This is a genomic window from Acinetobacter sp. AOR41_HL (genome assembly GCF_027854645.1).
Classification (GTDB): domain Bacteria; phylum Pseudomonadota; class Gammaproteobacteria; order Pseudomonadales; family Moraxellaceae; genus Acinetobacter; species Acinetobacter nosocomialis.
Map to the genome: position 1 here is coordinate 1 of NZ_JAKTHZ010000039.1, position 57356 is coordinate 57356.

A 57356-nucleotide genomic window follows, 5' to 3' on the forward strand; every position below is an offset into this window, starting at 1 on the left:
AAAAAAGAAATCTTTATCTATTTAAATATGAATATTTGATATTTTTAATTCAATCCCTATTGCTAGTGCTTAAATATTATGCCAATATGAAGTTGGAAATATTTCCGAATAGATATTTCCTATTTCAGGTTTAAGCGTTTTTTTCGCTAAGTCCATTTCTGAATAAAAATAGGAAGTGGGCTTTTTTATTTTTAAATATTTCTGTATTATCAGTGTGTTGCTGTAGGTAACACTAAACCTTGTTGATCAGCGCAAATATCAAAAAGGGGAAGCTTGCCTAATAGCCAAGCTTTTTAAATTGATCAACTAAACACAATAATCCATTTCAAAGCTCATTAGAAAAATCAAACTTTCCTAGCTTTTATTCGTACTAATTTATTGAATCTAATCGTCTTTATAATTTTAAAAAATTCTTTAAACTAAAAATGGAAAATTTCTTGTTGCAACATTGTTATAATTGGACTACCTTAAGAAAAAATACTTTATAAAAATGAGGAGCTGCTGAAATGCCACAGTATCTCATGTTTGCGGAAAATGTTTATAACAAAATTAAAGATGAGGAATTATTTTCACATGACTGTATTGAAAATATGAACTTACTTATGACATGTATACGCAGAGAAATTAAGGGAACAGAATTTAAATTAAAATATAATTTTATTGATTTTGTTGAATTGTTTAGTAGACCATTAGATGAATGTAAAGTAAAAATAGATGTGAGTTTGATTCCTCCTCATAATTCAGAAGGTGAGTATATTTTATGGTTAGCTGGATTTATCGAAAAAATTACAGAAGGTGGACCTAAACCACCTCCGCCTATAAAGAAATTTATTCCAGAGTATATGAGCTTCAAATCTGAATTAGATTTTTTACCCTTAAATGAGGAAAAAATTCAAAACGAAGGTAAAGAAATTACGGATTACTTTAATTCAAAGCTTTATAAGGCAACTTTTAAGAAGTAATACTATATTGCCTGTGAGTTTAGCCACCGCCTTAGGGCGGTTTTTTTATGGGTGAGAATAATGGATTCTACAGAATACTTTTGGCTTACTCGGAAAAAAGAACCTAAAACTAAACCTAAAAGCCGGCCATTGCCTAAGGCGAAGCAAAAATATCTCGAGGCTGAGGCAACACTTAAGGAAGAACTTGAGGATTTGGCGATTGGTTTTGAAAGTAAGTTTCAACCGATCCATACCAAACACTGGCGCTTTGATTTTCATATTGTGAAATTGCGTTTGCTCATTGAAATTGAGGGTGGGCCCTGGTCTGGTGGACGTGGTGGAAAGCTGGCAAATAAAGCATGGAGTCTTGATCGATATGATCAAGCTGAAGAGATGGGTTATAAAATAGAGCGCTTTCATCCAGATTCTATTTTGTCGGGATATGTCATCAACTGGATAAAAAGTGAATTAGCGAGAATTGAAGATGGAGCAAATAAGACCATTTCCACCGACTGATTTTATTGATCAAGCAGATGAAGAAGAAGCAATTAGACTAACACCAGCACCAGATCTAAAAAAATGGGTTGTTGCTAATTACTTAACTATTGGTGGACCTCTTTATAACCCCGATCATGATCACATAGGTGAACTGCTTCACGATAATGAAGAATTTTTAGCATTCGCGTGGGCCTCTTCTGCATATAAAAGCAAGCAAGCTATGGTGTTGGGCCAGTGCGAAAAAGTCATGTTCAATGTCGGTGGCTGGCGTAAAGCTCGACAAGAGCAACAGATGCGAGACTGGTTCGGCTTTGTGCCAACTTACTTAATAACTGTCGACGCTTCTTTTTGTGAGCGTGCAAATGATACAGAGTTCTGTTACTTGCTTGAACATGAGCTTTATCACATTGGAGTGATGAGAGACGAGGACGGAGAAATTGTTTATAGCGATAGTTCTGGTCTTCCTAAGCACTATCTTGCAGGTCATGACGTTGAAGAGTTTATTGGCGTAGTTAAACGTTATGGCCCAAGCAAAAATGTTAAGCGACTTATTGAAGTCGCAAAGAATCCGCCGTTTGTTTCGGATCTAGAAATTTCAAGATGCTGCGGAAACTGCGTAATCAACTGAGCCTTAAGGCTCTTTTTTTTGACCTGTTTGCTGTACGTAGCTGTACGAAGGGGAATTTATGGCAGCACTAAAAGAGCCTGTGAAAATATTTATTGTTCAAGCTCTTGCATGCCGTGATACCCCTCAAGAAGTGGTTGAACAGGTCAAGCAAGAGTTTGGAGTTGATATTAGTCGTAGCCAATGCGAATGCTATGACCCAACGAAATATTCGGGCAGAAACTTAAGCAAGAAATTTGTTGAGCTTTTTGAATCGACCAGAGAGAAATTTGATGAAGGTTTAATTGATATTCCAATTGCTAATAAGTACTACCGTCTAAAGCAATATCAAAGACAGCTTGATAGAACTAGAAACGTTAAAACAGCGCTAAAAATTCTAGAACAGGCAGCAAAAGATATTGGAGGTCAGTTTACTAACCGCCAAGAAATAACAGGCAAGGACGGCGGACCATTACAAACGGTTAATTCAGATGTGCCAGTTCCAATGGAAGAGTATTTAAAAGCGCGGAGAGAGGTCTTAGATGAGTACTGATGCGGCTCGGGATAAAGCCATCAGGATCGAGGCGCAAGAAGATTTATATTTCTTCACAAGGTACATGTTTAAGGAGCGCCGTGGTTATAAATGGATGCAGAACTGGCACCACTTAGAAATCTGTGAAGCTTTGATGAAAGTTTATCGCGGTGAAACTAAGCGGTTAATTATTAACGTTCCACCACGCTATTCTAAAACAGAAATTGCTGTAATTAATTTCATGTCATGGTGTTTCGGTAAAAATCCAGACTCGGAATTTATTCATATCAGTTATTCGGCAATGCTTGCTGCTAATAATGCGTTTCAAGTAAGGACACTGGTACAAGAGGAAGCCTATAAGAAAGTCTTTCCTGACTTTACATTACGAGAAGATAGTAAGGCTAAAGACTTCTGGCGAACTTCTGAAGGTGGTGTCTGCTATGCAACTGGTACAGGCGGTACCATTACTGGATTTGGTGCGGGAAAACTTCGTAAAGGCTTCGGTGGCTGCATTATTATTGATGACCCGCATAAAGCTCATGAAGCATCTTCTAAAACAATTCGTGAAGGTGTGATTGATTGGTTTCAAAACACCCTCGAGTCACGTACAAACTCACCAGATACACCGATTATCGTCATTATGCAGCGCTTGCATGAGGATGATTTAGCGGGCTGGTTATTGGGAGATAGAAAGGAAGGCGTTCCTATAGCTGGTGGTAACGGTGAAGTATGGGAGCATCTATGTCTTTCAGCTATTCAAGAAGATGGATCTGCATTGTGGCCAGCAAAACACAATATTCAAAAATTGAGGCTAATGGAGCAAGCCGCACCGTATGTATTTGCCGGGCAATACCGTCAAATGCCATCACCGCCAGCAGGCGGTTTTTTTAAGCCTGATAATATTCAAATTGTTGATGCTTTACCTGCGGATGTAATGAAGCAAGTCCGAGCATGGGACTTTGGTGCAACTGAGAATGAAGGTGACTTTACAGTGGGCGTAAGAGAAGCTCTCGGTGCAGATGGCTTTACTTATATTGTTGATGTAACTAGAGGACAGCTTGGTCCAGACAATGTAAATAAGCGCTTAGAACAAACGGCAAAGCTTGATGGGAAAAAAGTTTCTGTACGTCTACCACAAGATCCCGGTCAAGCAGGTAAATCACAAGCTAATTCTTTTGTGAAACTGCTTGCCGGTTATAGCGTAATAGCCAAACCAATTTCAGGAGACAAGCTCACACGAGCTCAACCATTTGCTGCTCAAGTTAATGTAGGAAATGTACGAATGCTAAAAGGTGATTGGAATAAAGAATTTCTTGATGAGCTTCGTCATTTTCCAAATGGTACTCATGACGACCAGGTTGATGCAGGATCTGATGCATTTAATGAATTACATGAAGGTTTTGAAGCCTTCTTTGCCAAAATGGGATTTGCTCGATGAGTGATGTAACTTTTAAGCATGCAGAGTATGTAAAAAACGTAGGACTCTGGCAAAAAATTGATGATGTATGTGATGGTGAGGATGCTGTAAAAGAAAAGCGTGAGAAGTACTTACCGAAACCTAACGCACATGACAAAACACCAGAAAATGATGCAGCTTACTCTTCTTACCTGACACGTGCCGTGTTTTATGAGGTAACAGGAACCACGTTAAATAGCTTGGTGGGAGCAGCATTTGCAACGGATCCAAGTTTTAAGTTTATTCCTGAATTGGAACATTTAGAGCGAAATGCTAATGGTGCTGGTTTAAGTGCATATCAATTGGCTCAGACTGGGATCCGGCATTTATTGAAGCACTATCGTTGTGCTCTATACGTGGACTATCCAGACGTAATTCCGGCCAGAAATTTAAAGGAATATAAAGAGCAAAATTTTTATCCCATGATTCACTTATTGAATGCAGTTGATGTTATTAACTGGGATTCAATGATGGTTGGGAACCAGAAAAAACTCTGTTTAGTTGTTATCCGTGAGGTTGTTTCTACCCGTGGAGGTGATGGATTCAGTAAAGAGGATCGTGAACAATTCAGAGTTTTGCGTTTAGAGCTAAATGAAAATGGTGATTTTGCTTATTCTGTTCAGATTTATACCAAAAATGACAAGGGAGAATATGAAGGCGGACCAAAAAAAATTCCAACTGATTACAGTGGTAAAACTTGGTCTTATATTCCATTCACTTTTGTCGGTGCGGTAGATAATTCTGAAGAAATTAAGAAGCCTCCATTACTTGCATTAACAAATCTAAATTTAGCTCATTATCGTGACAGTGCGGACTTCCAAGAGTCCGTTTTTTATATGGGACAACCACAATATTATGTGAGCGGAGTAAGCTGGCAATGGTTTGATGAGGCAAAAGCTCGAGGCATTTATGTTGGCGCTAAGGTTCTTTTACCTTTACCTGAAAATGGCAAAATTGGGATCGAACAAGCTAATCCTAACACTTTGGCGCGTGAGGCAATGAAAGATAAGTGGAGCCAAATGAAAGAATTAGGCGCACGCTTAATTGAAAAGGGTTCTGCTGCCAAAACAGCTACTGAAGCAAACAATGATGATGCTGTGCAGCATTCTGTTCTATCGCTATGTGTAGTGAACATGAATGAAGCGTTATCAATGGCTTTGCGATGGTGTGCCAAATACGTAATCGCAAATGTTGATGTTCTGACTAAAGATGAACTCATGTTCGAAATTAGCCAAGAGTTCAACAAACAAGGATATCTTGCTGAGCTTGCCCGTCAGTTATATGAAGCAGCCCTTCAGGGCCGTTCTTCGTTTAAATCTTGGTGGGAATACAACCAGACAGGAATGTTCCCAAAACAAAAATATGAAGAAGAGCTAGTTAATGTCGAATCCGAAAAAGATGGGACAGTAAATCAATAGGTAATGTGAGATGGCGGCAGATATAAAGAATCTTTTTGAAGCTCTCACACAGCACCAGGCTTATCTTTATCGGGCTTCTTCAAAAACTGTAAATGAATTACTAGGCTTATTTAATGATGATACGAATGCAATGTTATCTAAGCTTCGTGATTTATTGGATGAGCTCAATGATTCAGAGAAAATTGCTTTAGCTGGAGGTAAATATACTACTGCTAGCCTCAGAGAAATTAAGGACTTAATAGATCAATGGTTTGTTAGTGTAAATACTAAATTACCCGAAGCATTTGCACTTTCAGCAACCGCTCTAGCTGTTTATGAAGCCAATTATATGGCTAAGTTATACGGTAGTAATATCAAAAAGCCTGAGGGTGAAAAGCTTTATTCTGCAGCTAAAAAGGTTCCTCTTACTGGCGGTGCGTTAGTAGACGACCTGCTTTCTAGAATAGCTGACAGTGCACGGCAAAAAGTTGAATACGCTATTCGTGATGGAATTAGCACAGGCAAAACCAATCAGGAAATTGTTCAGCGTATTCGTGGTACCAAACGGCTTAATTATGAGGATGGTATTTTAAATGGTACCAAGTCTGATATAGATCGTACGGTTAGAACAGTACGAAGCCATGTTGCCAATCAAGCCTATTTATCCAGCTATAACAAGATAGGTTTTGAATATGTCCGATTTGTTAGCGTTTTAGATGGTCGAACTTCTAAGTTATGCGCATCTCTTGATGGTTCAATTTGGGAAATAAGCGATCCTGCGAAACGCGTGCCGCCGTTGCATCCTCATTGCCGCAGCATTTTGGTGCCGGTCGAAAAAGATGGAGAGTTAAGTGGTCAACGTCCGTTTGTAATGGATGAGCGTCGAGTAAAGGACATTCCAAAAGATGAGAGAAGTCAATTAATTGGGCAGTTAGATGCAAATACCAATTTCAAAGAGTTTTTCAACAAAACAGATGAATTTTTCCAAAAAGAGTGGTTAGGGCCGAAGCGTTACCAGCTCTACAAGGAAGGTAAATTTGATTTTGATAAGTTCTTTGATCCTGAAGGGCGACTTTACACACTTGATCAACTTCGTAAGTTGGATGAACAGACATTTAAAGAGTTGGGATTATGAGTATTAGTCCAGAATTTATCTTTGTTTCAATTTTCGTTGTCTGTGGGTTTATCTACTGGCAAAGAAAAAAGCACATTAAAAATTACTTAAAGCGGAAACGCTAATTAAAATTTCAACCATAGCACCTTCAGGTGCTTTTTTTGTGAGTATGAAAATGACCATAGATGTAACAGAGCAAGAATTAGCTAAAAAATCCGTAGCGCCTCGAGTAACTAAAGCTCAAATTGATGCATTAATGAAGCGGGTGACATATACGGTCGAACAGCGCCCAGGTGGAACGACATCTACATTTGTTCATGCATTTCTAGATGGAAATTTTTTTCTAGCTACGGGATTTAGTGCGTGCGTGAATGCTGAAAACTTTGATGCTGAAATTGGTGAGCGTATGGCTCGTGGTAATGCAGAAAAACTCGCAGAAAATAAACTTTGGGAGCTAGAAGGATACCGTTTATTTGCAACAAATATCTAAGTTATTAATCGAAATTTAGCGTCCTAAAGGGCGCTTTTTTATTGCTTGCTGAAAGCGGAAGCAAACAGCGAAACGAGTGGAAACTCAATAATTAATGGTGGAAACCTATGAAACTTAAAACAGTAACTATTGAAGGTAAGACTTACGCAGTAATCAATGAACATGGACATCCTGTTTATGTTCATGATGATGGGAAAGAAGTCGGTTTTGATGCACCACGTGCAATTTCGAAAATTGATGAGCTGGGGACTGAATCTAAAAACCATCGTCTTGCTAAAGAACAAGCTGAAGCAAGTTTAAAAGCATTTGAAGGGATTGATGATCCAGCTGCAGCCAAAAAGGCAATCGAAACTTTAAAAAACTTTGATGACAAGAAACTTGTTGATGCAGGTGAAGTCGAAAAGGTTAAAGCAGAAGCCATTAAAGCTGTTGAAGAAAAGTACGCACCGATTGTTAAGGAGCGTGATGACTTTCAAGCCCAACTGCATAACGAACTTATTGGCGGTGGTTTTGCTCGTTCTAAGTACATTCAAGACAACCTGTCTGTGCCTGCTGACATGATCCAAGCTCAATTCGGGAAAAATTTCAAAATCGAAGAAGGCAAAGTCATTGCATACGGTCCAGATGGACAAAAAATCTTTTCACGTGCACGACCAGGTGAAGTTGCTGATTTTGATGAGGCATTAGAAAGCTTGGTTGGTGGATATCAGTTCAAAGATTCAATCCTTAAGCCAAGCCAAGCTAGCGGGGGAGGTTTTCAAGGTAAAGGCGGTCAAGGTGGCGTAACTGCCAAATCATTAGCAGATTGCAAAACAGAAGCCGAAAAAATTGCATATCTCAAACAAGTCGGCGAGCAAAATTAATTTAGGAGAAATTCCCCATGCCTTTTGATTTACAGGTATTTAATAAACAAACTTATGTGTCAATGACAGAAACAGTGGCACAAGACGTTAATAAGTTTAACGAAGCCTCACAAGGGACTATTGTACTTCTCAATGAGCCTTTCAATGGCGACTTTGACTTAAAAGCTTCCTTTAAAGCCATTCAAGGTCTAGTTCGCCGTCGTAATGCTTATGGTAGTGGTACAGTTGCATCTAAGCGACTTGAACAAATGCTTGATGTCGCTGTGAAAGTTGCTGCGGGCACACCACCAATTGAATATGAAGTGCAGCAATATCATTGGATTCTTCAAAATCCAGAATTAGCAGCATTAACCATCGGTGAGCAACTTGGCAAAGCTAAAATTGCGGATATGTTGAATGCAGGTATTCTCGGTACCGTTTCTGCAATCTCAGGTAATACGGCAGCAGTAGAAGGTGACGGAATTGCTGATCCAAGCTTCCGCTTGCTAAATAAAGGTGCTGGACGAATGGGTGATCGTTCTGGAGCTTTACGCTCTTGGATCGTTCACTCAACAACTATTCACAATCTTTATGACAACGCCTTGGCTAACACTGAACGATTATTTAATTATGACGGTGTGAATGTAATTCGAGATCCATTCGGCCGCGTTTTTGTCATTACTGATTCGCCAGCTCTTGTTGGTGATAAAGCAGGTACACCTTACTTCAACTCTTTAGGCTTGGTCGAAGAAGCTATCGTAATTAAAGATAATAAAGACTTTAATGCGGAATTGGTGCCAACAACTGGTGGAGAAAATCTTAAGTATACATATCAAGGTGAGTGGACTTATGGCGTTGGTGTCAAAGGCTATGCATGGGATATGGCAAACGGCGGTAAATCTCCAAATGATGCCTCAATCGGTACGCCAACAAACTGGGATTTAATTGCTAGTTCAATTAAAGACACTGCTGGTGTTTTGGTAAAATCAAAATAAATTCTTAGCCCCTATTTAGGGGCTATTTTTTTGGAAAAATGAAATGAAAGCAAAATCAAAAAAAATCTATTTTACAAATGATTTTTCGGTTGTGAATGTAAACAAACTTCAAGGAGAAGGCTGGGTTTTAAGAAATGCGCGCTTAGCTGCTGCAGACACTTCAATCGAGCCAGCAGATGAATATGGTGGTGATGTTCCTCTTCACTATAAACGTTCATCTGGTACGCTTGCTAAAGTAGATGTCGCTGTGGGAATCACACCAGAGCTGCAAGAGGTCATTGATAATACAAAAGCAGAGTGTGAAAAAGTTGTTGAAGAAAACACTCAACTTAAACAGAAAATCGAAATTTTAGAACAAGCTAATGGTGATAGTTCAGAGTTAATTTCTGAAAATTCACGTTTGAAAGATGCTGTGGTGCAGGCAGGCATTGCCACCAAGGCAGCTGAAGAACAAGTGGTAAGCATCCAAGCTGAATTTGAAGCATTTAAAACTAACGTTCCAGCAATGCAAGCTCGAATCGCTGAAATTGAAGCGGGTGATTCTGTTATGGCCCAAGAAAATGAAACAGCAACCAATGATTATGAAAATTGGTCCAATGATCAATTAAAAGAGTTTTTAGCTAGTAAAAACATTGGCTATAAACCATCGGCAACTAAAGCAGAACTTCTTAAATTAATCCCGAAGGAATAATGATATGAGCTTTATCACTGTAGATGACGCAAATTCAATTTTGGGCAGTGACTTTGCACCGGACAGTGATAAAGCACGTCTGGTTAAGTTAGCAAACGTTTGGATGAAAAACCGAATAGGGTTTGTGCCTGAGCCTGTTGATCCACTTCTAAAAGACGCTGCTTGTGAAATTGTTAAGGGTATTGTTGCCAAGGTTGTTTATAACGGCAAAGAGCAGCAACTAAAACGAAAGAAAGTTAAAGCTGATTCGGTAGAGTCTGAAAAGGAATACCAGGACGGTTCCGTAGCCATTTCTAGTTATGAACAAATTGCAATTGATTATATTGATTCGCTTGATCTGAAAGATCCAAATGTAAGTTTTAATGGCTTTGGCATTCCACTTTACAGGGCATAAATTATGGGATTACGTGAAGAGCTTCAGGCTGATATTGCTGAAGCATTTAATGAAGACCTTGCCCACGCCGTTCATCCCTTTACTTGTGACCGGGTTTTAAGCACACAGTGGAATCCTAAAACGAATGCTTCTGAAAATGTAATTGAGCATTACGAAGGCCGTGGGGTTTTATTTGGGTCATATAACCAATATGAAATTTTGACACTTGGAGTATTGGCTACAGATAAAAAAGCTACTGTGCTGCAGAATGAAGTTACCAAAGAGCCAAAGATTGATGATGAATGGAGCACGGCGCAAGGTACATTTCGAATAATGCATATTAAACAAGACCCAATAAGTGCAAGTTGGAAATGTCAGCTTCGAAAAGTATAGGGGCTTAAATGATTAATCTTGATTATGTTCCTGAGTGGTATATCTCACCATTTCAGCATGTCAAATATGCACTTGCTAGAAATCAAATACATATGGATTTGCTATTTGAAGATATGGGTAATGCTGATCAATTTTTAGATATGGGGCAGATGCTCAGGTTAGTTCTTATTCAGATGGCGCATATGCAATTGTCCAAATTGGTGATACGGCAGATAAGGACCAAATTCAAGTTTATGGATTGCTTTTACACGAGTCTGTTCATATCTGGCAAATAGTAAAACGGCGAATGGGTGAGCGCGAGCCGAGTGTAGAGTTTGAAGCGTATTCAATTCAAGCAATCGCTCAAGACCTTTTTGAAATGTTTGAAGCAAGTGAGGTAAAACATGGGGTGGACGGGAGTAAAGCCGACTAGCTTTAGTTTTGAAGTTGAAAAGCAAGCAGATGAGCATGTAAAGAAAATCACTATGGATACAGTGCAATCACTCGTTGTTTCAAGTCCTGTTGATACAGGAGCTTATCGAGCTTCACATATTGTTTCTATTGGATCTGGCGACTACGGAGTGCGAGAGCCCACTACAAATGCTGTGCAAGATGCAGCGATTCAAGCCGTGAAATTTAAACTTGGTAGTTTGATCTATATTCAAAACAATAAGCCTTATGCAGAGCGTTTAGAAAATGGCTGGTCAGATCAAGCGCCGTTAGGCATCTACAGCACAACGTTTACTTACATTACTCAAAAGTACGGTGGCTAAAATGGAAATGACTTTAGAGGAAGCTAGACTTGCCATAGTAGACCGTATGGAGGCTTTTAAAGGTATTTCTCAAGAAAGAATTAAATATTCCAATCAGCCAGGCTTTACAGTTCCAACTAAAGGTTTGTGGTGTAGTTTGACAATTAAATGGGGGCCAAGTTACACAGTTGGTCTTGGTGATACCCCGTGTACACGTCGTACTGGTAATATCTTAATTCAGTGTTTTGCTCGACCTAATACGGGAGACCAGGAAATAACAATTCTAGGTGATGTTTTGCTTGCTCATTTTGAATACTACAGTGTTCAACATCTGAAATGCTGGAGTGGTCAATCGATTGATGCAGGTAAAGATGGAGATTTTGTGCAGCAGAATGTGACCATTGGATTTACAGTCAATTGATATGAAAGATAGTTACTTAAATTAAATCACACCGCCCAAAAGGCGGTTTTTTACGCCAAAAATTTAACGGCCACCTTCGGGTGGCTTTTTTTATGCCAAGTTAGGAGTAATAAGCCATGTCGAGTGGTGCACGTCAGCTGACACAAATCGCAAGAGAAACAACGGTAGGTGTAACACCGACACCGTTTGCTCGGACAACTTTTGAATTTACAGAAAATACTCTGGATGCAACGGTAACTAAAGAAGAGTCGAAATCTATCTCAAGTGGTAGATTGTCTCGATCGTCAATGATAACCGGTGCTGATTTTGCAGGTGAAATCAAATTCGAAGCAAAATACAGTCAACTTGTACAAGATTTAATGGCCGCTGCAGCTTTTAATAGCTGGTCGTCTAATATTCTGACTTTTGGAGGATCACTCCGTCAAACTTTCACAGTTCTGCGTGGCTTTGAAGACGTGAATGATTTTCATGTTTTTCGAGGATGTCATGTTAGTTCTTTTAACATTGATATTCCTGAAGCTGGTCTAATTTCGATGTCTTTTGGCATTGCAGCATTGGGACGAACTAACTTTTCAGCACCTCCAGCTGGTGTAATTACTCCAGCAGATAATAATCCAAAAATGTCAAATGTGTCGGTAGGAGACATTCTTATTGATGGTGTTTCACAGGCTGGTATTTCATGTCTAACCGCTTTTTCATTGAAATGGGATAACACTATGAAAGTGCAAAAATGTCTGGGAAGTGGAATAAATCCAGGTGCAATTTTAGAAACACTTGCTGGTGGTACAGGTTCATTTTCTGCAGCATGGTCACGAAATACTTCAAACATGTACGAGAAACAATTCACCAATGCAACAATTTCTTTGAAAGTCCCAATTACTGACACGTTAGGGAATACTTACGAAATTTTTATTCCTAAAGCGGAAATTACTGCGCCATTACCGAGTGGAGGGAATAGCGATATTTTAAACTCATCGTTTGAATATAAAGTTGTTGAAGAAGACCCAACAATAACTCGTATTCCAGCACCGGCACCAAACCCAAATCCTTAATTTAATTTTACTGATAGCAGCCTTTATGGCTGCTTTTTTTTGGAGTAGAAAATGGCTTTAAAAGTAACCATTCAAACAAGCAAAACTGTCAGTAAATGGCGAGAATATACGGACACGGAAGGAAATGTACTAGCTGAATTTAAAATACGCGGATCTGGATATAAACCGTATCAAGTAGCACTAGAGCGTGCGAATAATCAGATTACCTCAAAAGGTTTTGATGTCAGTAAGGCTGGTAAAGATGACAAGCTTTATCATGAATTGCTTCTCGAAGCTGCTGCATGTCATCTAATAGAAGACTGGAAAGGCGTAGTTTTTGAAGAAAAGATTGACGGTGGTGAAGTGGTTGAAACCGAACCGGAGTATTCATTTGAAAATGCGACGAAGCTTCTTAACATGGGCGATATTGGCATTTCAATTTGGCTATACGTAAAGCAAGAAGCTGAAGATATCCAGAAAGAAGCTGATTCATATAAGGATGAAGTCGTGGGAAAGTCCTCCAACTCTACAACTGGTGCAAGTTCAACTCAGAAGAAGAAGCGAGCGACTACAACGCGAAGCAGACAGCGATCGCAAAAGCCTTAAATCTTCAAAATGCTAAGGTCATAGAGAAACCCGAGTATTCATATACTTCAAATGCGATTATCTCTGCGTACAATGTTATTTCTCGATCAAGACGATATGAGCAGGGTATTCCGCTATCTTTGGATATTTCGGCCATTTCTGCATACTGCGAGCACTATGAATTGCCAGTAGAAAGAGACATCTTTAATAATTGTATTTTTTCTCTAGACAATATGTTCTTAGATGAAACGCATAAGAAGGCAAATGAAGGTCGGCAACTAAAATAATTTGATTGTTGCTATTTAATTGACCAACAACAAAATTTTAAACATACTACCCTGTATATATAGAATGTAAGCGACAGGTGAAGTCGCACGGATTTTAATTATATGGGGTGGTTGTGGATAATATAGAATTATTGCCTAGTGATGATGAAGCTATGCTAACCGTTAATATTAAGAATAAAGCCCCAGTTGACTTAATCGACTTCGCCCAAAGTATGATTAGTTTAGGTGCTGAGTATTCAGACTATATTGCGGAGACAAATAATCATTTAGTTTCTGATGAAATCAAACTTTATATTAAAGAAATTAGACCCGGTTCCATAATTACTGAACTTGTTGCTCTTGCACCAGCTCTTATGCCATTTGCTGAACATGCAAATACAGTAATTGACTTTACGAGCCATATAAAGGCGTGTATTGAGTTTTTAAAGGGTTCTGGTAACAAACCAGATAATCTCGACAAACAAACATTAAATAGGGTTTCTAAGTTTGTAGAGCCAATTGCAAAAGATAGTGGATCAATTTTACAAGTTGATGCTTCAAATAATAAGGGAACTATTACAATCAACATTAATAGTTTGGAGGCTAATGCTATTCAAAATAAGGCATCTAAAGAAATAGAAAAACTAAAGGAGCCAATAGTTGGATTGCATACTAAAGTTGTTCTCTATTGGACACAAACTCGAGCTGATAATCGAAAAGGTTATAAAGGTGTAATAGAAAGCATCTCAGATAAAGAAGTTAAAGTTCTATTTGATAATGACGATATTCAACATGAAATGATTCATGGAGAAGATCAGATATATGAAAAAGCTTATTTGGTAGACGTCAATGTTGAAACAATAAAGGATCAGCCAGCAGCTTATAAGATTATCAAGTTTCACGAACCAATTGATTTGCCAGAATAGGTTAGTCTGAAAAAACCTGCTAAGAGCCGTTAGTCATTGTGGTTTTTATTGCGTCATCATTAACCACTTGTTAAATTACATAAACTTTATAACAAATAGTGAAGTATATGAGAAATATTATTGCATGTTTTTTAATAGTGTATTGCCCATTAGTTAGCGCAGAAATACCTTTTGGTCTTAAAGCAGGAATGTCTTTAAATGAGATAAAGAAATTTGATTCTAAGCCGATAGAGATGGGTAATGGAAATTTTATTATTAAAAATGTGCCAAAGCCATATGTTGGTTTTAATGATTATATTGTAAAAGTTTCACCAACGATCGGTTTGTGCAAGGTTGTAGGCTGGGGAAAACCAGTAAAAACAAGTGTATATGGTGACAGTCTATCTTCTGAATTTGATTCAGTTAAGGGTGGTTTAACTGCAAAATATGGTGCTCCAAATGGAGATTATAACTTCCTGAGATCAAAAAGCATCTGGAATCAACCAAATGAATGGATGATGGGGTTGTATAAGGAGGAGCGAACTTTAGCTGCTACTTGGGAGCCAGAAGAACCAAATGGTGTTAAAAACATCATTTTAAAAGCAAAAGCAAAAAGTACTAACGAAGGTTATATTACAGTTGCATATGAGTTTTTTAATACGGAATCTTGCTATAAAGAACAAAAAGTAAAAGACATAAGTGGATTATAAATATGCAAATTAAAAAGCACCCTAGGGTGCTTTAATTAAATGGAAATTATATTGAATTACTTACCTTTTTTCTTATTGATATTTAGATAATTCTTATTTGGGTCATGTTGGTCTGCAGAACTTCCATTTGAAGAAGACGAAATGCAAGCATAAAGTTAACAAGAACCGCCGAAAGGCGGTTTTTTCTTTATGTGACATTTAATGATCAGTTTTTTAAATTACTCCTAAACAAGGGGTAATTTATGAAAAAGTTTTATTTATTTACACTCATGCTTACATTGATAGGTACGGTTCAAGCCAAACCATTGGAAATAATGGAAATAAAGAAAAGGTGTAGTTCATATACAGAGCTAGCATTGATTTATTGGGATAATTATTTCAATGGTCAAAGTCGAGAGGATCAATATAATTTAGTCGAAGAAAGAATCCATGATGAAGTGGGGATTGTTTTTAGTAAGAAATTAATAGACTTTGCTTACGACTTTATAACCTTTCCTGTTAATGAATGAGAAAGAAAAACATACAGGGAGGATTATTCAACAATGTTTTTAAATGAATGTATAAAAGACTATGAAGCATCTAATCAAATTTTGAAATCATATTTAAACACCTTTGGATGATTTTTAATAACTATCTTCTCGTAATTTGTTTTTGTGTGTAAGATATAACTTATAAACAATTAATTTTAATAAATTTATATTTTGATGGGGTGTAATATGTTTGGAAAGCTTACAGATAAGATGTGGGTGTTGAATGATGTCTTTGAAGAATATCCAAGAGTTTTCTATCTATCAGTAATTTATATGGTGCTGATAGTTGGGAGCATGATTATTTATTTTCCAGTATTAAAATCGTTAGTAAATTTTGAAATGTTCTTTAATTATCCATTCCGCGAAGTAATTATTAGCAATTTTGACACACTCCGTTGGGGAGTGGTTGTTTTACCACTAGTAATTGGCTTTCACGCTTTTTTTGATGTAATTGGGCTGCATGATCGTCTAAAAAAGAGAAAGTACGGAAGATGAGAAATCCAACTTTTTTATCTTCTTGTTTATTGATCTCTTTGACTTTTATTGGTTGTTCCAAAGGAGTTGAAATTAAACCACTTCCTCCTTCAGTGGAAGAGGAGTATCTAACTTCAAAACATGAAATAGATAAGATGCTTGATGCATTAAATAATCATGATGTACCAAATGATGAGAAGCGAAAGATATTGTGTAAGACATATCCTGAAGTCTACAAAAATCATTATATGCCAGCACTACTGAAGCTTTCTCCACATCAATATTCAGAAGAAGTGCTTTTGAGAGATTTTGAGGCTGTGATTAAATTTTATAAACATGCTTGGTCTATTAAATGTATTTAATGCTTTAAAAAATCATGAAGGTTGATGGGTAGTTTTTAAAACTCTGAACTGTTAAATTTTACCCATTAATTTAGATGGAAATTTTCATGAGAAAGATAACTTTAATGGTTTTGCTTTACTTACCTATACTAGCATTAGCAAAACCGGATCAGCCTGTAAGTGATAATGTACATGAGCAAAACTGTAGGAATATAATGGAAATTGCAAATGTAATTATGCAACAAAAGCAGAATGGCGCGCCTTTAATACAGGCATTGAAAGCAAATGATTATGCCTTAAAAAATAATCCCAATAAAAATATGCAAAAGGTAACTAACTTAATTATTCGCGATGCTTATGAGCAACCAAGTTATTCAACACCTTCAATAAAACAAGAGCAGTTAAATGAATTCTCAGCTAAATATTATTTAGGTTGTATGGAAATGTATGAATAAATTAAGTATTCATTTATTGTTAGTAAATAGTTAAGGTTTATTCTTGGGTGTAAAAATGAAAAAAATTATTTTAATCAGTCTTGCCGCTTTGTTGACTGGTTGTGTTACTCCAGCAACCCAAATGATGAATAATAAATTTAATGAAATTATTCCAAATATGCCACAAACAAATGGAATTTGGACAACTTCAATTGGTCCTGGTTTATCTACAATCAAACTTGATAGAGATGGCTCTGGAGTACTTTGCGAAGATACTAGCGGCCATGTGTTTTTAAACAAGATTAAGTTTTTCAATAATACTATTTATGTCCAAAATGGTATGACTTTAGAAGTGAAGCGATTAGATAAAAATATATTAGAAGTTAGGACAACTCTGAGTGCTTCTAATTTGAATATGCTTTACAAAGCCGATTACGACCTTAAACAAGCGTCATTAAAGTGCGCTAAAGAAATGTAAGTTTATCCCTTCAATGACCCAGCTATGTGCTGGGTTTTTTATTGCTTGGAGAAAAGTGATATGGCACAAGAGTCCCGTTTAGTCATTGTTATAGATTCTAAAAATGCTGAACGTAATGCGCGTAATTTAGGCAATGAACTCGACAGTATAGAGAAGAAAGGAGATTTTGCTTCTAAATCAATGGATAGCCTTTCGATCTCAACCCGTGCACTTGCTGGGCACATGGCTGGCCTAATCACCATTAGTACTGCCATTTCTAAAATGGATACATATACCGGTCTTCAAAACAGACTCAAATTAGTAACCAGTAATCAAGCTGAGTTAAATAAAGCAACAGAGGATACTTTCCGTATAGCTCAAAAAACTTATTCAGCATGGGATTCGGTTTTACAAGTTTATCAACGCTTTAGTGACAATGCTAAAACCTTAAACTTAACCATGGATGATACAGCTCGATTAACAGAAACGGTATCAAAAGCTGTGGCAATTAGTGGTGCAAGTGCTCAAGCTGCGGATGCTGCATTAGTCCAATTTGGTCAGGCTCTGGCGAGTGGAACGCTAAGGGGAGAAGAACTTAACTCGGTAATGGAACAAACTCCAGCTTTGGCTAAAGCAATTGCTCAGGGCATGGGTATTACAGTTGGCGAATTACGTTCTGTCGCTGCACAAGGAAAAATTACATCACAAGAAATCGTTAAAGCACTGAAGAATGTTCAAAATGATGTTGATGCTTTGTTTGCTAAAACAGATATCACAATCGGGCAGTCTCTCACACTTTTAAACAATGAAATTACTAAATTTGTTGGCGAATCTGGAAAGGGATCTGGTGCAGCACAAGTATTAGCTGGTTCTGTTCAGACTCTGGCAGGTAATTTAGATACATTAACATCAGCGTTAATACTGGGGGGAGCATATTGGGCTGGAACCTATATTCCAGCAATTTACGCATCAGGAATTGCGGTAGCTGCAAAAACTAAAGAACTAGCAGCACAAACTGTAGTGCAATATGCTGCCATTCAAGCTGAACGTTCTGCAGCTGCTCAAGAGTTAGAAAGTCTTCAAGCTAAAATGGCTAATATCCAAGCAACGAGAGCATTGGTTGTTGAAGAACTTAAATTAGAACTTAGAAGAATGAAGTCGCAAATTTCTACACAAGGTGCGATTAACTCTGAGTTAAGAATGGGAGTTTTACGTCAACAACAAGCGAAAATAAATGCTGAACTTGCAGCAACTGAGACAGCTTTAGCGTCTGCTCAAGCAAGAACAGCAGCAGCTGGAGCAGCCTCAATAGGTATTGGAACCCGTCTTTTAGGTTTATTAGGCGGACCCGTAGGTATAGGTATTACCGTAGCAAGCTTAGCAGCTGGTTATTTATTAATGAGAGACAATACTGCTGAGGCCAACAAAAAACTTGAAGAACAAGCAAAAGTTGCTGAAAGAACAGATGAGGCTCTAAAAAAATTATCTGGCAATGACAAGGCAAAAGCCGTTAATGATTTAACTACTGCGTTCAAGGCCCAAAATGAAGCACTAGAAAAATCCTCATTCGCAGTCGGAGCAGCTTTAATTGATATCGAAAACTATGCACGAGGAAATAAAGAAGTTGAAAAGATTTCACAAGATGCACGAACTGGAACAATCAGTTATTCAGAAGCCATAGAACGTTTAAATAAAATTAAACTGCCTACCGATCTGTATGAAAATCTTAAAAAGCAAGCTACCCAATATGATGAAAATTCATCTAAAGCAAGTTTGTCTGCAGAAAAGCTCAAAATATTCGGTGTGGAGGTTAGTATTGCTGGCAACAAGGCACAAAATGCAGCAGTACAAGTAAAGAATAATACGGATGAGCTACATGGTAATGCTAACGCAGCCGATCGTGCAGCTAAAGCGCAAAAAGGTTATTTCGAAAGTCTTCGTTCAGAAGTACTTAAATCGAATGAAGAGCTGGCGTTATTAAATCTTGGGTACAGTGAAGAAACTGTTAAAAAGATTATTGAACTTCAAAAGGCAAAACAAGCCGTTGCTCCTCCAGGAACTACTGCAATTGTAACCAAAGAGGAGATGGATTTAGTTGCACAAGCTCAAAAGGCCCTCGATGTACTGAAAGACAAAAAGGATGAGCTAACTGCTGCTGAGCGAAAACATACGAGTGAACTTGAGAAACAACAAAAAGTTCTACAAGTGAATGAGAAAGTTAAAGCTAATGCGGCTAAATATAATTTTGCCGATATTGAAGCTAAGTATAACTTGCCAGCTGGCACCTTATCTGCAATTCATGCAATTGAAACTGGAAACAGTGGGCGAACTGATCTAGTCAATAAAAGTACTGGAGCAACAGGTGGATTCCAGTTTCTTGCGGGCACAGCAAAGCAATATGGTGTAAAAGACCGTTATGACTTAGCTCAGTCTGCTGAAGGTGCTGGTAAGTACATGTCTTACCTTTTAAAACTTTTCAAGGGAGATTTAGAAAAAGCTGTCAGAGCCTACCACGCTGGTGAAGGCAATGTCCAAAAGGGTAAAGGTATTGGCAAATATAACAACCAATACTGGAAAGACTTTAAGGGGTATGTAGCTGGTGCTAATGGATATACAGCGGGAGATATATCGTCGAAAGATTTTGATAAATTACTCCAGGACAACACCAAGTTAGCTGAAGAACAAGCTAAGTTACGTCTTCAGCTTGAAAATGAAGTTGCTAATCAAGTTACTAAGATTAGAAATGATCTAGCTAAAAAACTTGTAGATGTTGATAAAGCTAATTTTAGTCCTGAGCGTAAAGAGGAAATTAAGGCTGAATTACAAGCACGAGCTGATAATGAAATTGCGATAGCACAACAAACACTTAAAACCAAGTTGGAAGACTATAAACAATTTGATTTGACGGAGGAACAACTTCTCTTAGACAGTTTCAATAGAAAAAAATTTTTTGCAGCTCATGATATTGAATTAAGTAAAGAACAGCGTGATGAAGCTATTAGTTATCTTGATCAACAATATCAGCATGAATTAAAACTATTGCAACTTACAAAAGCTGCTCGTCAGGCTTCATATGAGCAATCAAATTTAAAAGCCTTACTTGAACTAAAACAAGAGAGAGAAATGTTAGCAACACCAGTTGGGCAAAGACCAACTCTTTCTTTACAGTTTAGTGAAAGAAATGCTCTTGGTGACAATGACAACTCGTTGATTAATAAGGGACGAGATCTCAAGATGCAGCTTGAACAAAAGGAAATCACCGTTCTTGAGTACAACAAACGAATTGAAGATGCAGTAAGAATCCACGAAGAAAACAAATTAAAGATCCAAGAAGAGCATGCTGAGAAGTATAAAGATTTGGTAAATACCCAATATCAAGCTCAATTAGGTCTTTATAGTAACTTATTGTCCCAAGCTTCAGGAGTTTGGGGGAACATGACTTCGATGGTAAGAGAGTCTGCAGGTGAACAAAGTGCAGCCTATAAGACGATGTTTTTAATGCAACAAGCAATGGCAATTGCTTCAGCAATGGTCTCGACTCATTTAGCAGCAGCACAAGTTATGGCAGATCCATCTGCATTAACATTAGATCAAAAAACCACATATGCCACGATGATAACTGGTCTTGGTTATGCAAACGTAGGCCTCATTGCAGCTCAAACGATTGCAGGATTCTCTGATGGTGGTTATACAGGTAATGGACTTAAACATACTCCAGCAGGGATTGTGCATAAGGGTGAGGTTGTTTGGTCGCAAGATGATATCAAAAGATGGGGAGGTGTAAGTGTTGTTGAGAACATGCGTACTAGCTCTCCAGGAGGGTATGCGAACGGAGGTTATGTTTCTAACAATACTACAGACGTTATAGCAACTCGACGTGAGGTACGTCAGTTTGATGCTATTAACTCAGGCAGAATTGAGAAGTCTCAACCTAATGTAATTATTAATAATTACAGTTCAGAAAAAGTTGAAACTTCGACAAATTCGGATGGAGATCTACTTGTTACTATTGGTAAGATTGTTAAAGAGGTAGCTCGTTCTGAAGTGGATAACCGTTTCAGAATGGCTGCTCGTCAAGGTGGTGAATTTACAAAAATGAGGTAATAAATAAATTATGGATAAAATGCTAGAAAAGTTGGCAGAACAATCAACAGATTTAACAATGGAAGCTTGGACGAGCAACCGACTTTTAATTAGCTCTTTGGTTATGTATCTAGTCGATAAGGGCGTCATTGATCATGCTGACTATATTCAACATACGAATAAAGTTAGAGATCATCTATTACTTAACCGAGAATTTTCAAATGATAGAGAACAAAATTTAGTTACTGGAACTTTTGATGCTCATTTAAGTGATATTACTGAGCCAGAATGATATTTCCTCTTTTGTGTTAATTACAGTATAGTTTTATTAATCTGGTCATACTTAAGATATGACTATTAAAAGCTCGCTTAATGCGGGCTTTTTTTGTGAGAAAAATTTATGAGTGATCTTAAATTCACATTTGAGTGTGACTTAGATGGCAATAGTAATACTCAGCGGTTTAATACTTTGTCCTCTAAATTTGGTGACGGTTATGAACAAAACACCGCCGTAGGTATCAATAACAAATCTGGTGAGTGGTCATATCAAAGAACTGCATACAAAGCAGAAATCATGCAAATAAAAGCATTCTTTGATCAACACAAAGGTGCGGATTCTTTCCTTTGGGATTCACCACTAGACGGCGAAGTCAGAGTTAAAGCCGGTGAATATCAGCCTCGCCAAATTGGCGGTGACACTTGGCAAATCTCAACGACATTCACTCAAGTCTTTTACCCTTAACTTTAAATCTCTTCAAAGCCCCTTTTTAGGGGTTTTTTTATGCGAGTAAGAAAATGACAATTCAAACTGTAAATTTAGGCACAGCCCCAACTGGTGCGGGTGGTGATACATTCCGCTCTACTGGCGCAAAAATGAATGAAAACTTTACTAATAATACTCATGCTGCTAGTCGATATGTGGGAACGCAACCGGGTAACGTGATGGAAGTTGGAGCTTTTGGGCTGGGTAAAAATATGGTCCAATTATCCATGCCAAATGATCCAGATAATGTGCTTGGATGCGGCTTTTACTATTATGATATTAACTCCTCAGCACAAAATTCATGGAAAGATGTCGGCACTAATTTTTTTGTGCTTCGTAGTAATTTTGCCAATAATCCACTTGGTTTTGAGTTAGGAAATCTACCCTATAACAATGCTTACTATCTAAGATGCTCAACTCCAAACGCAACTCAAAAATGGAATACCCCTGTATTAATTAGACATTCAGGTAATACCACAATTGATTCGAATGGTTTTCTAAAAGCCGCATCTCCAGTTGTTAAGTTATTTGCAGATAAAATTGAACCTAACAATGAGGCTGCTGAACAGCAACTCTCATTTGAAAAAACAGGCATTGGTCATTACCTTATTAAAGGATCCTCTGGATTCGCTAAGGAGGGATGGTGGATTGAGATCCCAACAGATACCCATGGTAATAAAATCTGTGCGGTAGAATATCAAATGCTTGAAAATGGCGATCTTGAAATTAAAACATACAAGAAAAAAATGAATGAAGAGGGTGACATTGTTGCTAATCTTGATGCACCAATTGATATTCCAAACAATGCAAATGGTGAACCTCGCTGGATTGATATTCGTTTAAACAGCATTAAGAAGACAATTGTTAGGAAAATCCCACGCACTGAAAAACAACCACGCATGATTCAGCAAGTAAAGTATGCTCCGCAGTTAACTTACATCACTAAATATGAAGATTTATTTGATGATGAAGGAAAAGCTGTAATTGTGGATGGCAAGAACTATAAAAAGCCAGTAACTCATATTCAAACTGATCAAAACGGTACGCCTATTTTGTCGAATCAACCTGTCATTAATGAGAAGGGTAAACCTGTTTTTGAATGGCTTCAAGCTGTTGACGGCGAGGGTAATCCTATTTTTGATGATGTACCGGTCTTTGATAATGATGGAAATCAGATTTATGACGAGGTAACCCATGAGTCTGAATAGTGATTTTCAGAAACTATATGTGGATGGATTAATCCATTTGTATGAACTAGATGCCAGCAACTTAGGTGCTGGCATTTTACGTTTCCACGGGCATATCGCTTTTCAAGATTGGGAGAAAATTTACTCATCCATAGGATCTGAAGGATTAATTGGTGCTGATTCTGGAAGCATAGGCAAGGTTTTTGATGCCGGTGATCAGAAAGTATGGAACCGAAATATTATCTGGCAAGGTCAAGTTTTTGAGCCGATGGCCATGGAAGTGTCTGGGCTTGAAATGCGTTCAGATGGTAAAGCTTCAGCGCCTACTTTGAGCATGGCGAACAACATTAACGGCATCCAGAATGCGGTTTCTGCTTACTGTTTGCAGTTTAAAGACTTTGCTGGGGCTAAGCTTAAAGTCATTACAACCCTTGCCAAATATATTGACGCTGAGAACTTTACAGAAGGTAATCCAACTGCTTCAAATGAAGCTAAAGAACAAATCTGGTATATAGAACAGAAAACCTCTGAAAACTCTCAGGTGGTGACTTTTGAGCTTTCTAATCCTATAGATTTTGAAGGTTTGAAAATCCCAGTTCGACAAATCACCTCACTATGTCACTGGTGCATGGTCGGGAAGTATCGTGGCGAAGAATGTGGATACACAGGTGTAGCAATGTTCACCGATAAAGATGAGTTAACGGATAATCCTGCACTTGATCGATGCGGTGGGCGTTTACGTTCTTGCCGCTTGCGATTTGGTGAAAATAAACCATTGCCATTTGGTGGGTTCCCAGCTTCAAGCTTATTGTGAGGTTTTATGAAACTTACAGCAAAACTTAAAAAAGCAATTATGGCCCATGCTGATGCATGTTACCCGCATGAATGCTGTGGGGTGATTGTCGAAAAGCAATATATTCCTTGTCGCAATATCGCTGAACAATCTGATCAGTTTGAAATTCATCCCGAAGACTTGGCAAGTGCTGAAGATCAAGGCGAAATCTTAGCTTATGTGCACTCTCATCCAGATGGAACAACAAGAGCTTCGGAACTTGATCTGATTCAAATTGAATTACATCAAAAGCAGTGGGTCATTTGTTCATATCCAGATCTTGATTTTCAAGTCTACGAGCCTTGTGGGTATCGCGCCCCCTTAGTGGGGCGTAATTATATTCATTATTATCAAGATTGTTATGCATTGGTTCGTGACTTTTATGACCGTGAGCTAGGTATTCAGTTGCCAGACTTTGAACGGAAAGATGGTTGGTGGGAAGACAAAGATCATCCGTCAATATTAATTGATAACTTTCCGAAAGCTGGTTTCTATGAAGTAGATACACCGCAATATGGCGATATGTTGATTTGCCGAGTGCCACGAACAGAGCATCCAAATCATTGCATAATTTGGCTTGGTGATAATGCAATATTTAAGTCTGAAGAATCTGAACCTTGTATTGGCAATACATTAATTTTGCATCAGCTTCATGGCCGTAAATCTATTCGTGAAATCTACGGCCAACTGTGGGCAACCAGAACAGTTAAAATCTTGAGGCATAGAGATGTTAAAAACAATTAGATTGTACGGCATTTTGGGGCAAAAATTTGGTCGTGAATTTAAGCTTGATGTCGCAAATACACGTGAAGCCATGCGTGCATTATCTGTTCAGATCGTTGGCTTTGAACATTTTATGTTGCATGCACATGAGCAGGGCCTACGCTTTGCGGTGTTTTTAAAAAGTAAGAACTCAAGTAATAAGCGAGGAAAGAAACGACCTGCGATTTATGACCACGAAACTAAGCGGCTCATTACCGGTGATAACATTGGTGAAGAACAGCTTGATATGAATACTGAAGCTGAAGTTATTCATATTGTTCCACGTGTAGTTGGTGCTGGCGGAGATAGTGGAATTCTGCAGACAGTATTAGGCGCTGTTTTAGTCGTCGTAGGCGTTTTGGTGACGGTAGGTACATTAGGCGGTGGAGCACCACTCGGTGCTGCATTGATTGGTTCAGGTATTGGCATGATGCTTGGTGGGGTGGCCATGATGCTTATGCCAAAGGTTGATACGACTCAAGATCAAAACCAAGATGGAAACAGAGCGAATAAAGGCTTTGGTGGAGCCGTAACAACTGTTGCTCAAGGTAATCCTGTGCCGATTTTATATGGGCAACGTGAGATTGGTGGATTTATTGTGAGTGCTGGTCAATATCCAGAAGATCAGATGTAAATTCAAATTATTAAATAGGCGCTTTCTAGCGCCTTTTTTATTGCGTGAGATTTCTTATGAATGCAGTAGTAGGCGCAAAAAAGGGAAGTAAAAAACAACGGCAACCCGTAATTTCTCCAGATTCTGCACAGTCGAAAACTTATATTAAAGTCCTTTATGGATTAGCTGAAGGAGAAATTGAGGGGCTAGCAAATGGCCTTCAGTCAATTTATTTAGAAGAAACCCCACTCCAGAATGCAGTTGGAAGCTTTAACTTTGAAAATGTAAAAGTTGATTTTCGAAGAGGCACTAATGATCAGGAATACATTGAGGGGTTCCCAGCAGTTGAAAGTGAAACCGCCATCGATGTGGAGTTGAAGTCCGAAACGCCATGGGTCCGCGCCTTTAGTAATCTTGATCTTGATGCGGTTCGCTTACGCTTGAAATGGGGGCCATTACGAAGCCAAGATGCCACAAATGGTGATGTATCAGGCGTAACAATTGAATATGCAATTGATTTACAGACTGACGGGGGGATCTGGACTGAAGTACTAAAAACCAAAATTTCAGATAAAACATCTGCTAATTACGAACGAGCACACCGCATTGATTTGCCTCGAGCTGATTCTGGATGGCTTGTTCGTGTGCGCCGTCTTACTCCTAATTCCACTTCTGAATATATCAGCGACAAGATGTATATTTCCGCAGTAACAGAAGTTATTGATGCGAAATTACGTTACCCAAATACGGCTTTGCTTGGTCTTCAATATGATGCCGAGACTTTTGGAAACGTTGCTAAAGTTGCTGCAGATACAAAGGGAAGAATTCTAAAGGTTCCTACTAACTACAATCCAGCAACACGGCAATATGTTGGGATGTGGGACGGTACTTTCAAAGAGGCATATTCTAATAACCCGGCATGGATTTATTACGATATATGCACTGCTGACCGTTATGCTTTGGGCGACCGCTTAAACCCATTCATGGTTGATAAATGGTCTTTATATCGCTTGGCACAATACTGTGACCAAATGGTGCCAGATGGACTTGGCGGACAGGAACCACGCTTTACTTGTAATGTTTATCTTCAAAGTGCTGAAAGCGCTTTTGAGATTTTAACAAAGCTAGCAGGTGTATTTCGTGCGATAACATTCTGGGATGGGATGAGCATTATTTGTGATGCGGATATTCCCCAAGATACTTATTTCACATATACGCGTGCCAATGTTATTGAAGGTAATTTTGAGTACGCGGGAACCCGTGCTCGAGATAGACATAATGTCGTTAAAGTAGCGTGGGATAACCCGGCTAATCACTACAAAACGGAATATGAGTTTGTTCGTGATGAAAAGGCGATTGCCGAAGCAGGCCAAGTTCGTATTTTGGAAATTGATGCTTGGGGATGCACTTCGCGTGGACAAGCGCAGCGAGCAGGCTGGTGGGCATTAAAGTCTGAGCAGTTAGAAACGCGAACCGTAAGTTTTAAAGTTGGTCTTGATGGACATATTCCTTTACCTGGCAAAGTGATTGAAATTGCAGATCCTCTGTTCGCTGGTCGTGCAAATGGTGGACGTGTTTCTAAAATCTCTGCCGATCGTAAAAGCATTACTCTTGACCGTGACGATGTTGTTGCAGTTGCTGGCGACAGACTGATTATTAATGGCGAGGATGGAAAGGCTCAAACTCGTATTGTTCAATCTATCTCAGGTCGAGTAGTAACTGTTACTCATGAATTTGATGCTATTGCCGCTCAAAATGTATGGGTTATAGATGCCCAAGATTTAGCAACAATGAAGTTTCGAGTGATCTCGATTACTCAAGACGAAAGTCATCAATTTTCAGTTACTGCACTTCAATATAATCCAGCCAAGTTTGATGCCATTGACAAGGGTGCTTATTTTGATGAGGTTCCGATTTCGATTGTGAACCCAACAATTCAGGATCCTGTAACTGATGTCGTAATTACTAGTGAAAGCCGTATTGATCAGGGTATCAATGTGGCAACAATGATTGTGTCCTGGTCGCAGGCTAAAGGAGCCGTAAAGTATCAGGTTGAGTGGAGGAAAGATGATGGGAGTTGGATTAAGCTTCCAATAACCGGTAATAATTCAGTCGAAGTACCAGGTATTTATGCGGGTCAATATCAAGCACGTGTAAGAGCGATTTCCGCATTTGAGATCGCTTCTTTACCTGTTTATTCAACTTTGACTGAACTCTCTGGAAAGCAAGGCTTGCCGCCGAAACCCGCTTTTATTCAAGCTACAGGAATTTTATTCGGTATAAAACTTGATTGGGGCTTTCCATCTTCAGGTGCACTTGACACTGCTTATACTGAAATTCGTGTATCGCCAGATGGTGCCAGCAATATTGCTCAATTGGGCTTATTCGCTTATCCGACGACTACACATACAGTTCAAGGTTTGCAGCCAAACCTAACTCAATTTTATCAAGCTCGTTTGATTGACCGGATCGGAAATGTTGGACCTTGGTCGGATTGGACTCATGCGACAACTTCTGCCGATGCTACAGATGTTCTGGAGCTCTTGAATGATCAAATCAGTGAAACTCAACTTAGTCAGGATTTAAAAACTAAGATTGAACAAATTGAGACTATTGATGTTCAGATTCCTGAGATTAAGCAGGACATAAAGAATACAAAAGACCAAATCGCACAAGAGGTGAGAGATAGACAAGCCGAGGTAAAAGCTACACAAGACCAAATTTCGCAAGAAGTTAAAGACCGTGAAAATGCAATTAAACAGGCCAAAGATGGTTTATCCCAACAAATTATCGACGGAGATAAAGGTGTTCTTAAAGTTGTAGAAACGGTAAAGAAATCTAGTGAAGATGGTATTGCGGCAGTTCAGCAAGATATCAAAGTTGTCGCTAATGATCTTTCACTTGTTGCTGAAAAGACCGATGGAGTATATGCCCAGCTTAATCCTCCGTTAATCGGTTCCGAATCAGATTTGATTGGTAATGATCAAGGCTTTGCAGGCACATGGTCTGTTCAATCAGCAATAATTGAAGGTGATCTTGCACTAAGTAAACGCATTGATACGACAGTTGTTGAAGTTGATGATTTACGTGCTTACGCACGGCAAGAGGTGGAGGCGCGAATTGAGGGCGACAAAGTAACAGTTCAAAAGATTGATACTTATATTGCTAGTAATGATACTGCTTTAGCCACTGTGCGTGAATCAGCGAAAATAGCAGTCGAACAGTCAGCAGCGAATGCCGAGTCAATTAAATCAATTAATATTGCTTTAGATGATAAGGTAAATACCGGTGCGCTTGACCAAGTTAAATCTGACGTCAAGGAAGTTGATAAGAAAATCATTGCTCAAACTACGAGAATTGACGGCGTATATGCTCAGCTCAACCCGCCTTTAATCGGCTCGGAATCAGAGTTAATCGGCAATGAGGGAGGTTATGCTGGTATATGGTCAGAGCAATCAGCACGTATTGAAGGTGATCTTGTAGTAAGTAAGCAGGTCGACTCTACTTTAGCTGAATTAAATGGACTTAAAGCTTACGCACAGCAAGAAGTTCAAGCTCGAATTGAGGGCGATAGAGTAACTGTCCAAAAAATAGATACTTATATTGCTAGTAATGATAGCGCTCTTGCAACGGTCCGTGATTCAGCAAAAGTTGCAGTTGATAATTCAAATGTTAATGCTGAAGCAATTAAAAATATCAACATCGAGTTAAAAGACAAAGTTAGTACCGGTGCCCTTGATCAAATTAATTCAGATATTAAGGAGGTTGATAAAAAAGTTGTTGCTCAAACCACCCGGATTGACGGTGTTTATGCACAGTTAAATCCACCTCTAATAGGTTCAGAATCTGAATTAATCGGTAACGATGGTGGCTATGCTGGTGTCTGGTCAGAGCAGTCGGCACGCATTGAAGGGGATTTAGCTCAGGCTAAACTTACTGAACAGCTTTCTGCTCAGATGAATGATAACAGCGCCGTATTCAAGCGTCAGCTCGAGGCAAATTCGAGCGCTATTTCTTCTACTTTAAAGTTAACTGAAACGTTACAAACAAAAGTTGGTGAGAATAGTGCTTCTATTGAAACGGTTGCAAAAAGTGTTGATGGCGTATACGCACAGCAATTTACAAAGTTTGATGTGAATGGCCATGTTTCAGGTCATGGATCAATGAATGATGGTACTACTTCCACCTTCATTTTTAACTATGACTGCATTCAATTTGGTACTCCAGTGGGTATAGATGGTATTGAGCCAAAACCCTTAATGACTTTACAGAATACGCCTGTGACTTTGCCTAATGGTACAGTTATTCCGCGTGGCTTGTATGTTGATAATGCTAGTTTTGGGTATATCAATGCGAATCGAATCTGGGCAGAAAACTTAAGTGCTATTAGTGCATCACTAGGTACTTTGACCACTTATAAGGATCCAGCAAAGCCTAATGGAGCGCGAATGGTACTTACAGGAAGTTTGATTACGGTGTATGACGACAATAATATCGTGAGAGTTAAATTAGGTTTATGGTAATACAAAGGGCTAGCTTACCAGCCCTTTGTATTTGGAGGTATATATGCCACAAGGCTTACAGTGTTTTGATGAAAATGGAAAAATTATTGTTGATTTAACTGATAGTCAATTAACTGAGTTTGCTAGTTTAACAATCGGAGAAGCAATAGCTCCATTAGATGTTTATGGATATTTTGGTAGTGCAGGTATTGGAGGTGAATTAACATTACAAGGGATTAATTCAGAAACTACAGTAGGTTTTGTTACCGGTATTCAGGCAGGTACTGAAAAGAATGTAGTAGGTATGCAAAGATGTATTGTTTCTATTACTGCACCTAATAAATATGTACTTTCCTGTTTTGAACAAAAGCCTAGTGAGACATCTAAATTAATCTTTTATAAATTCAGGTAATAGTGAATGAGTAATTTTCTTGTTAATAATGATAAAGGCTTCACTGTAATTGATGACACTATAAAAAATATTGGCATTGTTGGGTCTAATGTAATTACTACGTTACCCGATAGTTCGGGAAATTTAGCTATTACTGTGTCTTTTGGTGGTGGTGGCCCTTCATGGTTTCCAACATCAATGTATCAGACTCGTACTATTCAATTACCTAAATTAGATGACGGCCCAATGCCTATGACTATTATTATGCCTAATGATGGTGCATTTGGAGCAGGTAAAGGAACATTTAGTGTGAACTGCGGTACGTTGTATCAATTACGTCAAGATTACGCCGTATCTTCAGGTTATTTAGATGTATTCAATGCTAATGGAGAGCTTATATGGTCTGCCGCTTCTGCTGCTAAAGTGCCACGAGTAACTAAAGTGATTCGTGTAACCTATGATCAGCTTGTTGCGAATAACGGTGAAGGTATTGAGGTAGATATCGGAGTTGGTTCTGGTTTTATGGTTGATAATATTTTAGGTTCTTTAGACATTAACCCAGGGCCGACAGGTACAACTGCTCGTTGGTTTGCTATGTATTGGGGTTATAACCAAGGCAAATTAAAATTAGCATATAAGTTTAAATCTATGTACGAAGAGCCAGGTATTATAAAAGCACTTAAGTTATATGGATTCTATTTATTTGTTTATAAATTTGCAGGCTAGAAAGTAATCTCGTTAATTTAAAATTTTCTAATGATTAAAAATTTTTATCACATGCACCCAAACGGGTGCTTTTTTTATGCCCAAGATCTGGAGGAAGGCATGCATGAACGATCGAGCAACTAATGCAATGGAGGCAGCAGTAAGTACTGCTGCTGCAACCACAACAAAATTTTCATATGGCTATGTAGTAGGGGGGAGCTTGATCGGAGTAGTTGGCAAAATTGACTGGGCCGTTGTCTTCTCGATTTTTATCGGTATAGCAACCTTCCTGACGAATCTCTATTTCAAAAAGCGCGATGAAAAGCGTGCAAATGAGATTCATAAATTGCGTGTTGAGCAATATGAGCAAACTAAAAAACGTTTACGAGGAGATATAGATGACAAGCGAAAAGACTAGAGCATATCTGGCATTCTCACTTGTGGCGCTAATGTTTGTATTAGTTATCGCCTTATTTTTTGTGAACATGCCGCGTGAGAATAGCAATTTAATTAATACAGCATTGGGTTTTATTGCGGGGGCAATGACAACTGCCTGTGGATTCTATTTCGGAAGCTCTGACCAGGAAAAGAAAAATAAAACCGAGGAATCAACTGAGCAGTAATTAACTTAACTCTAAATGCCGCCTTCGGGCGGTTTTTTTACGTCAAAAGGAAAGTGAAATGAACATTGAACAATATCTTGATGAACTGATGAAACGTGAAGGCGGATATGTAAATAATCCAGCAGATCGAGGAGGGGCAACAAAGTACGGTATTACTGAAGCTGTGGCCCGTGAAAATGGCTACAAAGGAAACATGAAAGATTTACCGCTGGATGTGGCCAAAGCGATTTATCGGAAACAGTATTGGATAGCTCCGCGATTCGATCAAGTAAATACTATTAGCTCAGCAGTAGCAGAAGAACTTTTAGATACTGGTGTTAACTGTGGTATCAACTTTGCAAAATCACTTTTACAACGCGCATTAAATTTGCTGAATAACCAAGGTAAAGCTGGATATGAAGATTTAAAGGTCGATGGTGTTTATGGCTCTAAAACTTTAGGTGCTCTAAAAACTTATTTGGCCAAACGCGGTAAAGAGGGAGAGAAAGTTTTAGTTCGAGTCCTTAATATTATGCAAGGCCAACGTTACATTGAAATCTGTGAGCGAAATAAAAGCCAAGAACAATTTTTTTACGGTTGGATTGCTAATAGGGTTGTTATTTGAAGGCCCTAATTTTGCTGAGCATCCTATTAACAGGATGCTCAGCTCATACGATCAATAACAATGTCAGTGTAGGAATTTGCGTAAAAGCCCTCTAAAGAGGGCTTTACCTTGTTTCATCTTTGAGTTCATCCAATATTTGAATTAAAAACTGTTCAGTATAAAATTTTTGGCAATTTTCTAACGAATTTATTAGTCTGTGATACTGCTGCATATATATGGAGTTTATACAATTATCATCTTTTTCTTTAATCTCTAAAGGTAAAATTTTCTTCATCTCTAGAAAGAATGAATCTAATATTTCATTCATTTGCTTGAGAGGAATGGCTCTATTACTATTGAAATAAAGATCAAATTCATTAAGGATAGATTTTAGGGTATAAAAACTTCTATTAAATTCAATTGCTGCTCTTTGATTTTTCTCAAGATTCATACTAGTGACTTTTACTCTAGTATCTAGATCAGAATTAATATATTCACTTGCTTTTACCCAAAAATCATTAAATAGTTCTTTTGAAAACTTGTGAAATTCAAACTTATTTTGAAGCTTAATTGGATCACGCCAATCTGTATATAGTTTGAGTGCGATTATTGCAGCACCAATTGTTGCTAATGCAGAAAAAATACTTATTGTGATTGTAAAGGATTCTTTAAGTGTTTCGTTTACATTATTGTGTGAATACAATAATAGGAAAAAAAAGAATACGATAGTACAAATTGCTACTATCGATCCAATAAAAGTTATTATGAATTTTTTGTATTCGGATTTCATAAACTAATATTAAAAGATGTTAATTATTTATAATAACCAATTAAATGTTTAAAGGTTATCCCCATAAATAATATTATTGAGCAAATTTTTGCTCAAAATCAGTAATGATTAATGAAAAATGAGCAAATTTTTTCTCATTTTGTTATCAATGGAAGTTCATCCCACACAAATGGGTTTTTAGTGAGTTTATCTCTCGACATCGACCAAGTTCGACCAGGTATATAACAAGGACCAACGCCTAGTTTTTTCTTTCCAAATTTTGTATGCACATTATCTAGCGCCTTCATTAATTGTTCTTTCTTTTCTATCATTTCAAAGTCGGTTAAGAGGTCATATGTGTGGCCAGTTTTTGGCTCTAGACCTGTCAGCACAACACCACACTTCTTATATTTAATTCCTTCTTTATAGATATCGTTTAACATCCTTGTTGCTGCTTTAACAAAATCAATTGCACAATCTGTGGGCTCAGAAAATGAACCCGTAATTGATTTATTGTAAAAAGGCACATTGGGATCAAAAGGGTTTGACTGTACAAAGGCAATCATACATCCGCATAAAAGCCCTTCATCACGTAGTCTTTTGCATGCATCCTGAGCATACATTGAGATAGCTTCTTTTAGATCTGTTAATTCAGTTACGCGACTACCGAAAGACCGGCTTGCAACTATTTGCTTTTTTGAGGGGGGAGTGTGCTCGATCTCTATGCATGAGATGCCTTGCAATTCGTAGATCGTACGTGCCATAACAATAGAAAAACGTTTTTGCATCTCTCTAGGTTCTGCACAAGCTAGATCAAGCACTGTATTAATTCCCATACCTTGCAATTTTTTTGAGTGCTTACGGCCAACGCCCCAAACTTCAGATACTTCAATTAATGAGAAATAATATTCTTTATTGCACGGATCCATATTAACGAGATCACAAACGCTATTAAAGCCGGCGTTTTTCTTTGCAATATGATTTGCGATCTTTGCTTCTGTTTTACTCCTACCGATTCCGACACAAACAGGCAGGCCTAACCACTTCCATATTTGTTGGCGCATTTGTTGCCCGACTTTTTCTAGGTCAAAATTCCTTTCATAAGCTGTGAAGTCTACAAAGCATTCATCAATAGAATAAGGCTCAACTTCTTCGTCAGTTACGTATGAAGCAAGAATCTTATGAAAGCGCCGTGACATTTCGGCATACATTGCATAATTGCTTGAAAGTACGATTACGTTATGTTGCTGAACTATGTCTTTAATTTGAAAAAGCGGCACACCCATTTTTATATTTAAGGATTTTGCCTCGTTGCTACGCGCCACGGCGCAACCATCGTTATTGCTAAGCACAATAACAGGTTTATCATTCAAAGATGGGTCAAAGACTCTCTCACATGAAACGTACATATTGTTGACGTCTATCAAGAAAAAGACTTTGTTCTCATGTTTCATGATTTTCTTATCATTTTAATGACGCAAGTGACAACGCCCCAGATAAACAACTCTTGGCCTTCTTGTAGATAAATATTTTTATAATCTGGATTTTCAGCTTTTAGCCATTTTCCCTTTTCATCGATCATTAAACGTTTAACGGTAAATTCATTATCGATTAGCGCAACAACAATATCACCGTGTTTTGCATCTAAGCTACGATCGACAATCAATTCATCATCAATATCAATACCAGCATTTAGCATTGATAGGGATGCTACTTTGACAATAAATGTAGCAGTTTCATTTTTTATTAAGTGCTCATTCATATCGAGCGCTTTATCGATGTAATCTTGAGCCGGAGAGGGGAAACCTGCATTGATTTTTTCTAATGCGTAAGGGATGAGTAGATGAGTTGATGGTACAACTTGTTTGATAGATAAGGCCTCAGATAAAACAATACTTTGTGTGATGTACGGTTTTATCTGGATAATGGATGGTACAATTTCGCTCATAGAATATCCTCCAACTTGAATCTGTAACATATTCAAGATGATATTCTAGAGATGAGCTTAAATTCAAATTTAAAAAATTGTGGATAAACAAGTAAAAGTCAAAAATTGTCGCAGTATCTGGCGCATTTGGTCGGAAATTCTGCAATTCTAAAAGGGTAAACCCTAATTAATGGTTAGAGACTTTAATTTATACAACCACTTTGCATATGCTTCTGTTTGCTGAGGTAAATATTCATAATAATCATAAGTACCTTGTTCACCAGACATTACATGACCAATCATGAGTTGTGCTACATCACGCGATGTAAAAGCACTGAAATTAGTACGAGCAGTTCTTCGTAGATCATGAAGCGACCAATGTTTCATGTGATAATCATGATGTCTTCTAAGGCGTTCCATTACATAACCAGGCAATGAATTTGAAGAACCATGGCTCATAGGGGTTGCTTCACTGTCATTAGTTAAGAAGTACTCACAAGTGCTGTATTCAAAAGCCCCGACAATTAATGCCTCCATTTCAGGTAAAATAGGGCGAATAATTTCACGGCCAGTTTTCTTGCCAGTCTTATTGTTTACTACAGGAACAACCCATACTTTTCTTTTTAAATCGAAATCTGTCTTTTTGGCTTTTCTGAGTTCGCCATTTCTACAACCAAACATTAAACATAGTTTTAAGAAAATTTTGTTTTTAGGCAAAATATTTGATTCTTCAATAGCCATCAAAACCATTTTAATTTCTTCATCAGAAAGAAATCTGGTTCCTCTGTTTCTCTCTATGCCTAAATCTTCCTTGGCATAGATGTCAGATAAAACATTTACTTCAAGTAACTGTCTCTTTTTAGCCCACTTAAGAACCTGTTTTGCATTCGTTAAAACCCGATCTGCAATAGAAGGTACTTCATCAGCTAGTTCCTCAAGTAAAGCTAACCATTGTTGCAAGGTGATTCTGTCAACTGGTAAATCGCCAACCTCAGGAATTACATGTTGTTCAAAGGTATTCTTAATTTGTTGGGCAGAAGTTTTCTTTTTCAGGCAATAACTTTCATACCACTCATTAAAAACCTCTTCAAATGTGCTTGCATCAATATATTTTTGCTGCTGTACACGAACCTCAACTTTAGGATTCATTCCTTTATCTAAAAGTGACCGCATTTCGCCAGCTTTCATGCGTGCATCTTTGAGTGACATATGAGGGTAGGTGCCCAGATCTAAGCGTTCGGCTTTTCCAGCAAAACGGTACCGAAGCTGAAAAACAATTTTCCCTTTAGGTGAGATCCTGACACTCATTGAGTCCCGATCTGCTATTTCTTCAACTTTATCACGTGCCTTGCCGTTATTAGCTTTCAGCCACACTTCAGTTAAAGCCATAGTCCACCTGTGTACATATTTTTAGTCAATTAAGAGATAAGTACGAATATGTACACGTATGTGTACATAATTGATGAGGCTTATTCTGTCCTAAAATGTCTTAGTGTGTCTATATTAAAAATGGGGGAAATATTGAGAAATAAGGCTTTTATTGTAGTTTTTGTCTTAGTGTGTCTTGGAGTGGCTAAATGGCATTAATTCTTTTGAACGATTAATGCCATAGTTGTTCCATATAAGCCATGACCCTGAGAGGCTTTTCAGGGTCAGTTACACAAAAAGTGAAGTCTTATTTTTGTTCAAGCCATGCAGGCAATGCTGCGATCACTTGTCCAAACTTCTCGTTAAGTGGCGCGCCACCTTGTGCTAAGTCAGGTTTACCACCACCTTTACCACCTAGTTCAGTTGCTAGATGTTTGATGATGTCACCTGCTTTTAGATTTGCAGTGTATTGTGACGCGACTGATGCAAGCAGGCTGACTTTGTCACCCTCTACACCTGCTAACACAATCACTGCGTTCTCTAATTTTGATTTTACACTGTCATGTAAGTTGCGAAGCGCTTTGGCATCAACCCCTTGAACAGTAGTAATAAGCGTTTGACGACCAGCAATGGTTTGAACTTGGTCAATCAAATCAGCCGCTTGGAAGTTTGCCAATTTCTGGTTGAGCTGTTCAATCTGCTTTTGTAATGCAGAAACCAATTCTACATTGGCTTGTACACGCTCAACTGTTTGGTCTTTCTGTGCTTTTAGTAAGCTATTAATGTGCTGAATATCATGATCAGCTTTTTGTACCACTTCTAATGCTTTAGTGCCAGTCACTGCTTCAATACGACGTACACCAGCAGCTACACCACCTTCAGAAGTGATTTTGAATAAACCAATATCACCTGTACGTTTTACGTGAATACCGCCACAAAGTTCGATTGAGAAGTTTTTCTCATCAATAACTGAACCCATAGAAAGTACACGAACTTCATCGCCGTATTTTTCACCGAACAGCATCATTGCGCCTTTTGCTTTTGCTGCTTCAATGTCGAGAAGCTCAGTCTTCACTGGAGTATTGGCAATGATTTCAGCATTTACGAGACGTTCAACTTGTTGTAATTGTTCAAATGAAACAGGTTGGTCATTTGCAAAGTCAAAACGTAAGATATCACTTGCAACTAAAGAACCTTTTTGTTGTACATGAGAACCTAAAATTTGACGAAGGGCAGCATGTAACAAGTGGGTTGCTGAGTGGTTACGCGCAGTAGCTTCACGAATGTCTGCTTTAACAATCGCTTCTACATTTTGACTGGTTTTAAGGTTACCGACAGTCACAATACCTTGGTGAACAAAGGCACCACCAGACTTTTTCGTGTCTTGAACTTCAAAAATACCTGTTTCGTTTTTGAAGATACCAGTATCACCAATCTGACCACCGCTTTCAGCATAGAAAGGAGTTTGGTTTAAAACGATAAGTGCTTCGTCGCCTTCAGAAACTTCATCAACTTGTACGCCATCTTTATAGATCGCTACAATCTGGCCTTGACCGGTTGTGTTGGTATAACCATCGAACTGAGTTTCGCCTTCGACTTTTACAATGCTGTTATAGTCAACTGCAAACTTACCAGCATCACGTGCACGTTGACGCTGTGCAGCCATTTCAACTTCAAAACCGGCTTCATCAATAATAAAGCCACGTTCACGTGCAATATCCGCAGTTAAGTCTGTCGGGAAGCCATAAGTGTCGTAAAGTTTAAATACAGTCGCACCCGGAATAGTTTTGTCTTTTAACTGAGCAAGTTCACCTTCGAGAAGTTTTAAGCCTTGCTCAAGTGTTTTAGCAAACTGTTCTTCTTCACGAATTAAAGTTGCTTCAATCACATCACGACGAGCTTCTAACTCAGGATAAGCCTGACCCATCACTTCAATTAATGGTTGCAACATTTTGTAGAAGAACGTACCTGTTGCACCAAGCTTGTTACCATGACGAACAGCACGGCGAATAATACGACGTAATACATAACCACGTCCTTCATTGCTTGGATTTACACCATCAGCAATTAAGAAGCAGCAAGAACGCGCATGGTCTGCAACGACACGTAAAGAAGGCTGACCTTCATCTTCAATACCAATAATGTTTGCAGCAGCTTTTAATAAGTGTTGGAACAGGTCAATGTCATAGTTTGAATTAACATGTTGCAATACTGCAGAAATACGCTCTAAGCCCATACCTGTATCTACAGATGGCGCTGGAAGAGGGTGAAGTACGCCATCAGCAGTACGGTTAAACTGCATGAAAACGTTATTCCAGATTTCAATGAAACGGTCGCCATCTTCTTCAGGAGAACCAGGTAAGCCACCCCAAATGTGGTCACCGTGGTCAAAGAAAATTTCAGAACATGGACCACAAGGACCTGTATCACCCATTGCCCAGAAGTTATCTGATGCGTATTTTTCGCCTTTGTTATCACCAATACGGATAATACGTTCTGGTGCTAAACCAATTTCTTTATTCCAGATGTCATAAGCTTCGTCATCGGTATGATAAACCGTTACATATAAGCGATCTTTCGGTAAAGCTAGCCATTGTTCGCTGGTTAAAAACTCCCAAGCAAACTTAAGTGCATCACGTTTGAAATAGTCACCAAATGAGAAGTTACCTAACATTTCAAAGAATGTATGGTGACGAGCTGTATAGCCGACGTTATCTAAATCGTTGTGTTTACCGCCTGCACGTACACATTTTTGTGATGTTGTTGCACGTACATAATCACGTTTTTCAAGACCTAAAAAACAGTCTTTAAACTGGTTCATCCCAGCATTTGTAAATAATAAAGTTGGGTCGTTGGCAGGAACAAGAGAACTCGATGCAACACGTGTATGCCCTTGCGTTTCAAAGTAGCGCAAAAATGCTTCACGAATTTCAGCAGATGTCATTAAACGAGTACTCACAACCAAGTCACTCCATATTTTCGAATTTGGCTAAAAGCATCACCACAAGTTTGTTTGTTCACAAATCTTGCATGTGATACGGGGCTTATTTTTAAAAAACGCTAAATTGTAACGGAAAAACCCCACCGAACCAACGATTTTAGAGGGAATATCTTACAAAACTGTGATTTGGCTAAAAATCTATATTCAATTGGCCTTCACGTGTTTTACTATATGCCTTCTTTCGTTTCTGGTTTTGTAGATAAGGATAGGTCATGCAACGTATCGCCATTAATGGGTTTGGCCGGATTGGACGTAATGTTTTACGTGCATGGTTTGAAAGCCCGAAACAATTTCATTTTGAAATCGTGGCGATTAACGATATAGCAGATGTACAGACACTAGTGCATTTATTTAAATATGATTCAACTCATGGTCGTTTTAATGGCAAAGTTGACATAGCGATTGAAAATGAAAAGATTTATTTAAATATTCAATCTAACCAAAGAAATTTGAAAGTTGAAGTTTTACAGCAAAAACAGCCAGAACTTTTACCGTGGGCAAGCTTGCAAATTGATGTTGTACTCGAATGTACAGGCTTGTTCCGTTCTCATGCTGATGCAACCCGCCACTTAGAAGCAGGGGCAAAAAGAGTCATTATTGGGGCTGCACCTTTTGACCATGTCGATGCTGCAATTGTCTATGGCGTTAACCATGCCGATGTGAAAGCGTCTGATCAAATCATATCAAGTGTGTCATGTACGACACAGGCTTTAGTGCCGTTAGTAAAAATCATTGATGACGCATTTGGGATTGAAACTGCGCTCATGACAGAAATTCATGCCGTAACAGCAGATCAGTCTGTGCTTGACCATGCGCACCGTGATTTACGTCGTGCCAGAGCTTCTGGTCAAAATATTATTCCAACTACGTCTAGTGCACTTGGTGCATTAAAACGTGTAATGCCTAAAATGGAAGACCGTATTGATGGCTATTCAATTCGAGTTCCCACCATTAATGTGGCTGCGATTGATTTAACTTTTATCGCACAATCACCAATTACTGTTCATCATATTAATGAATTGTTGATTAAGGCTTCTCAAACAGATTATGCTGAAATTATGGCAGTGACTGATGAGCCACTCGTTTCAAGCGATTTTAATCATTCGCCTTATTCACTTATTGTTGATTTAACTCAAACTATGGTCGTTGGGCATCAAGCTAAAGTATTTGCTTGGTACGATAATGAATGGGGCTATGCAAATCGATTATTAGACTTGTGTGATTCTTTCTAAATTTGAAATAACTTAGGAAAGCTGTTCAGCAGTTAAGGTTGGTTAACTGGAAACAAGGCGATAGTTCAGATATTGGCCCATTCTTTGGTTGAAGAACTTTTGATTATGATATAAGCAAAGCGCAGTAAGGTATTGAATGTTATTATTAATTGTTTAAATCTTCTTTTTGACTTTTGAGTTTATTCAGAAAGATTTATGCAAATTGTCAGGTGCATGGCACAAAGTATCATGCTACACTAAGAGAAATCGGGTGTGTTCCCGATTTTTTTATGTGGGGTCGTTCCACGTTGATCAGATTTTAGGCTTGAAATATGACCATTTCAGAGACATGGTTGCTGCCTGACGGGGTAGCAGATGTATTGCCGGAACAGGCGCAAGTCATTGAAAAACTTCGCCGTGAAGCTATAGATTTCCTCTCAGTAAGAGGTTATCAACTGGTATATACACCATTTATCGAATACATCGAATCGTTGTCTTCATTATCAGAATCAAATCAAGACCTGGATTTAGTAACTTTTAAGGTGATTGATCAGCTTTCAGGCCGTTTACTCGGTATCCGTGCTGATATGACGCCTCAAGTTGCACGTATTGATGCACATGTAAGACCTGTTGAAGGGGTTGCACGTTACTGTTATGCAGGGACTGTATTACATACAAAACCACAAAATTTCAATGCGACTCGCGCACCTTTACAATTAGGTGCAGAGCTATATGGCCACGATAGTATTGAAGCTGATGTTGAAATGGTCGATGTAATGCTTGGGCTCATTGAAAATGCTTATACATTGCAAGGTGCACATTTAGACCTAGGTCATGTAGGCTTATTTCGTAGCTTAGTAAAATATGCCGGACTTTCTAAAAATGAAGAGCATGAGTTATCTGATCTTTATCAAAGAAAAGCATTACCTGAGTTAGCTGAATTTACTCAAAATTTAAATATGGGTTCAGACTTTTATGCACTTGGTCGCTATGCAAGTGATTTAGAAGCATTACAAACTCATTTAAGTACAGATATTTTAAAAGATGTTGAATTTGATGCTGCATTAAATGCGCTCAAAACTACACTTGAACAAATTAAAAACCGTTGGCCAGCACTTAATGTTGGAATTGACGTTGTCGAACTTCGCAGTTACCACTATCACACTGGTTTGATGTATGCAGTTTATGCACCGAACCGTGCTGCACCTTTAGCGCAAGGTGGCCGTTATGATGGTATTGGTGAACACTTTGGTCGTGCACGTCCTGCTACTGGTTTCAGTTGTGATTTATATGCCTTAGGGGCAAATCAGTTTGCCGAAATTGAAACTGTGGTGGCACCAAAAGGTACTGATGCAGATTTACTTAAGGCAATCGCAAATGCACGTTCACAAGGCTTACGTGTAGTCCAATTGTTAGGTAATGATAATTTAGGTTCTATTCCTTATGCGACACATCAGCTTGTATCGCAAAACGGTCAATGGAATATTGAAAAGATTTAAACGCCAGCGGTAAGTTTTTACTGATGGTTTCCAATTTTAACAGCATGATGTAATGAGGCTATTATGGGCAAAAATGTTGTGGTACTTGGTACCCAATGGGGCGACGAAGGTAAAGGTAAAATCGTCGACCTGCTCACAGATCAAGCGGCTGCGGTAGTACGTTATCAAGGCGGACATAACGCAGGTCATACTCTTGTCGTAGGTGGTAAAAAGACTGTATTACACCTCATTCCATCAGGTATTTTACGTGAAAACGTATTGTGCTTAATTGGTAATGGTGTGGTGCTTTCACCAGCAGCATTAATTGAAGAAATGGGAATTTTGGAAGCTGAGGGTGTTCCAGTTAAGGAACGTCTACGTATTTCTCCAAACTGTCCTCTTATTTTACCTAACCACATTGCTCTTGATCAGGCTCGTGAGAAGAAACGTGGTAACGCTAAAATCGGTACTACAGGTCGTGGTATTGGCCCTGCTTACGAAGATAAAGTAGCTCGCCGTGCAGTGCGTGTTGCTGACCTTGTTCGTGGTGGTGCAGCGTTAGAAGAAAAACTCCAAGAAATGCTTGAGTTACATAACTTCCAATTAACCCAGTTCTACGGTGTAGAAGCAGTTAAATTTGAAGACGTGTTGGCTCTTTGCAACGAATGGCGTGAAGTGCTTGCTCCGTTAGTGATTGACGTGACTAAAGTATTACATGACTACCGCAAAGAAGGTAAGCCTGTAATGTTTGAAGGCGCTCAAGGCTCACTTTTAGACATCGACCACGGTACTTACCCGTATGTGACTAGCTCAAATACAACTGCTGGTGGCGTAAGCTCTGGTTCTGGTATGGGGCCTTTACATCTTGATTATGTATTAGGTATCACTAAAGCTTATACAACACGTGTAGGTGCAGGTCCATTCCCAACAGAATTAGTTTACGATGCAGCAACTGATTCTGGTGACCCAATTGGTAAACACTTGGGTACAGTAGGTCATGAATTTGGTGCTTCTACTGGTCGTCAACGTCGTTGTGGTTGGTTTGATGCTGAAATCTTACGCCGTTCTGTAGATGTTAACTCACTTTCAGGTATTTGCTTGACTAAACTTGACGTTTTAGACGGTTTAGAAGAAGTGAAAATCTGTGTAGGTTATGAAAATACTGATTCAGGTTGTGTAGGTTCTTCTGATGCGGTTTCTTTTGAATGTTTGAAACCAATTTATGAAACTATGCCGGGTTGGAGCGAGTCAACTGTTGGTTTAACGAGCATTGACCAATTACCTGCAAATGCTTTGGCTTATGTAAAACGTATTGAACAATTAATCGAATGTCCGATTGATATCGTTTCAACTGGTCCAGACCGTGCAGAAACAATTGTTTTACGTCACCCATTCTCTGCTTAATTTGCAAAGATGATAAAAGCCTCCTGAAAAAGGGGGCTTTTTTTATATCCGACTAAAGTGCAGTTTCTGTTTTGTCTAATTCAGATTAAAACAGAAATATAAGTGATGTCATGGATGATGAACTAAAATGAAATTGCAACCCACTATTTCAAAAACCATTTTTTATTCTTTTTTGTTTGCGATTGGTGGTTCGCCAACGTTAGCTATGTTAGTCATTTATGGCCAAAATTATAACCCTGACTTCTTCATGACAGCATTTATGAGTCTTTCTGTTTTGATTGCTTGTGTCTTAATTCCGGTCGTTTTTATACAAAACAGTTATCTCTTATGGAAAAGGACAAGTCCCTCTCTTGAAGAGAAAGTTAAGCCTTTAAGCCATGTCTATCTTGTCCTAAATATAATATGTTTACTGTTCTGGATTTATTTGATGACTTTATCTGCTTGATCGTTACATAAATACTATGATCGTGAAGAAATGAGAGATTCAAAGCTTATGTGCTATTTCTTATAATAAGTGCAAAAGAATAAACAGTTTTTTTAAGATTTAGGTGACCCATGTTGATGAATAAGAAACTTTTTTTAAGCTTGTGTGCTGCAGGTGTTGTAACAATCTCTGGTTGCGCAACAATGGCTGACATGGCTGGTGCAGATACAGCAACATTAAATGCGCAGTCTGCACAAGGTTTTACTAAAATGGTGCAGGAAGCACGTGCTAAAGGGACTTTAGATACAAGTTCAAGTACCTATAGCCGTATTAATGCTGTTTTCAACCGTTTAAAACCTTATGCTGACCAAGTAAATCAAACAGGGCAGCCATTTAGCTGGCAGTTGGCTGTACTGAAATCAGATACTGTTAACGCCTACGTTGCACCAGGTGGTAAGGTCGTGTTCTACACAGGTATTGTGAATAAGCTCAACCTAACGGATGCTGAAATTGCAGCTGTTATGGGCCACGAAATGACGCACGCTTTAGAAGAGCATGCTAAAAGTAAAATTGGCGCACAAGCTTTAACTGATTTGGCATTAAATATTGGCTTAAGCTATGCAGGTGGTGGTAACGTTAACCAATTAGGAGCGGCTGCTGCACAACTAGGTTCGCAAGTAGGGGTGGGCTTACCATATTCGCGTAGTTTAGAGAGCCGTGCTGACCAAGGGGGCTTAATGTTAATGGCACGTGCAGGTTATAACCCAAATGCTGCTATTACCCTCTGGGAAAAAATGAACAAACTTGAAGGTGCTGGTGGTTCATCTTTCTTGTCTACTCACCCATCTAATGCTCAGCGTATTAATGATATGCGTAAAAACTTACCTGCAGCATTAGCTATTTATAATGGCCGTAGATAAGTTTTAAAACTTTAATGTAAGTATAAAAACGGATGCTTAAGCATCCGTTTTTTTGTTTTTAAGGGGCAGGATTAGGCTGTTGTACATGAATAGCTTCTATGCCTTGTAAAATTTCTGGTGAAAGCTCAATTTCAAAAGCCTGAATATTCTCTTTGAGCTGATCTAAGCTAGTCGCACCAATAATTGTACTCGTCACAAAGAATTGCTGTTTAATAAAGGCTAGAGCCAATTGAGTCAGGCTTAAACCATGCTTTTCAGCGAGCTGTGCATATTGTTCCGTTGCCCATTCACTTTGTGGATTGCTATAGCGACTAAAGCGTGGAAATAGAGTAACGCGAGCATTCGCAGGACGTGCCCCATTTCTAAACTTACCAGTTAAGTAACCAAAAGCAAGAGGAGAGTATGCAAGTAATCCTACACCTTCATATTTAGCAATCTCAGACATACCGATTTCATAAGTACGATTAAGCAGGCTATAGGGGTTTTGCACACTCACAAATTTACTTACACCTAATTTTTCAGCAAGCTGTAAAAACTTCATAGTGCCCCAAGGCGTTTCATTAGATAAGCCGATATAACGAATACGTCCTCGATTAATCTCTTTTTGAAGAGCAAGTAATGTCTCTTCTAAAGGCGTAGTGTCGTAATTATTGTGGGCCTGTTGATTACCATAAGCGAGCGTGCCAAAAAAGTTGGTATGACGTTCTGGCCAGTGTAATTGGTAGAGATCAATATAGTCTGTTTGGAGGCGTTTAAGAGAGCCATCAATCGCTTGTGAAATATGTTCACTATTAAACTTGGTATGACCTTCTCGAATATGAGTTCCACCAAAGCCAGGACCTGCAATTTTTGAAGCAAGGAATACTTTGTCACGTTGACCATGTTGTGCAAACCAATTGCCTAAAATGGTTTCAGTCGCACCATATGTTTCTGGTTTAGGGGGTACGGAATACATCTCTGCCGTATCCCAAAAATATAAACCGTGCTCTAAAGCGTAATTGAGTTGTTCGAAAGCTTCTTGTTGAGTGTTTTGCTCACCAAATGTCATAGTACCTAAGCAAATTTCTGGAAGGTTAATGCCAGTGTGACCAAGTGGTTTGAATTGCATACTGCGAAATCCTTGAGAAATTTTAAGTTAGCCTAACGGAAAATATGTATTCAACTTAAATCATAAAAACAGAATAGTTTGTAAGCTTTGTGTATTAACTCATTGTTGCATATAAAAAAAGCAAACCGAAGTTTGCTCTTTATTAAATCATTACGAATAATTATTCTTCGTCATCATAGTCTTCGTCAGTGACCGGAGTTTCTTCTAATGATGCATCAAAAATAAGAATAGCCTTACCATCTGTCTGGATCATACCTTGATCTTCTAAGGTCTTTAATACACGGCCAACCATTTCTCGTGAACAACCGACAATACGTCCAATTTCTTGACGGGTAATACGAATTTGACGACCATTCGGCAAAATCATTGCCTCTGGTTGTGAAGATAAGTCGATTAAGCAACGCGCAATACGACCAGACACATCAATGAAGGCAAGGTCAGTCATTTTACGAGTTGTATTTTTTAAACGACGAACAAGTTGCGCGAAAACGGCATAGCTGAGATCTGGATACTGTTTGCTCAGTTCATGGAAGTTGTCATATGAAATTTCTGCAATTTCACAGACATCACGGGTACGAACTTCAGCTGTACGTTGAGGGTTCGGTTCGAAAAGCCCCATTTCCCCAAAGAAGTCACCAGGATTCAAATATGCCACAACAATTTCACGCTCATCATCTTCACGTAAAATAATTGAAACTGAGCCTTTTAAAATTAAATATAAAGATTTTGACTCTGTTCCGGCATCAACAATTGTGGTTCGTTTTGGATATCTGTTGATGTGAGCACGCTTTAACAATGCTTTAACGGATTCAGGTAGTTGCCCCGGAGATAAAGCATCTGTGCTGAGTTGTGAAAAATTTGAAGTCATGCTTGATATGTTCCGAATAGGGTAAACAATTCACACAAGCTCGAGATGAGCTATTACACAGAAGAGATGAAATTCCTTATCAACTCATTTTATGTTAGTGTACAAAACAAGGGCCTGTTGACATTTCACAGATGGTTGCGACATAAGACGATTTTTCTAGACGTTACGAAGCAAGAACTATGGAATTTAGTCATTCTAAATAAATAGAGCTTAACAACGAAACGCACAAAAAATCTGGTCTTGCGCTGCACCTAAGATGCTTAAATCGCACCTCAGATTTTGGCTGAAATTTAACAAACTTTTTTACAAAACGGGACAAAGGATTGCCCTTGTCTGTGTTTTGCGTTTTTATTTGGATTAATTTTTAGCTATTACGCAATCCATAGGTGAAATGTCAACAGACCCTGCTTAAATTTATAATTTTTTTTGGGTAGTTGCAATGCAAACAAGTGTACATTGGCTAGAGAATGTTGCTTTTGAAGCGAAATCAGAGAGTGGTCATAGTGTAGTGATGGATGGCTCACCTGAGTATGGTGGTGAAAACCGTGGACCACGTCCTATGGAATTGATATTAATGGGACTTGGTGGGTGTGCTTCATTTGATATTGTGACTATTTTAAAGAAATCTCGTCAAGATGTGACGAATGTCGTATGTCAGCTTAAAGCTGAGCGAGCAGATGCAATTCCAGCGGTTTTTACTAAAATTCATTTGCACTTTGTAGTGACAGGTAAAGCCGTAAAAGAAAAACAGGTTGCAAAAGCAGTAGAGCTATCAGCTGAAAAATATTGTTCAGCAAGTAAAATGCTTTCTGATGGTGGCGTAGAAATTACTCACGATTTTGAGATTATTGAAGCTGCATAATTTTATATGAATACCTGAAAAGAAAAGCTAACAGTCATGTTGGCTTTTTTTATGATAAGAACAATTCAAAAAATAAAAGGAGAATGTTGGGTGAATATTCGTTTAGCTCAATCAAAGGATACCGAATTCATATGTCACTTACTGAAACAAATGGGATATTCACAGCCATTAAGATTGATTGAGGAGCAATTCCAAAGATTAAGTAAAGATTCTAACGCAATTACATTGGTCGCAGCCGACGATTTAAATGTATATGGAGTTTTATCACTTTATTTTATTCCGCAAATTGCCTTAAAAGGGGACTTTGCCAAAATATGTTATTTGTGTGTTGACGAGAATATGCGTAGTAAAGGAGTGGGGCATTTGCTTGTACAAGAAGCAGAACGGTTGGCAAGGCAACGTGGTTGTGACCGGATGGAACTGCACTCAGGATTGCAAAGGCCTTTAGCGCATCAATTTTACCTAAGAGAAGGTTATGTCGAGGCGCCAAAGTACTTTCGTAAAGCTTTAAATTAATGAGCTGGATTTAAAAAAAGTTGAGGGTCTACCCGAGCATTGTTAAGGCTCATTCCCCAATGTAAATGTGGCCCTGTTACACGGCCTGTTTTACCGACTAAGCCGAGTACTTCACCTTGATGGATACGCTGACCTTTTTCTACTTTTATCTCGCTTAAATGGCAAAACATGCTAATTAAGCCTTGGCCGTGATCAATTAATACAGTTTGTCCATTGAAGAAATAATGTCCTGTTTGAACGACTACACCATCTGCTGGAGCAACTACTTTTTGACCTATTGGTGCTGGAATATCCAGACCTGAATGAGGTGCACGTTCTTCACCATTGAAGAAACGTTTTCTTCCAAAAGAGTTGGTAAATTTTCCCGAAGTTGGACGTATAAATTTAGGCAAGCTTTGCCATGAACTTGTTGTGAAAGAACTATAAACCTCATTTTGTTCTTTCGCTTCTTGAGCATAGCGGTCTAATTGACTTTGGTTGGGGTTCACATAGTCTTGATTGGTAACTTTAATCCTTTGCTCAGCATAAGGATAAGACTTAACTTCTATTTGAATAGGCGCTTTATTGGTATCAAGCTGAATGCTGCCGAGTGGTGTAGATAATGGAATACCTACTACAGCATAACGTTGATGGCCTTCTTGACTGATTAAAACGGGTTTATGTTGAAAAGTGACTTGAGTAATATCGGTCGATAATGGAACGACTGCAATTCCACCGGGTCTTCTTGAGTCTTGGGGTAACTCTGCTATTGCTAGAGTCGAGCTAAAAAGACAAGTTGTTAATATAATATGTTTTAAACGCATTTTAATTTCAAAAACAGGATGGAATTAGCCTAATAAATTAATTCCTATTTTTGCAATTCTCAATGAAGACTTTGTGAAAAGAGTGGAACAGACGAAACCAAATATAAATATTTAAGCGATTTAATAAAATGTAGCTGAAGTGTACTTGAAATATATACAAAACAAACCCATATTATAATCGAGTTTTACTCATAGTATTTTTTATAAGATCATGAAAAATATATAAAAAATTATTTGAAATCCGAAAAAGTGTTCCCATCTATTACACAAGTACGAATTTGTTGTGAGGAATAACAAGAATGCGATTTGAAAAATTTACGAACCGCTTGCAGCAAGCCCTCTCAGATGCTCAATCCTTAGCAATGGGTAAAGACCATACGGCTATAGCAGGTATTCATATTTTGAGTACTTTATTGGAAGAGCCGTCTAATATTAGTTTGTTGCAACAAGCAGGTGCACGGTTACCTGAACTTAAACAAAAGCTAGAGCAGGCTTTAAAAGATGCTCCGACTATTGCTAACCCGACGGGTGATGTCAATTTAAACCCTGAAGCAGTTAAAGCGCTTAACTTGGCAGATCGATATGCGCAAAAAGCTGGCGATGAATTTTTGTCGACTGACTGGGTTTTATTGGGCTTAGCAGAAACTGGCGAAACAAAAAATATTTTAAGTGCCGTAGGTGTAACTCCCGACAGCTTACGCAAAGTAATTGAACATATTCGAGGTAGTGACAAAGTCATGAGTAATAATCACGAAGACCAACGTGACTCACTTAATAAATATACGATTGATTTAACTGAGCGGGCTTTATCAGGGAAACTTGATCCGGTCATTGGACGTGATGATGAAATTCGACGCACTATTCAGGTCTTGTCACGTCGTACAAAAAACAACCCTGTACTCATTGGTGAGCCGGGTGTTGGTAAAACCGCTATTGTTGAAGGCTTAGCACAGCGTATTGTCAATGGTGAAGTGCCAGAAGGCTTAAAGAATAAACGTGTTTTATCACTAGATTTAGGCTCATTACTTGCAGGTGCTAAGTATCGTGGTGAGTTTGAAGAACGTTTAAAAGCTGTTTTAAAAGATTTGGCGAAACACGAAGGCGAAATCATCTTATTCATTGACGAGTTACATACCCTCGTTGGTGCTGGTAAAGGTGACGGCGCGATGGATGCAGGGAATATGTTAAAACCTGCGTTGGCGCGTGGTGAACTGCGCTGTGTGGGTGCAACAACCTTAGATGAATATCGTCAATACATTGAAAAAGATGCCGCTTTAGAACGTCGTTTCCAGAAAGTTCTGGTTGATGAACCAAGCGTTGAAGATACGATTGCAATTTTACGTGGTCTAAAAGAAAAGTATGCTACTCACCATGGTGTACAAATTTTAGACTCAGCGATTATTGCAGCAGCGAAAATGTCTCATCGTTATATTACAGACCGTCAATTACCAGACAAGGCGATTGACCTAATTGATGAGGCAGCTTCTCGTATCAAAATGGAGATTGACTCTAAACCTGAAGCACTTGATAAGCTTGATCGCCGTTTAATCCAGTTGAAAATGCAGTTGGAAGCGGTGAAAAAAGATGAAGATGCAGGTAGTAAGGCCGAAGTTACTCATCTTGAAAAACAGATCGCTGAAGTTCAGAAAGAATATAACGATCTTGAAGAAGTGTGGAAATCTGAAAAAACTTTGGTAGAAGGCACTAAACAAGCTCAGGTTGAACTTGATAAAGCACGTATTGCTTTTGAGAAAGCTCAGCGTGAAGGCGATTTGGCCGAAGCAGCACGTTTACAATATGGCGTTATTCCAGAATTGCAAAAACAGCTTGAGCAAGACGAAGTTGCTGAAGAAAACGAAGAGCCAAAACTCATTCGTACTAAAGTGACTGAAAATGAAATTGCCGAAGTCGTTAGTGCTGCAACGGGTATTCCGGTTGCGAAAATGATGCAAGGCGAGCGTGAAAAACTCCTTCATATGGAAGAGTTCTTGCATGACCGTGTTGTAGGGCAAGATGAAGCAGTTGTTGCAGTATCGAATGCAGTACGTCGTTCTCGTGCCGGTTTGTCTGACCCGAATCGTCCTAGCGGATCATTCTTGTTCTTAGGACCAACGGGTGTTGGTAAAACTGAGTTAACTAAAGCTTTAGCTAACTTCTTGTTTGATAGTGATGATGCCATGATTCGTATCGATATGAGTGAATTCATGGAGAAACATTCTGTCAGCCGTTTAGTTGGTGCGCCTCCGGGCTATGTGGGTTACGAAGAGGGCGGTGTTTTAACCGAAGCTGTTCGCCGTAAACCATATAGTGTGGTGTTGTTTGATGAGGTTGAAAAAGCGCATCCAGATGTTTTCAATATCTTGCTCCAAGTGTTGGATGACGGACGCTTAACCGACTCACAAGGTCGAGTAGTGGACTTTAAAAACACGGTTATTGTGATGACATCGAACTTGGGTTCACAAGATGTACGTGAGCTTGGTGAAGGTGCAACTGATGATGAAGTGCGTACAGTCGTGATGAATGCGGTAAGTCAGCATTTCCGTCCGGAATTTATTAACCGGATTGATGAGCTTGTGATTTTCCATTCACTCAAAAAAGCACAGATTCGTGGTATTGCAGATATTCAGTTAGATCGTTTACGTTCACGTCTTGTTGATCGTGATATGAGCTTAACTGTAGATGACAGTGCATTTGACTTATTGATTGATGTTGGTTTCGATCCTGTATACGGAGCACGTCCATTAAAACGTGCAATTCAACAACAGGTTGAAAACACTTTGGCTCAAAAAATCTTGTCAGGTGAGTTTGTTGCAGGTGATACCATTTTAGTTAAAGGTGAGCATGGTCACTTGGTCTTTGATAAAATGAAACTCAGCTAAGTTTGTTCTGCTAAAACCGAAAAGAGAATATGGAAACATATTCTCTTTTTTTATATTTAACTTTTATGCTGATTGGAAGATATAAGCGCAATAATTGAGTCTGCCACTTTTTGCGTGAGAGTTTTAAGTTTTTGTTCGGCATGCCCTGATAAAAAATAATGGTAATGATAAATACGTTCTAGATAAGAAATACAAATAAAAAAAGTACCTACAGGTTTTTCCGTGGTTTCACTTCCGCCATGTTTGAGTAAACCTGTACAACTTACAATAATATCGGCTTGTTGAAATAGAGTTTGACCAAGCCTGCACATTTCTTCAGTTACTTGTGGTGATTCTGCTGTGTAGGTTTCGATTAACTTTGGTTCAACTTTTAAAACACTGATTTTAATACTGGGGTCATAACTCACTAATCCGCCCAGTAAAATATCAGCGCCACTATTTTTATGAATCGAAAACTGACTGGTTAAGTAACCTGAACTGGCACTTTCAATAAATGCAACTTTAAGTTGAAGATCTTCTAATAATTGACAGCATTGCTGAAGCATTATTCCACCTCGTATGGTGTTTATTTATGAATAAATCTAAATACAAATACATTATAAAATCACAGTAAGTGATCTGGAGTTATGGTGCAAGTCTGAGATAACAATCTATAAAACTACTTGAATATTCACAAAAAGCCTGTGAAGAATTTCAGATTTTAAAATGATCAATGCTAATTATCGGGAAGTTTCTTTATAACATTGCGACAAGGTTAAAAAGTTGCTAGTTTGATTCGATATAACGAACAATAACAATTTTAGGAAGTAGGTAATGAATAATAAGCAAGGGTATATGCTGGGAGTTTTGAGTGGTGTGTTTGTATTATTATCAAATGCCTGGGCAGCACAACCAATGACAGAAAGTGCGCTAGCCACCCAAACAGGTGCGGTAACCACATCTTTACCCGTCATTATTGCTAAGGCTCAAGATGATGCACAAAAACCTGAAATAGAGCAGCACCAAGCTCGCAAAGAATTAGGCGATAACTATTTACAAGAAGTTCGTTGGAACTCACTAAGGTCGAGTGTGCTATCACCTTATCAAGAACAAAAACAAAATCAGGTAATAGATATTAAAGAAAAGAAAAAATTAGAAATGGTTGCACTACCAGACCGAGCGGACCGTTTTACACGTTATGAGTTTGAGCCAAAAAATGTACATGGTGAAGTTATCATTACCGTAAAGTAATGATAACTTTCTACCAAATTTATATTAGTTCAGTCCTAAATGCTGAATTTTCCATGCACGGTGGATTTTTTGATTACGTTTAAAATCTGGTCCAATTGTTTCAAAAGTAATTTCTTCAACGTCGTATAGCGCTTCAATTTCTTCATCCATCTCAAAGCCACGGTAGTTATTTGAGAAGTAAAGCGTACCTTCACTTGTTAAACGGTTCATTGCACGTTTAATAAGAGAAACATGGTCGCGTTGTACGTCAAAAGTACCGTAGAATTTTTTAGAGTTAGAGAAGGTAGGTGGGTCAATAAAGATAAGATCGTATTGTTCGTGACCTTCTTTTAGCCATTCAAAACAGTCACTTGCAAAGAACATGTGTTGTTCGTCTGCATGATCAACAGTTAAACCATTTAAAACGAAGTTTTCTTTAGACCAGCTCAAGTACGTGTTCGATAAGTCGACACTTGTAGTACTTGCAGCACCACCTAAAGCCGCATGTAAGCTGGCTGTAGAGGTATAACTATATAAGTTAAGGAAGTGTTTACCACGAGCTTCTTGAGCAATACGTAAACGCATTTGACGATGGTCAAGGAATAAACCTGTATCAAGATAGTCAGTCAAGTTTACTAAAATTTTAGCTTTACCTTCTTGAACGATAAAACGTTTTGAAGCTGTGCTTTGTTTCGTATATTGGTTAGTACCTGTTTGGCGAGCACGCGTTTTAATAAAAATAGCGTCGCGGTTTAAACCAGTAACAGCACGAATTACAGCAAGTGCTAAATTAAAACGTTTTTTTGCTTTTTCAGGATCGATTGTTTTTGGTGGTGCATATTCCTGGACATGTAAACGGTCACCATATAAATCGACAGCGACATTAAAGTCAGGTAAGTCGGCATCGTATAAACGTAAGCAGTAAATATTTTCTTTGGTGGCCCATTTTTTCAAGGCAGTCATATTTTTTTGCAAACGGTTCGCAAAGTCTTGAGCTTCTTCCATTTCAACAGGTTGAGCTTGCCAAGTTGCTAAAAATGGCTGTGTTACTTTTTCTGGTTTGATTGCACCAAAACGAATGTAAATTGGTAACTTACCATTCATTAAACGTAAAGTTTCAGGCGCTTCAAAAGCTAAAACATCTGCTTGTTCAATTTGAGCTGCAATAATAGCTGCATATTGATTTGGGAAATGTTTTTGTAAAAGTGCCGATAACCCTAAGTAAAGAGAACGGTTTGATGCTTTATCACCTAAACGTTCGCCATATGGAGGGTTAGTCACAATAAAAGCTGTTTTCTTTTCAGCAGCAAAATCTGGCCAGTCAGCTAAAGTACGTTCTTCAATTTGAATTTGGCCTAATAGCTTTTCAAAGCCTGCTGCAATAATATTTTCACGAGTTGCTTTTACAGCTTCCCAGTCAGCATCAAACGCATAGAACTTAGGTAGTGGTTGCTCAAGCGCTTTTTCATGACGTTCTGCTGCTTCAGCTTTGAGTGAAAGCCAAAGTTCACGATCATGACCATGCCAGCCATTAAAGCCAAAACGGCGAACAAGACCAGGTGCGCGGTCAGTTAAAATCATTAATGCTTCAATGATAAATGTACCTGAACCACACATCGGGTCGAATACAAGCTCTGGATTACGTTCTTTAAGTTTGGCTTTTTGTAAAATTGCGGCAGCTAGGTTTTCTTTAATCGGTGCATCCGTCATATAACGACGGTAGCCGCGTTTATGTAATGAGTCACCAGATAAATCTAGACAATAAGTATGTTCAGTCTTGCCAGCAAGTACATATAACGTAATTTCTGGTTGTTTAGTATCAATACTTGGACGACGGCCGACAGCTTCCATAAAGGAATCGACTACACCGTCTTTTGCTCTAAGCGTTGCAAATTGGGTATTAACTTTAATTTCACGCTCTGCATGTAAGCGAATAGCAAAGGTACTTTGTGGTGCAAAAATAAGTGACCAGTCAAAGCTTATTGCACCTTCGTAAAGCTCTTCCGCTACATCACGTGCATCATGTGTATGTTCAAGTTCATACGTATGGATTGGAAGTAAAACACGAGAGGCGAGACGTGACCACATGCAAATGCGATAAGCATGTTCAAGTGTTCCTTCAATGATTAAACGTCCAGCTTTACGTTCTGTCACTTTGGTGCCAAGCTGTTCTATTTCTTCTTGTAAGAGGCTTTCTAAACCATCAGCACAAGTAATCCAATAGTGGTTTAAACGTAAAGAGGTATTCATAAACTCGATTGACCAAAACATATAAATATTAACGATGCAAAGTTTAACTTATTTTGATGTGTAAAGGTTTTTAAATTATTGCAACCTATCACTTGGCAACCAATAAACTGATTTTTAAAGCTTAAATCCTATAAACTGGTATGTATTTTGCTAAACCTCTATGAGTAAAGCTTATTTATTAAATGGTTTTTAACCAATTTTATGATTTGAAAGCATAGGGGAATATAAATGAAAGATATGATGGGGAATGGTTTTGTAGCCAATGCGGAAGCTTTTTCAGTGTCTACACAAATATATGTGCGTATGCGTAGGATCACAGGGCGGGTCATAGATGCATTGTATGTGGTCCAAAATAAAGATTACGCAAAGTATGTAATAGCGCTGGCTTTGGAAACAGATGACGATGAATTAAAACGTTATGTTGAACGATTAAACTCATTGACTGACTCCATACCAGAGCTTCCTCAAAAACAAATCGCGGAAAATGTTCAGTTAAACGAAGAAAAAGAAATCACGGCTGAAGACATTTATCGGGCACAAGTTCCGCACCATTATATTGGTGCTTTAAGGTAATATCGGCATGGCCCTAAATTTTCTGGTCAATTTAGGGTCTTATTCTGTAAAGTTCTTCTGCGAAAAAGCTGGAATTCAGCTACACTATGCACGTTTTCGCGATTCGACCCATAGGAATCCATTATGCATATTGCAGCATTGCATCAACCGAGCCAGGTTCAGCTCAATCAAGACGGAAATTTAAAACATTTTTTAACGATTGAGGGCCTTTCAAAAGAAAACCTCACTAAGATTTTAGATACCGCTCAAAGCTTTTTAGACGATAATAATAATTTAATTAACCGCCCGCTTTTAGAAGGACGGACGGTGATGAATCTCTTCTTTGAAAACTCCACACGTACCCGTACTACTTTTGAAGCAGCAGCAAAACGTTTGTCTGCCAATGTATTAAACATTGATATAGCACGTTCAAGCACGTCAAAAGGTGAGACTTTACGAGATACACTTTGGAACCTCGAAGCAATGGCTGCCGATATTTTTGTAGTTCGCCATTCATCTTCGGGTGCTGCACATTTCATTGCTAAAGATGTATGTCCAAAAGTCGCAATTATTAATGCCGGAGATGGACGTCATGCCCATCCAACGCAAGCGATGCTCGATATGCTCACAATTCGCCGTGAGACGAAAAAACCATTTGAAGATTTGAGTGTTGCGATTATTGGTGACATTAAACATTCCCGTGTGGCACGTTCAGATGTGGCTGCACTTCAAACTCTTGGATGTAAAGACATTCGTGTAATTGCACCAAATACATTATTACCAGTTGGCTTTTCAGAATACGGTGACCATGTTCGTTTGTTCAATAACATGGATGAAGGCGTCACTGGTTGTGATGTGATTATTGCGCTACGTATTCAAAATGAGCGTATTGATTCACCAGCGTTATCTTCGCAATCTGAATTTTATAGAATGTATGGCTTAAACAAAGAGCGCCTAGGTTTAGCTAAACCGGACTGTATTGTTATGCATCCGGGACCAATGAACCGCGGTGTAGAAATTGATTCGAGTATTGCCGATGGTGACCAGTCTGTGATTTTAAAACAGGTTACTAACGGTATTGCAGTTCGTATGGCTGTACTGGCGTTGTCTATGCAAGGGCAACTGCAAGAACAAGGTTTAATTGAAGCGATTGCGTTGTAAGGAATGGATCACATGAGTATTGTAAAAATTGAAAATGTACGTGTGTTAGACCCAATCCAAAAAACAGACAGCGTACAAACTGTATATATTCAAGACGGTAAGCTCGTTGCTCCAGTCGAACAAGTTGAACAAACCATTGATGGGCAAGGCAAATGGTTAATGCCGACCATGGTTGATTTGTGTGCACGTTTACGTGAACCGGGTCAACAGCAGCATGGTACGCTTAAGTCTGAAGGAAAGGCTGCACGTGCTAATGGTATTTTGCACGTGATTACCCCACCAGACTCAAAGCCAATTGTACAAGACAATGGTGCCCTCATTCATGGTTTGATTGAAAAGGCTTGGCATGACGGCGGTATTCACCTGCATATTATTGGTGCTCAGACTCAAG

The 57356-nt window shown here is 38.6% G+C and carries 59 protein-coding genes and 1 pseudogene (1 of these 60 running past the window's edge); 50 read left to right on the forward strand and 10 right to left on the reverse strand.

All coding sequences use genetic code 11. The features are described 5' to 3' along the window. Positions 1–506 precede the first annotated feature (506 nt). The 38 genes and pseudogenes from MKL35_RS15645 (at position 507) to MKL35_RS15830 (ending at position 32276) form a co-directional block, all read left to right on the forward strand. Entirely contained in the window at positions 507–962 is a 456-nt protein-coding gene (locus tag MKL35_RS15645; RefSeq protein ID WP_270914066.1) for a hypothetical protein, read from the forward strand. 60 nt (positions 963–1022) lie between these two features. Continuing rightward, the gene (locus tag MKL35_RS15650) at positions 1023–1457 is read left to right on the forward strand and encodes a hypothetical protein (protein WP_114271427.1); all 435 of its coding nucleotides are present in this window, start codon (positions 1023–1025) and stop codon (positions 1455–1457) included. Next, entirely contained in the window at positions 1426–2067 is a 642-nt protein-coding gene (locus MKL35_RS15655) for a putative metallopeptidase (RefSeq protein WP_270914069.1), read from the forward strand. The genes MKL35_RS15650 and MKL35_RS15655 overlap by 32 nt, the downstream gene beginning before the upstream one ends. Before the next feature lie 58 nt (positions 2068–2125). Continuing rightward, positions 2126–2596, forward strand: coding sequence for a DUF2280 domain-containing protein (locus tag MKL35_RS15660; RefSeq protein ID WP_002132557.1), 471 nt, complete (start codon positions 2126–2128; stop codon positions 2594–2596). Continuing rightward, positions 2586–4013 (forward strand): phage terminase large subunit, encoded by a 1428-nt coding sequence (terL, locus tag MKL35_RS15665; RefSeq protein WP_270914072.1) that lies wholly within the window; start codon positions 2586–2588, stop codon positions 4011–4013. The genes MKL35_RS15660 and terL overlap by 11 nt, the downstream gene beginning before the upstream one ends. After that, positions 4010–5449: a DUF4055 domain-containing protein gene (locus tag MKL35_RS15670; RefSeq protein WP_270914074.1), complete on the forward strand. Its 1440-nt coding sequence runs from the start codon at positions 4010–4012 to the stop codon at positions 5447–5449. The genes terL and MKL35_RS15670 overlap by 4 nt, the downstream gene beginning before the upstream one ends. A 10-nt stretch (positions 5450–5459) precedes the next feature. Next, positions 5460–6563: a minor capsid protein gene (locus MKL35_RS15675; protein WP_151741623.1), complete on the forward strand. Its 1104-nt coding sequence runs from the start codon at positions 5460–5462 to the stop codon at positions 6561–6563. A gap of 154 nt (positions 6564–6717) precedes the next feature. Further along, positions 6718–7032 (forward strand): Gp49 family protein, encoded by a 315-nt coding sequence (locus MKL35_RS15680; protein ID WP_151741636.1) that lies wholly within the window; start codon positions 6718–6720, stop codon positions 7030–7032. Between the two features lie 107 nt (positions 7033–7139). Next, the gene (locus MKL35_RS15685; RefSeq protein ID WP_151741622.1) at positions 7140–7895 is read left to right on the forward strand and encodes a DUF6651 domain-containing protein; all 756 of its coding nucleotides are present in this window, start codon (positions 7140–7142) and stop codon (positions 7893–7895) included. A 17-nt stretch (positions 7896–7912) separates the two neighbouring features. Then, positions 7913–8869, forward strand: a complete 957-nt coding sequence (locus MKL35_RS15690; protein WP_151741621.1) for a major capsid protein — start codon at positions 7913–7915, stop codon at positions 8867–8869. Positions 8870–8912: 43 nt separating this feature from the next. Next, positions 8913–9560: an Ish1 domain-containing protein gene (locus tag MKL35_RS15695; RefSeq protein WP_151741620.1), complete on the forward strand. Its 648-nt coding sequence runs from the start codon at positions 8913–8915 to the stop codon at positions 9558–9560. Positions 9561–9564: 4 nt separating this feature from the next. Continuing rightward, positions 9565–9954 carry a hypothetical protein gene (locus MKL35_RS15700; protein WP_151741619.1) on the forward strand — a complete coding sequence of 130 codons (390 nt, stop codon included), beginning with the start codon at positions 9565–9567 and terminating at the stop codon, positions 9952–9954. A gap of 3 nt (positions 9955–9957) precedes the next feature. After that, positions 9958–10326, forward strand: coding sequence for a glutamate 5-kinase (locus tag MKL35_RS15705; RefSeq protein ID WP_151741618.1), 369 nt, complete (start codon positions 9958–9960; stop codon positions 10324–10326). An 8-nt stretch (positions 10327–10334) separates the two neighbouring features. Further along, positions 10335–10738 (forward strand): annotated as a pseudogene (locus MKL35_RS15710) (hypothetical protein). Continuing rightward, positions 10710–11078: an HK97 gp10 family phage protein gene (locus MKL35_RS15715; protein ID WP_270914080.1), complete on the forward strand. Its 369-nt coding sequence runs from the start codon at positions 10710–10712 to the stop codon at positions 11076–11078. The pseudogene MKL35_RS15710 and the gene MKL35_RS15715 overlap by 29 nt, the downstream one beginning before the upstream one ends. Position 11079: 1 nt before the next feature. Further along, positions 11080–11478, forward strand: a complete 399-nt coding sequence (locus MKL35_RS15720; RefSeq protein ID WP_049065463.1) for a hypothetical protein — start codon at positions 11080–11082, stop codon at positions 11476–11478. A gap of 116 nt (positions 11479–11594) precedes the next feature. Then, entirely contained in the window at positions 11595–12530 is a 936-nt protein-coding gene (locus MKL35_RS15725; RefSeq protein ID WP_270914082.1) for a phage tail tube protein, read from the forward strand. A gap of 51 nt (positions 12531–12581) precedes the next feature. After that, complete coding sequence (locus MKL35_RS15730; RefSeq protein WP_270914084.1) at positions 12582–13115, forward strand: hypothetical protein; 534 nt, start codon at positions 12582–12584, stop codon at positions 13113–13115. A gap of 379 nt (positions 13116–13494) precedes the next feature. After that, entirely contained in the window at positions 13495–14286 is a 792-nt protein-coding gene (locus MKL35_RS15735; protein ID WP_038405624.1) for a hypothetical protein, read from the forward strand. 107 nt (positions 14287–14393) lie between these two features. Continuing rightward, positions 14394–14975 carry a hypothetical protein gene (locus tag MKL35_RS15740; protein ID WP_038405623.1) on the forward strand — a complete coding sequence of 194 codons (582 nt, stop codon included), beginning with the start codon at positions 14394–14396 and terminating at the stop codon, positions 14973–14975. 242 nt (positions 14976–15217) lie between these two features. Continuing rightward, positions 15218–15484 (forward strand): hypothetical protein, encoded by a 267-nt coding sequence (locus MKL35_RS15745; RefSeq protein WP_086223778.1) that lies wholly within the window; start codon positions 15218–15220, stop codon positions 15482–15484. A 207-nt stretch (positions 15485–15691) separates the two neighbouring features. Then, entirely contained in the window at positions 15692–16000 is a 309-nt protein-coding gene (locus MKL35_RS15750; RefSeq protein WP_270914087.1) for a hypothetical protein, read from the forward strand. After that, a complete protein-coding gene (locus MKL35_RS15755; protein ID WP_270914089.1) occupies positions 15997–16341 on the forward strand; it encodes a hypothetical protein in 345 nt (114 codons plus the stop codon). The genes MKL35_RS15750 and MKL35_RS15755 overlap by 4 nt, the downstream gene beginning before the upstream one ends. A gap of 86 nt (positions 16342–16427) precedes the next feature. After that, positions 16428–16775: a hypothetical protein gene (locus MKL35_RS15760; protein ID WP_025465642.1), complete on the forward strand. Its 348-nt coding sequence runs from the start codon at positions 16428–16430 to the stop codon at positions 16773–16775. Between the two features lie 55 nt (positions 16776–16830). Beyond that, complete coding sequence (locus MKL35_RS15765) at positions 16831–17232, forward strand: J517_1871 family lipoprotein (protein ID WP_240286025.1); 402 nt, start codon at positions 16831–16833, stop codon at positions 17230–17232. A gap of 60 nt (positions 17233–17292) precedes the next feature. Next, entirely contained in the window at positions 17293–21315 is a 4023-nt protein-coding gene (locus tag MKL35_RS15770) for a tape measure protein (protein ID WP_270914095.1), read from the forward strand. 10 nt (positions 21316–21325) lie between these two features. After that, entirely contained in the window at positions 21326–21586 is a 261-nt protein-coding gene (locus MKL35_RS15775; protein ID WP_032041505.1) for a hypothetical protein, read from the forward strand. Positions 21587–21694: 108 nt separating this feature from the next. After that, complete coding sequence (locus tag MKL35_RS15780) at positions 21695–22036, forward strand: phage tail protein (RefSeq protein ID WP_114229300.1); 342 nt, start codon at positions 21695–21697, stop codon at positions 22034–22036. 53 nt (positions 22037–22089) lie between these two features. After that, positions 22090–23265 (forward strand): phage tail fiber protein, encoded by a 1176-nt coding sequence (locus MKL35_RS15785; RefSeq protein WP_270914099.1) that lies wholly within the window; start codon positions 22090–22092, stop codon positions 23263–23265. Next, on the forward strand, positions 23252–24058 hold the full coding sequence (locus tag MKL35_RS15790) for a phage minor tail protein L (protein WP_270914102.1): 807 nt from the start codon (positions 23252–23254) through the stop codon (positions 24056–24058). The genes MKL35_RS15785 and MKL35_RS15790 overlap by 14 nt, the downstream gene beginning before the upstream one ends. 6 nt (positions 24059–24064) lie before the next feature. Then, positions 24065–24820 carry a C40 family peptidase gene (locus MKL35_RS15795; protein ID WP_270914104.1) on the forward strand — a complete coding sequence of 252 codons (756 nt, stop codon included), beginning with the start codon at positions 24065–24067 and terminating at the stop codon, positions 24818–24820. Next, the gene (locus tag MKL35_RS15800) at positions 24804–25472 is read left to right on the forward strand and encodes a tail assembly protein (RefSeq protein WP_270914106.1); all 669 of its coding nucleotides are present in this window, start codon (positions 24804–24806) and stop codon (positions 25470–25472) included. The genes MKL35_RS15795 and MKL35_RS15800 overlap by 17 nt, the downstream gene beginning before the upstream one ends. A 56-nt stretch (positions 25473–25528) precedes the next feature. Beyond that, the gene (locus MKL35_RS15805; RefSeq protein ID WP_270914108.1) at positions 25529–29974 is read left to right on the forward strand and encodes a host specificity protein J; all 4446 of its coding nucleotides are present in this window, start codon (positions 25529–25531) and stop codon (positions 29972–29974) included. Between the two features lie 43 nt (positions 29975–30017). Continuing rightward, a complete protein-coding gene (locus MKL35_RS15810) occupies positions 30018–30365 on the forward strand; it encodes a hypothetical protein (RefSeq protein ID WP_270914110.1) in 348 nt (115 codons plus the stop codon). Positions 30366–30371: 6 nt separating this feature from the next. Next, positions 30372–31070 carry a hypothetical protein gene (locus MKL35_RS15815; protein ID WP_270914112.1) on the forward strand — a complete coding sequence of 233 codons (699 nt, stop codon included), beginning with the start codon at positions 30372–30374 and terminating at the stop codon, positions 31068–31070. A 103-nt stretch (positions 31071–31173) separates the two neighbouring features. Beyond that, positions 31174–31467: a phage holin gene (locus MKL35_RS15820; RefSeq protein WP_270914114.1), complete on the forward strand. Its 294-nt coding sequence runs from the start codon at positions 31174–31176 to the stop codon at positions 31465–31467. After that, the gene (locus tag MKL35_RS15825; RefSeq protein ID WP_270914116.1) at positions 31448–31672 is read left to right on the forward strand and encodes a hypothetical protein; all 225 of its coding nucleotides are present in this window, start codon (positions 31448–31450) and stop codon (positions 31670–31672) included. Before MKL35_RS15820 ends, MKL35_RS15825 begins: the two co-directional genes overlap by 20 nt. 58 nt (positions 31673–31730) lie before the next feature. Continuing rightward, positions 31731–32276, forward strand: a complete 546-nt coding sequence (locus tag MKL35_RS15830) for a glycoside hydrolase family 108 protein (RefSeq protein WP_270914118.1) — start codon at positions 31731–31733, stop codon at positions 32274–32276. A gap of 103 nt (positions 32277–32379) precedes the next feature. On the opposite strand, the gene MKL35_RS15835 is transcribed toward MKL35_RS15830, so the two are convergent. From MKL35_RS15835 to alaS, 5 genes are all read right to left on the reverse strand, one after another. Continuing rightward, positions 32380–33045: a hypothetical protein gene (locus tag MKL35_RS15835; protein WP_270914120.1), complete on the reverse strand. Its 666-nt coding sequence runs from the start codon at positions 33043–33045 to the stop codon at positions 32380–32382. 134 nt (positions 33046–33179) lie between these two features. Continuing rightward, entirely contained in the window at positions 33180–34478 is a 1299-nt protein-coding gene (locus MKL35_RS15840) for a Y-family DNA polymerase (RefSeq protein ID WP_270914122.1), read from the reverse strand. Beyond that, positions 34475–34972: a LexA family protein gene (locus tag MKL35_RS15845; protein ID WP_270914124.1), complete on the reverse strand. Its 498-nt coding sequence runs from the start codon at positions 34970–34972 to the stop codon at positions 34475–34477. Before MKL35_RS15845 ends, MKL35_RS15840 begins: the two co-directional genes overlap by 4 nt. Before the next feature lie 162 nt (positions 34973–35134). After that, positions 35135–36340, reverse strand: a complete 1206-nt coding sequence (locus MKL35_RS15850) for a tyrosine-type recombinase/integrase (RefSeq protein WP_270914126.1) — start codon at positions 36338–36340, stop codon at positions 35135–35137. A gap of 286 nt (positions 36341–36626) precedes the next feature. Beyond that, on the reverse strand, positions 36627–39263 hold the full coding sequence (gene alaS / locus MKL35_RS15855; protein WP_032011695.1) for an alanine--tRNA ligase: 2637 nt from the start codon (positions 39261–39263) through the stop codon (positions 36627–36629). Positions 39264–39532: 269 nt separating this feature from the next. Between alaS and MKL35_RS15860 the strand changes: the two genes are divergently transcribed. The 5 genes from MKL35_RS15860 to MKL35_RS15880 all read left to right on the forward strand — a co-directional run bounded on the left by MKL35_RS15860 (position 39533) and on the right by MKL35_RS15880 (position 44757). Further along, entirely contained in the window at positions 39533–40552 is a 1020-nt protein-coding gene (locus MKL35_RS15860) for a type I glyceraldehyde-3-phosphate dehydrogenase (RefSeq protein ID WP_002156872.1), read from the forward strand. A gap of 311 nt (positions 40553–40863) precedes the next feature. After that, a complete protein-coding gene (locus MKL35_RS15865; RefSeq protein ID WP_032011696.1) occupies positions 40864–42030 on the forward strand; it encodes an ATP phosphoribosyltransferase regulatory subunit in 1167 nt (388 codons plus the stop codon). A 63-nt stretch (positions 42031–42093) separates the two neighbouring features. Further along, complete coding sequence (locus tag MKL35_RS15870; protein WP_002156866.1) at positions 42094–43413, forward strand: adenylosuccinate synthase; 1320 nt, start codon at positions 42094–42096, stop codon at positions 43411–43413. 127 nt (positions 43414–43540) lie between these two features. Then, entirely contained in the window at positions 43541–43858 is a 318-nt protein-coding gene (locus MKL35_RS15875) for a hypothetical protein (protein WP_002156849.1), read from the forward strand. A 116-nt stretch (positions 43859–43974) separates the two neighbouring features. After that, entirely contained in the window at positions 43975–44757 is a 783-nt protein-coding gene (locus MKL35_RS15880) for a M48 family metallopeptidase (RefSeq protein WP_017393664.1), read from the forward strand. Between the two features lie 58 nt (positions 44758–44815). Here MKL35_RS15880 and MKL35_RS15885 read toward each other — a convergent pair whose 3' ends face one another. Then, positions 44816–45865 (reverse strand): NADP(H)-dependent aldo-keto reductase, encoded by a 1050-nt coding sequence (locus MKL35_RS15885; protein ID WP_032011697.1) that lies wholly within the window; start codon positions 45863–45865, stop codon positions 44816–44818. Positions 45866–46025: 160 nt separating this feature from the next. Beyond that, complete coding sequence (gene crp, locus MKL35_RS15890; protein WP_002156798.1) at positions 46026–46733, reverse strand: cAMP-activated global transcriptional regulator CRP; 708 nt, start codon at positions 46731–46733, stop codon at positions 46026–46028. Positions 46734–47172: 439 nt separating this feature from the next. Here crp and MKL35_RS15895 point away from each other — a divergent pair, with 439 nt between their 5' ends. Together MKL35_RS15895 and MKL35_RS15900 are read left to right on the forward strand one after the other, a co-directional pair. Beyond that, positions 47173–47595, forward strand: a complete 423-nt coding sequence (locus MKL35_RS15895; protein ID WP_001195082.1) for an OsmC family protein — start codon at positions 47173–47175, stop codon at positions 47593–47595. A 90-nt stretch (positions 47596–47685) separates the two neighbouring features. Continuing rightward, positions 47686–48111, forward strand: a complete 426-nt coding sequence (locus MKL35_RS15900) for a GNAT family N-acetyltransferase (protein ID WP_025466154.1) — start codon at positions 47686–47688, stop codon at positions 48109–48111. Here MKL35_RS15900 and MKL35_RS15905 read toward each other — a convergent pair. Further along, on the reverse strand, positions 48108–48914 hold the full coding sequence (locus MKL35_RS15905; RefSeq protein ID WP_017393667.1) for a peptidoglycan DD-metalloendopeptidase family protein: 807 nt from the start codon (positions 48912–48914) through the stop codon (positions 48108–48110). The genes MKL35_RS15900 and MKL35_RS15905 overlap by 4 nt on opposite strands. A gap of 299 nt (positions 48915–49213) precedes the next feature. Between MKL35_RS15905 and clpB the strand changes: the two genes are divergently transcribed. After that, positions 49214–51793, forward strand: a complete 2580-nt coding sequence (gene clpB / locus MKL35_RS15910; RefSeq protein ID WP_209796467.1) for an ATP-dependent chaperone ClpB — start codon at positions 49214–49216, stop codon at positions 51791–51793. Between the two features lie 56 nt (positions 51794–51849). Here clpB and MKL35_RS15915 read toward each other — a convergent pair whose 3' ends face one another. Further along, complete coding sequence (locus MKL35_RS15915) at positions 51850–52338, reverse strand: CinA family protein (RefSeq protein ID WP_004709838.1); 489 nt, start codon at positions 52336–52338, stop codon at positions 51850–51852. A 268-nt stretch (positions 52339–52606) separates the two neighbouring features. Between MKL35_RS15915 and MKL35_RS15920 the strand changes: the two genes are divergently transcribed. Next, positions 52607–53023: a hypothetical protein gene (locus tag MKL35_RS15920; RefSeq protein ID WP_004888026.1), complete on the forward strand. Its 417-nt coding sequence runs from the start codon at positions 52607–52609 to the stop codon at positions 53021–53023. A gap of 24 nt (positions 53024–53047) precedes the next feature. On the opposite strand, the gene rlmKL is transcribed toward MKL35_RS15920, so the two are convergent. Continuing rightward, entirely contained in the window at positions 53048–55252 is a 2205-nt protein-coding gene (gene rlmKL, locus MKL35_RS15925; protein ID WP_270914138.1) for a bifunctional 23S rRNA (guanine(2069)-N(7))-methyltransferase RlmK/23S rRNA (guanine(2445)-N(2))-methyltransferase RlmL, read from the reverse strand. Between the two features lie 228 nt (positions 55253–55480). Between rlmKL and MKL35_RS15930 the strand changes: the two genes are divergently transcribed. The 3 genes from MKL35_RS15930 to MKL35_RS15940 all read left to right on the forward strand — a co-directional run. Continuing rightward, positions 55481–55825: a hypothetical protein gene (locus tag MKL35_RS15930; protein ID WP_004709834.1), complete on the forward strand. Its 345-nt coding sequence runs from the start codon at positions 55481–55483 to the stop codon at positions 55823–55825. A gap of 123 nt (positions 55826–55948) precedes the next feature. Next, a complete protein-coding gene (locus tag MKL35_RS15935) occupies positions 55949–56965 on the forward strand; it encodes an aspartate carbamoyltransferase catalytic subunit (protein WP_032011699.1) in 1017 nt (338 codons plus the stop codon). A 12-nt stretch (positions 56966–56977) separates the two neighbouring features. Beyond that, positions 56978–57356, forward strand: partial view of a dihydroorotase gene (locus MKL35_RS15940; RefSeq protein WP_199983335.1) — the 5' portion only. 857 nt of this gene lie beyond the right edge of the window; the window shows 379 of its 1236 coding nt (coding positions 1–379); the start codon lies at positions 56978–56980; its stop codon lies off the right edge, out of view.

What these genes read in the sequence shown, in the direction of transcription:
- MKL35_RS15775 (WP_032041505.1), top strand. Translation starts at nt 21,326, where the DNA reads ATGGATAAAATGCTAGAAAAGTTGGCAGAACAATCAACAGATTTAACA.
- MKL35_RS15645 (WP_270914066.1), top strand. Translation starts at nt 507, where the DNA reads ATGCCACAGTATCTCATGTTTGCGGAAAATGTTTATAACAAAATTAAA.
- MKL35_RS15760 (WP_025465642.1), top strand. Translation starts at nt 16,428, where the DNA reads ATGAGAAAGATAACTTTAATGGTTTTGCTTTACTTACCTATACTAGCA.
- MKL35_RS15830 (WP_270914118.1), top strand. Translation starts at nt 31,731, where the DNA reads ATGAACATTGAACAATATCTTGATGAACTGATGAAACGTGAAGGCGGA.
- MKL35_RS15680 (WP_151741636.1), top strand. Translation starts at nt 6,718, where the DNA reads ATGACCATAGATGTAACAGAGCAAGAATTAGCTAAAAAATCCGTAGCG.
- MKL35_RS15765 (WP_240286025.1), top strand. Translation starts at nt 16,831, where the DNA reads ATGAAAAAAATTATTTTAATCAGTCTTGCCGCTTTGTTGACTGGTTGT.
- MKL35_RS15825 (WP_270914116.1), top strand. Translation starts at nt 31,448, where the DNA reads ATGACAAGCGAAAAGACTAGAGCATATCTGGCATTCTCACTTGTGGCG.
- MKL35_RS15800 (WP_270914106.1), top strand. Translation starts at nt 24,804, where the DNA reads ATGTTAAAAACAATTAGATTGTACGGCATTTTGGGGCAAAAATTTGGT.
- MKL35_RS15670 (WP_270914074.1), top strand. Translation starts at nt 4,010, where the DNA reads ATGAGTGATGTAACTTTTAAGCATGCAGAGTATGTAAAAAACGTAGGA.
- MKL35_RS15860 (WP_002156872.1), top strand. Translation starts at nt 39,533, where the DNA reads ATGCAACGTATCGCCATTAATGGGTTTGGCCGGATTGGACGTAATGTT.
- MKL35_RS15865 (WP_032011696.1), top strand. Translation starts at nt 40,864, where the DNA reads ATGACCATTTCAGAGACATGGTTGCTGCCTGACGGGGTAGCAGATGTA.
- MKL35_RS15675 (WP_151741623.1), top strand. Translation starts at nt 5,460, where the DNA reads ATGGCGGCAGATATAAAGAATCTTTTTGAAGCTCTCACACAGCACCAG.
- MKL35_RS15815 (WP_270914112.1), top strand. Translation starts at nt 30,372, where the DNA reads ATGAGTAATTTTCTTGTTAATAATGATAAAGGCTTCACTGTAATTGAT.
- MKL35_RS15845 (WP_270914124.1), bottom strand. Translation starts at nt 34,972, where the DNA reads ATGAGCGAAATTGTACCATCCATTATCCAGATAAAACCGTACATCACA.
- terL (WP_270914072.1), top strand. Translation starts at nt 2,586, where the DNA reads ATGAGTACTGATGCGGCTCGGGATAAAGCCATCAGGATCGAGGCGCAA.
- MKL35_RS15745 (WP_086223778.1), top strand. Translation starts at nt 15,218, where the DNA reads ATGAAAAAGTTTTATTTATTTACACTCATGCTTACATTGATAGGTACG.
- MKL35_RS15790 (WP_270914102.1), top strand. Translation starts at nt 23,252, where the DNA reads ATGAGTCTGAATAGTGATTTTCAGAAACTATATGTGGATGGATTAATC.
- MKL35_RS15780 (WP_114229300.1), top strand. Translation starts at nt 21,695, where the DNA reads ATGAGTGATCTTAAATTCACATTTGAGTGTGACTTAGATGGCAATAGT.
- MKL35_RS15880 (WP_017393664.1), top strand. Translation starts at nt 43,975, where the DNA reads ATGAATAAGAAACTTTTTTTAAGCTTGTGTGCTGCAGGTGTTGTAACA.
- MKL35_RS15920 (WP_004888026.1), top strand. Translation starts at nt 52,607, where the DNA reads ATGAATAATAAGCAAGGGTATATGCTGGGAGTTTTGAGTGGTGTGTTT.
- MKL35_RS15730 (WP_270914084.1), top strand. Translation starts at nt 12,582, where the DNA reads ATGGCTTTAAAAGTAACCATTCAAACAAGCAAAACTGTCAGTAAATGG.
- MKL35_RS15840 (WP_270914122.1), bottom strand. Translation starts at nt 34,478, where the DNA reads ATGAAACATGAGAACAAAGTCTTTTTCTTGATAGACGTCAACAATATG.
- MKL35_RS15770 (WP_270914095.1), top strand. Translation starts at nt 17,293, where the DNA reads ATGGCACAAGAGTCCCGTTTAGTCATTGTTATAGATTCTAAAAATGCT.
- MKL35_RS15655 (WP_270914069.1), top strand. Translation starts at nt 1,426, where the DNA reads ATGGAGCAAATAAGACCATTTCCACCGACTGATTTTATTGATCAAGCA.
- MKL35_RS15820 (WP_270914114.1), top strand. Translation starts at nt 31,174, where the DNA reads ATGAACGATCGAGCAACTAATGCAATGGAGGCAGCAGTAAGTACTGCT.
- MKL35_RS15750 (WP_270914087.1), top strand. Translation starts at nt 15,692, where the DNA reads ATGTTTGGAAAGCTTACAGATAAGATGTGGGTGTTGAATGATGTCTTT.
- MKL35_RS15715 (WP_270914080.1), top strand. Translation starts at nt 10,710, where the DNA reads ATGGGGTGGACGGGAGTAAAGCCGACTAGCTTTAGTTTTGAAGTTGAA.
- MKL35_RS15685 (WP_151741622.1), top strand. Translation starts at nt 7,140, where the DNA reads ATGAAACTTAAAACAGTAACTATTGAAGGTAAGACTTACGCAGTAATC.
- rlmKL (WP_270914138.1), bottom strand. Translation starts at nt 55,252, where the DNA reads ATGAATACCTCTTTACGTTTAAACCACTATTGGATTACTTGTGCTGAT.
- MKL35_RS15850 (WP_270914126.1), bottom strand. Translation starts at nt 36,340, where the DNA reads ATGGCTTTAACTGAAGTGTGGCTGAAAGCTAATAACGGCAAGGCACGT.
- MKL35_RS15905 (WP_017393667.1), bottom strand. Translation starts at nt 48,914, where the DNA reads ATGCGTTTAAAACATATTATATTAACAACTTGTCTTTTTAGCTCGACT.
- MKL35_RS15660 (WP_002132557.1), top strand. Translation starts at nt 2,126, where the DNA reads ATGGCAGCACTAAAAGAGCCTGTGAAAATATTTATTGTTCAAGCTCTT.
- MKL35_RS15835 (WP_270914120.1), bottom strand. Translation starts at nt 33,045, where the DNA reads ATGAAATCCGAATACAAAAAATTCATAATAACTTTTATTGGATCGATA.
- MKL35_RS15895 (WP_001195082.1), top strand. Translation starts at nt 47,173, where the DNA reads ATGCAAACAAGTGTACATTGGCTAGAGAATGTTGCTTTTGAAGCGAAA.
- clpB (WP_209796467.1), top strand. Translation starts at nt 49,214, where the DNA reads ATGCGATTTGAAAAATTTACGAACCGCTTGCAGCAAGCCCTCTCAGAT.
- MKL35_RS15705 (WP_151741618.1), top strand. Translation starts at nt 9,958, where the DNA reads ATGGGATTACGTGAAGAGCTTCAGGCTGATATTGCTGAAGCATTTAAT.
- MKL35_RS15810 (WP_270914110.1), top strand. Translation starts at nt 30,018, where the DNA reads ATGCCACAAGGCTTACAGTGTTTTGATGAAAATGGAAAAATTATTGTT.
- MKL35_RS15915 (WP_004709838.1), bottom strand. Translation starts at nt 52,338, where the DNA reads ATGCTTCAGCAATGCTGTCAATTATTAGAAGATCTTCAACTTAAAGTT.
- MKL35_RS15870 (WP_002156866.1), top strand. Translation starts at nt 42,094, where the DNA reads ATGGGCAAAAATGTTGTGGTACTTGGTACCCAATGGGGCGACGAAGGT.
- MKL35_RS15785 (WP_270914099.1), top strand. Translation starts at nt 22,090, where the DNA reads ATGACAATTCAAACTGTAAATTTAGGCACAGCCCCAACTGGTGCGGGT.
- MKL35_RS15720 (WP_049065463.1), top strand. Translation starts at nt 11,080, where the DNA reads ATGGAAATGACTTTAGAGGAAGCTAGACTTGCCATAGTAGACCGTATG.
- alaS (WP_032011695.1), bottom strand. Translation starts at nt 39,263, where the DNA reads ATGACATCTGCTGAAATTCGTGAAGCATTTTTGCGCTACTTTGAAACG.
- MKL35_RS15875 (WP_002156849.1), top strand. Translation starts at nt 43,541, where the DNA reads ATGAAATTGCAACCCACTATTTCAAAAACCATTTTTTATTCTTTTTTG.
- crp (WP_002156798.1), bottom strand. Translation starts at nt 46,733, where the DNA reads ATGACTTCAAATTTTTCACAACTCAGCACAGATGCTTTATCTCCGGGG.
- MKL35_RS15695 (WP_151741620.1), top strand. Translation starts at nt 8,913, where the DNA reads ATGAAAGCAAAATCAAAAAAAATCTATTTTACAAATGATTTTTCGGTT.
- MKL35_RS15755 (WP_270914089.1), top strand. Translation starts at nt 15,997, where the DNA reads ATGAGAAATCCAACTTTTTTATCTTCTTGTTTATTGATCTCTTTGACT.
- MKL35_RS15795 (WP_270914104.1), top strand. Translation starts at nt 24,065, where the DNA reads ATGAAACTTACAGCAAAACTTAAAAAAGCAATTATGGCCCATGCTGAT.
- MKL35_RS15690 (WP_151741621.1), top strand. Translation starts at nt 7,913, where the DNA reads ATGCCTTTTGATTTACAGGTATTTAATAAACAAACTTATGTGTCAATG.
- MKL35_RS15725 (WP_270914082.1), top strand. Translation starts at nt 11,595, where the DNA reads ATGTCGAGTGGTGCACGTCAGCTGACACAAATCGCAAGAGAAACAACG.
- MKL35_RS15930 (WP_004709834.1), top strand. Translation starts at nt 55,481, where the DNA reads ATGAAAGATATGATGGGGAATGGTTTTGTAGCCAATGCGGAAGCTTTT.
- MKL35_RS15650 (WP_114271427.1), top strand. Translation starts at nt 1,023, where the DNA reads ATGGATTCTACAGAATACTTTTGGCTTACTCGGAAAAAAGAACCTAAA.
- MKL35_RS15700 (WP_151741619.1), top strand. Translation starts at nt 9,565, where the DNA reads ATGAGCTTTATCACTGTAGATGACGCAAATTCAATTTTGGGCAGTGAC.
- MKL35_RS15885 (WP_032011697.1), bottom strand. Translation starts at nt 45,865, where the DNA reads ATGCAATTCAAACCACTTGGTCACACTGGCATTAACCTTCCAGAAATT.
- MKL35_RS15740 (WP_038405623.1), top strand. Translation starts at nt 14,394, where the DNA reads ATGAGAAATATTATTGCATGTTTTTTAATAGTGTATTGCCCATTAGTT.
- MKL35_RS15935 (WP_032011699.1), top strand. Translation starts at nt 55,949, where the DNA reads ATGCATATTGCAGCATTGCATCAACCGAGCCAGGTTCAGCTCAATCAA.
- MKL35_RS15805 (WP_270914108.1), top strand. Translation starts at nt 25,529, where the DNA reads ATGAATGCAGTAGTAGGCGCAAAAAAGGGAAGTAAAAAACAACGGCAA.